The following is a 57,671-nucleotide window of genomic DNA, read 5'->3' as shown; positions in this document are numbered from 1 at the left end:
GATGCTGACAAGACCTACCGTTTCAATGGGTTCTCGGGCGGCTGGGGCCTCGGTTACAACCTTCCGGGCTCGCTGGGCGGCGCGCTGGCGAACAAGGCGCATGGCCGATTGAGTGTGGCGCTCCAGGGCGATGGCGATTTCATGTATTGCCCGAGCACGCTGTGGACGGCGGCGCATCATCGCATCCCCATTCTCTACGTGATGCATAACAACCGCAGCTATCACCAGGAGATCATGCACATCCAGAAGCTGGCCAGTCGCCGCAACCGGGGCATCCGGCCGGAGTCGGTCAACATCGCCAACGTGATCACCGATCCGGATATCGACTTCGCGACGCTGGCCAAGAGCATGGGCGTGTACGGCGAGGGTCCGATCGAAAATCCCGCCGACATCGCGCCGGCCCTGAAGCGGGCCATTGCGATGGTCAAGCAGGGATTGCCGGCGCTGGTCGACATCATCTGCGACGGTTCGCGATCATGAGCGGGAGCAAGTCGATGAGCCACTCGATGTTGTCGTTGTCGTTCGCTGTCGTTGCATTCATGGCACAGGAGTCTTCCGCCGCCGATTTGGCGAAGGGCAAGGAGTCCTTCCTGTCGGCGGGTTGTCATCACTGCCACGGGCAAGCGGCGCAAGGCGCGCGTGGACCCACCATGGCCGCGATGAAGTATCCGTACGAAGCATTCGAGATCTTCGTGAGACGGCCTGTCGGCGGCGGCATGCCGCCTTACTCTGCGACGACGCTGACGGACGCGGAGTTGCGTGACATCTACGCATATCTGACTTCACTGCCGGGCCCCGCCAAAGAGCTCCCCGAGCTGCTTCGCTAATCCTCGTGAGTGCACGGTTGCCATCGCAACCGTGCACCAAAGCGATCGTTCATCGCCTGCCTCACGCACGATTTCGCTGCATGCGAAATCTGCTCAGCCATTTTCTGTGAATTGCCCGAGCAATGGTGCCTTGCTGACACCATCCGGATCCGGTTTGGCATCTATCTGACGACTGTCGTTCACGTCTAACGTGCAGCGCATCGAAAAGATTTCAACCAAATTCCATCCTGCTAGGAATTGACTCATGAAACCAAAGCCGTCTTTGACTTTGCGATATGCCGTGATTCTTGCGTTGGCAGTGCCTGGCGCGGTGCTTGCGGCCGAGAGCGCCGCACAGGAGGCGCAAACGGTAGCGCAGTCGGACGCGCCAGCGGATGCCGTCGAACCGCTTCAAGGCGTCACAGTGACAGGCTCGCGCATCGCTCGCGACGGTTATGACGCACCGAGCCCGTTGACCGTGATCGGCGTGGAAGCGTTCACCAGCACCGCCAACTCGAGCTTGAATGAAACGTTGACGACGATTCCGGCTTTCGTCGGCGGCTACAACCTCACCAGCGGCACCGGTCTGCCGGGCTTCAACCGCGCCGGCGTTTCTGCAGTCAATCTGCGTGGCCTGGGCGAAGCCCGCACGTTGGTGCTGCTCGACGGTCAGCGTGCAGTCGGATCGCTCGCATCCGGCATCGTGGACGTCGACAACTTTCCTCAGCAGTTGATCAAGAGCGTCGAAGTCGTGACTGGCGGCGCGTCCGCGGTCTACGGCTCGGACGCAGTCGCAGGCGTGGTCAATTTCATCCTGGATCGCGAGTTCACAGGCTTCAAGGGCGAAGTCTCGGGAGGCGCTACGTCTTACGGCGACGCCGAGAACTTCAAGATCTCGCTGGCGGGCGGCTTCCCATTCGCCGAGGGACGCGGTCACGTGCTGCTCAGTGGCGAGCTCACCGACAACCAAGGCATTCGGGGCGTGGGCGATCGCAGTTGGGCGCGCACGACGACGAACTACATCGTCAATCCGCAATACAACGGCACCAACGGCCAGCCGCAACTCATCCTGCGCGACAACGTGTTCCTCTCGACAGCGACTCACGGCGGCGTGATCAGCGCAGGTCCGCTGCGTGGGCTGGCTTTCGGCGAAGGCGGTCAGCCCTACGTGTTCAACTACGGCGAGGGCGCCGGTGGTTTCTTCATGTCCGGCGGCGACTATCGTTCGACGTTGACCACGGATGCTTACAGTCTGCTGCCGGAACACGGCCGCAAGAATTTGTTTGCTCGTGTGTCGTACGACCTGACGGACAACATCAACGTCTTCGCGCAATTCTCACGCGGCGTCACTGACAGCTACGGTATCGCGTTCCCGCACTATCAGGTGTCGGGCGGTCCGGTCGTGCAATCGGGCAACCCATTCATTCCCGCCGAAGTTCAGGCGCAGATGACGACGCTGGGCGTGCAGTCGTTCCAGCTCGGGACGATGAACTACGACATGCCTTGGGTCACGACCGACACCGAACGTGCGGCCAACCGTTACGTCGTCGGCGCGGAAGGCAGGTTCGGCCTGCTCGGCCGCGATTGGAAGTGGGATGCGTATGCGCAGTTGGGCAAGACCAAGAGCTATCACTCCACTTACAACGTACGCAACATCGCCAATTACAACAGAGCGCTCGATGCGGTGAGAGATCCGAGGACCGGCGCCATCGTCTGCCGCTCGACGCTCACCGCTCCGAACAACGGATGCGTGCCCTGGAATCCGATGGGCACCGGCGTCAACGACGAGCTGGCGCGCAATTACGTGCTGGGCACGGCGTACTCCGAACAGACGACGACGCAGGAAGTCTATGCGGCGTCCATCACCGGCGACGTCTTCAATAACTGGGCGGGCCCGGTGTCCATGGCCTTGAGCGTCGAACATCGCAAGGAAGAGGCGACTGTCGATCCCGATCCGGTCGCTGCGGTCAGCGGCTGGCATTCCGGCAGTCACATGTTCCTCGACGCCGGCTACGACGTTTCCGAAGCCGCGGTCGAAGTGCTGTTCCCGTTGCTGTCGGGTCTGCCGTTTGCCCATAACTGGGAGCTCAACGCGGCGTTCCGCTACACCGACTATGAGGTTTCGGGCAGCGTCGATACCTGGAAGATCGGCACCACCTATGCCGTGACTCCCGGCTTCCGCCTGCGCACCACGATGTCCCGTGACATTCGTGCACCCAGCATCAGCGAGCTGTTCCAGGAACAGAACTACGGCTTGATCACCATTCTCGATCCGCTGACCGGTCAGACCGTGTCGCCGCAGCGTATCCAGACCGGAAACCCGAGCCTGGTGCCCGAAGTGGCGGATACGTTCACTGCCGGCTTCGTGTTGCAGCCGGAGTATGCGCCCGGCCTGAGTTTCTCGGTGGATTACTGGAAGGTGGAGATCGACGACTCCATCCAGCAGATCCTCGGTCAGAACATCGTTCGACTGTGCTACGAGGGTTTCGACTCGCTGTGCTCGCGCATCTATCGTGACGGCAACAACATGATCTACCGCGTCGAGCAGGGCAACTTCAACATCGCCAACCAGGAAGCGAGCGGTGTGGATATCGAGGCCAGCTACAACTTCTCGCTGTCCAGCGCGTTCGACGGCGCTCCCGGCGACGTGGCGCTGCGCCTGATGGGCACGCATTACATCGAGAACGTTGTCGACGACACGATGACCCTGCCCACCGACAGCGTCGGCGCGGTGAATGCACCGGAGAACGTCTACACAGCTCAGTTGAACTACGACCTGGATCGTTTCTCCGCGGGCCTCACCGGACGCTATTTCGACGACACGGTGCTCAACAACAACGCGTTCGAGTGTACTTCCGGGTGCCCGGTATCGACGTCGGCGTCGCGCACGTACGACACGATGACGCTGGATGGCGGGTTCTATCTCGATCTGTCGCTGGCGTATCGTTTCGACAATTTCTTCGGCCCCGGTCGGGGCAAGCTGTTCGCCAACATTCGCAACCTGCTGAACGAGGATCCGGAGTTGGTGCCGCAGTCGCCGCTGGAAGGGCTCGGCTACATCTACTCCCGCTCCGAAGGCGGTCGCTGGGACAAGCTGGGGCGCGTCTACCGCGTCGGCATGGAATTCAGCTTCTGATCGGCAACGGAAGATCGTCGGCGGCGCCGGCGATCTTCCGGTCGAGCGATCGCTCCAAACAATCCGGTGGCGCTCCGTAGCCACCGTTCCTTTCGAAGAATTGCCTTGTCAAAGCAGGAGAGTGCAGAGATGAAGATGTTTTCCAGACGCTCGCTGGTCGCTGCCGGCTGCGCCGTCGCGATGGGGATCGGGAGCATGACGGCAGCGTTCGCCGCGACCGAGGTCGATCTGATCCTCACCAACGGCAAGATCGCCACCGTCGATGCCCAGAACAACTTCGTCACCACGGTCGTGGTCGACAAAGGCCGCATCCTGGCGACCGGCGATGCTTCGATCGCGTCCGGCTACACCGCGTCGAAAACATTGGATCTCGGCGGCAAGACGGTGTTGCCGGGCTTCGTCGACAACCACGTCCACCCGGGCCCGCGCGAGCCGCTGGTCGCGCCGGGTGAAGTCGATCTGGTGCACGCCTATACCTGGGCGGAGAACGAGAAGGCGTTGCGTGAAGCGGTGAAGAAGCTGCCGCCCGGCGTCTGGCTGCGCGCCAATGCATTCCGCCGCTACTTCACCGATGCCGAGCCGGCCACGGTGTGGATCAACGAGGACGTGAAGAAGATCCCGACTCGCCAGATGTTGGACAAAGTCGTGCCCAACAATCCTTTGATCGTGCGCGCCTCGCAGCTGGTGGTGGCGAACTCGCTGGCGTTGCGCATGTTCGGCATCACCAAGGACACCCCGCAGCCGGCCGCCGGCGACGGCAAGATCGAGAAGGATGCGAATGGCGAGCCGACCGGCGTGTTGTGGTACTCGGTCGGCGATGCGATCGAGGCGTTCGCGCCGCCGCTGCCGCCGACGCCGAAGCTGTCCGCCCGCGACGAGTTCCTGGGCTACAAGGATTTCTTCGTCAACATGCGCCATCTGGGCGTCACCAGTCTGAACATCGCAGCCGCCAATCAATATACGTTGCGCCTGTATCAGAACCTGCAGGGCGAGTTCAAAGGCGAGCTGCCGCGCATGACCGTGCAGCCCGGTCTGCGTGCCGAAGACTTCGACGCCTTGCAGAAGAACCTGGCCGCGCTCGAGGGCTACGGTTGGCACACGGGCGCCGGCAACGAGTGGGTCAAGCTGGGCGCCATCAAGATGTTTCTCGACGGCGGCTACACTTTCAGCCGGCCCTGGCCGATCAATTCCGAGCCGCACAAGCACGTCGAAACCTACAAGGGCGGCTGGCGCAGCGAGCCGGATTATTTCTATCACGTGTTCAAGCGTGCGCATAAGCTGGGATGGCAGCTCGGCATCCATTCGGCCGGCGACGAAGCCTCCGTCATCATCACCAATGTGCTGGAGCGGGTGATCAAGGAGAGCCCGCGCGAGGATCATCGTCATCACCTGATCCACGTCGAAGTCGGACCGCCGGAGGCGACCTACCAGAAGATGAAGGAGCTCGGTATCGGCGTCGCCCTGCAGCCGAACTTCACCTATGGCCTGCAGCCGTTTTTCTCGCTCGCTCTGAAGGGGGAACAGCTGGCGCGTAACAATCCGGCCCGCACGATCCTCGATCACGGTCTGAAGCTGACCTTCGGCTCGGACGAGCGTCCCTACGGCCCGATGTATGGGCTATACGCCGCTGTGACTCGTCGCGGAGCGGACGGCAAGGTGTACGGTCCGGAGGAAGCAATCACTCTTCAGCAGGCGATTCGCGCCTACACGATCGATGCGGCCTGGCAGACCTTCGATGAGAAGACTCGCGGCTCGATCGAGCCGGGCAAGGTGGCGGACTTCGCGGTGCTGTCCGACGACATCTTCACGATCGATCCACTGAAGATCAAAGATCTGACGGTCCTGCAGACCATCATCAACGGCCGGATCTTCGATACGCCGGCGGGGCTGCCGAACTACTACCACCCGGTGCAACAGCCGAGAAAGTAACAGCGGCGCCTGGCAGATAAATGTGACGAACAGGCGCCGCCGCGTGGCGGCGCCTTGCTACGAGACCGAGCGATGCGATCGACTTCTTTTCTACCTTCGCGCAATCACACCCGATTCAAGTCAGCGAACCTCTGGTCGAGCGAAGAGCTCGGCTTGTTGCGCTCACTGGCCAGCCGCGGCGTGCCAGTCAGCTCGATCGCGTCGACGCTGCGCCGTTCGGAGTCCGCGATCAAGAACAAGGCCGGCATGCACGGCATACCGCTGCGGCAAGCGAGCGCGGACTGACGCGTCGGTCTCGATCAAGCGTCCGACTCGATCGAACGCTTCGGCGCTGAGGCGGGCGGTGCGCACGCCTCGGCAACGGCGTTTTTCAGCCAATGCCGGAAGCGAACGATTGCGGGCGATTGCCAGCGGTCGGCGCGAGCCGAAAATACATACGAACCGAGCGTCACCTGTTGCTCGCTGGGCGCGAGTAGATCGACCAGTCGACCGGTGTTCAGGTCGTCGCCGAACAAGAAAGGATTCGCCAGCGCCACCCCTTGTCCTCGACGTGCGGCCTCGACCGTCAAGTGAGCGTGCCACAAACGCGGCCCGGGCAACGTGTCCGGCGTTTCGATGCCGTGCATGGCAAACCAGGCTCGCCATTGCTGATGACTTTCTTCGTGTAACAACGGCGCATTCAGCAGCGCGCTTGCGCCGTGGATCGGCAGCAGCTTGGCCGCGTATTCCGGACTTGCCACGGCACACACAGGCGGACGCGCAATCTCGAATCGGCGCACGCCGCCGGTCATGGTCGCGGCCGAGATCGTCGGTGCGCCCTGGACGTAGCGGATATCCACGTCCGCTTCGTAGCGGGAGAAATCAGGACTGTGATCGGTCGGGTGCAATTCCAGATCGAGCCCGGCATTCGCCTCCTGAAAATTTTTCAAGCGAGACATCAGCCATTCGGAGGCGAAACCTGGGACACAACAAATACTGAGATGCGCGCCTTCGTTGGCGCGAATGAGCTCGATACTCGCATCGCTGAGCTCGGCGAGAGCCGCGGTGACCCGGGCGTGATAGCGGAACCCTTCGGCCGTCAACACCGTGTTGCCGTGAGCGCGATCGAACAGGCGCATGCCCGCCCATTCCTCCAGCGTGCGCAGATGTCTGCTCACGACTGCGTGATCCAAGCCCAACGATTGAGCGGCGCGGCGTATGCCGCAAAGTCTTCCAACCGCTTCGAACGCCCGCAACGCTGCGAACGGGGGCAACGAAGCCCGCTTCTCCTCGACAATCGACATCGTTAAATCGCCCCATCGTCTGTTGGCCAGCAGTACACGAGTGCGTATCGAGGCATGCAATGTCCGTGCACGTGAGCTGTCGATCAGAGCGAACCTGTCCTATGACGGTGACGATCGTGCACCGGTTGGATCTTCAAACGCATCTATCGAGCGCCGCGCCTCGCGTGGAAGACTACACAATCTCTTTCTTCCGCAGCAACGGATTCAGAGCTTTGAAACTGACACAATCTATTTCGGCCAACGCTGGCCTGCTCGCCCGCAAAACTGCAGCCGTCGCGCGTGGTGTTTCCACGGCGACACCGTTGTTCGCAGCCACTGCGGAAAATGCTGAGATCAGGGATGTTGACGGACAGCGCTATATCGATTTCGCGAGCGGCATCGGCGTGCTCGCGACGGGACATCGACATCCTCGAGTGGCCGCGGCCGTACAACATCAGCTCGAGAAATTCACCCACACTGCTTTTCAGGTTCTTGCTTACGAGAGCTACATCGAGTTGGCCGAGCGTCTCAACGGACTTGCGCCGTTCCAGGGCGCGGCCAAGAGTGTGCTGTTCACCAGTGGTGCAGAAGCGGTCGAGAATGCGCTCAAGATTGCGCGCATCGCCACCGGCCGCTCGACGGTGATCGCATTCAGCGGCGCCTTTCATGGACGCACGACCATGACGCTGGCGCTGACCGGCAAGGTCAAGCCGTACAAGCAGCACATGGGGCCGCTCTCGAACGACGTATATCGACTGCCGTTCCCCGTCGAGCATCGGGGCATCCAGGTGGCCGATACGCTGCGCGCACTGGAGTCGCTGTTCCATAGCGACGTCGAGCCGAGCAAAGTGGCGGCGATCATCATCGAGCCGGTGCAGGGCGAGGGCGGGTTCAACGTCGCACCGGCGCAGCTGCTCCAGGCGCTGCGCAGAGTCTGCGACGAGCACGGCATCGTGCTGATCGCCGATGAGATCCAGTCGGGTTTCGGCCGCACCGGGCGAATGTTCGCCATCGAGCACGCCGGCATCGAGCCGGACCTGGTGACGGTTGCGAAGTCAATCGCCGGAGGCTTTCCACTGTCCGGCGTCGTGGGCCGCGCGGCGCTCATGGATGCCGTGGAGCCGGGCGGGCTCGGCGGTACCTATGCAGGTTCACCGATCAGCTGCGCCGCGGCCCTGGCGGTCATCGATGTGATCGCGAAAGAAAACCTGTTGGCGCGCGCCCACGAGATCGGCAATACGATCCGCACACGTATCAATGAAGTGATGCGCTCGAACAGCAACGCGCCGATTGCGAACTTGCGCGGGCTGGGCGCGATGCTGGCGTTCGATGTCGTCAAGTCGGATCCAGATCGCTCGCCCGACGGCGTCGGCGCCAGGCTGGTCGCGGCACGCGCGCTGGACGGTGGGCTCATCGTGCTCACGTGCGGCACCTACGGCGAGACCGTCCGGCTGCTGACGCCGCTCACTATTTCAGATGCAGTGTTGAACGAGGGGCTGAACATCCTCGTGAATGCGATTCGGAACACGCGTGCGAGCTGCTGAGCAGGCCCGCTGAATGGATACGAAGATGGAACGGTCACGTCTCGGCCTCGCGCGGCCCGACCTGTTGAGGGAAGCTGCGTACATCGACGGCGAATGGATCTCGGCGAACGCTGTCATCGGCGTCAACAATCCTGCCACGGGAGGTCTGCTCGGTTCCGTGCCCGAGTTGGGAGCAGCCGAGACCACGCAGGCCGTCGCGGCGGCAGATCGCGCATTCGTCACGTGGAGTGCGAAGAGCGCCGCCGAGCGAGCGACTGTTCTTCGGCGTTGGTATGAGTTGATCGTCAAGCACACCGAAGACCTTGCCAGACTGATGACCGCCGAGCAGGGCAAGCCGCTCGCCGAGGCGCGCGGCGAGGTGACCTATGCAGCCAGCTTCATCGAGTGGTTCGCCGAAGAAGCCCGGCGCGCCTACGGTGGAATCATCCCGGGTCACCTCCCCGACAAACGATTGCTGGTGCTCAAGCAGCCCGTCGGTGTGGTTGCCGCGATCACGCCGTGGAATTTTCCGGCCGCGATGATTACTCGCAAAGTTGCCCCGGCATTGGCAGTGGGTTGCACCGTGGTGCTCAAGCCTTCGGAACTGACGCCGTTTTCCGCGCTGGCGCTGGCGCTGCTCGCTAGTGAGGCGGGGGTGCCGCCCGGCGTGTTCAATGTCGTTACCGGCGAACCTCGCGCTATTGGCGAAGTGCTGACCACCGATGCCCGAGTTCGCAAGTTCACGTTCACCGGCTCCACGCCGGTGGGTAAGATGCTGGCGGCACGGTGTATGAGCACCGTCAAACGGGTCTCACTCGAGCTCGGCGGCAACGCGCCGTTCATCGTGTTCGATGACGCGGACATTGCGCAGGCCGTGGAAGGCGCCATAGCTTCCAAGTTTCGCAACACGGGACAGACCTGCGTTTGTGCAAATCGCTTCCTCGTGCATAGTGCCGTCTACGACGAGTTTGCGATCCGACTGAGTCAACGTGTGTCGGCACTGGTCGTCGGGGACGGTCTCGAAGGGCCGACGCAGCAGGGGCCACTTATTAATAGTGCCGCGCTCGGCAAGGTCGAACGCCACATCGCCGATGCGCGCGAGCAAGGAGGGCGAGTGCTCACCGGGGGCGCACGCAAGCACGGCAACTTTCACGAACCGACGGTCATCACGGGTGTGACGCCGCGCATGGCGCTGTTTCATGAGGAGACCTTCGGTCCGGTCGCGGGGCTGCTGCGCTTCGACGACGAGGCGCAGGCAGTTGCGCTTGCGAACGATACGAGCGCTGGCCTGGCGGCGTACGTGTACACCCGCGATCTGAGTCGGGCCTGGCGTGTTTCGGAAGCGCTTCGCTACGGGATGGTCGGTTTGAACACGGGGCTGATTTCCACTGCGGTCGCGCCCTTCGGCGGCGTGAAGGAATCCGGTGTGGGACGGGAAGGCTCCTCGTATGGGATCGATGACTATCTCGATATCAAATTCGTCTGTAGCGAAATTTCGGCTGGCTAGCGTCGATCCGGAGCACTCATGAGCCCAACCCCTGCAGCGACCGCGACCACCGGCCTGGCGAAGAGCCTGCGATCGCGCCACGTGACCATGATTTCCATTGGAGGAATCATCGGCGCGGGATTGTTTGTCGGCAGCAGTGCGGCGATCAGCGCGGCGGGGCCGGCCATCACTGTGAGCTATCTGCTCGCGGGGCTGGTCATTCTGCTGGTCATGCGCATGCTCGGCGAAATGGCCTGCGTGAATCCGGGCGCCGGCTCCTTCACCGAATATGCACGCATCGGTTTGGGCAACTGGGCGGGCTTCGTGACCGGCTGGCTCTATTGGTACTTCTGGGTGGTCGTGGTCGCGATCGAAGCCATCGCGGGCGCCGCCATCATTGCGCAATGGATCCCGTTGCCCGATTGGCAGATCGGTCTGGCGCTGATGGTGATTCTGACCGTCGTCAACCTGATGTCGACGCGCTCGTATGGAGAGTTCGAGTTCTGGTTCGCCTCCGTCAAGGTCGCCGCGATCATTGCGTTCCTGGTCATCGCCGCCGGATATCTCATCGGATTCACGCCGGAGTCGGAGCAGGGCGTGCGGAACCTGGTGGCGCATGGGGGCTTCATGCCGCGTGGACCCATTGCCGTGCTTGCCGCGATCACCACGGTGATCTTCTCTTTGATCGGCGCCGAGATCGCGATCATCGCGGCAGCGGAATCGAATGAGTCGGCCCGCACGATCTCGCGCCTGACCGTCACCATCCTGCTGCGCATTCTGTTGTTCTATGTGGGCTCCATTGCGCTGATCGTCATGGTGATTCCGTGGACCGACATCCAGCCGGGCATTTCGCCGTTCGTCATGGCGATGGAGCGCATCGGCATTCCAGGCGCGGGCCTCATCATGAATGTAGTCGTGTTGACGGCTGTGCTGTCCTGCCTGAACTCCGGTGTCTATGTCACATCGCGTGTGCTGTTCACTCTCGCCGCGCACGGCGATGCCCCTCAGTCCATGGTGAAGCTGAGCGCCAGTAAGGTGCCGGTTCGCGCGATCCTGCTCGGCAGCTCGCTCGGTTATGGGGCCGTCATCACCGCGGTCATCTCGCCGTCTGTGGTGTTCGCATTCCTGCTCAATACGTCCGGCGCGATCATGTTGATCGTCTATGCCATTGTTGCCTTTGCGCAAATTCGCCAGCGACGGGAACTGGCGCCCGATGTCCTGCGAACATTGAGCGTCCGCATGTGGTTGTTTCCTTATTTGAGCTGGGCTGTGATCGCGGCCATCGTGGCCGTGCTGGCGGCCATGGCCTTTACTGCTGAGCTGGCGAGTCAGCTGTATGCGAGTGTGTTCTGTACTTTGGTCGTGCTGCTGGCGTACGCCGCACGGCGTCGGTCAGGGCCGGCGGTGTCGCCGGCGGCGGCAGCGGATGCTTAGCTCCCGGGCGTGACGCCGTTGTCAGACCAAAGCCACCTCAATCGCCACTTCAAACGAATATGGAGTGACACGCCAGGGCGCGTCCGCAATTTCGTTCAAGAGGGCCGTACTACCGATCGCTAGAGTTCCCCTCCTCAAGCGGAGGTGGACAATGAAACGCGTGATCGCCCTGGGTGTCGTAGCCGTGGCGTTGATGTTCGACGCATCGGCGACAAAGGTTCGGGCCGACGCACGAGCGCAGTTTGAGCAGCTGAAGGCGCTCGCAGGCACGTGGGATGCGCCGATTCCTCGCAATGAAGTGATGCGCAATATCTTCCGACCTCTCGCGTTCGGCACGGCAGTGCTGCACGAGGAATGGAAGAATGGAGAGCAACTCACCGCGACTGTCTTCTATCTGGTCGGCTCTGAGCTGCGCGCCGATCACTACTGCGATTTCGGCAATCAGCTTCACTACGTCGCCCGTCCCTCGAAGGTGGACCGCGTGCTCGACTTCGGTCTGCAGAGCGCCACCAATCTGGACAAGCATCCACGCCATTTTCATTCGACGCGTTGGGAGATCGTCGACGACTCGCGCCACAACCAGGACTGGACGATCGCGAGCCCCGGTAAGCCGATGCAGACCGTGAGAATGGAGTTCGCGCGTGTGCCCGATCCTGATGTCGCGGCGACGAGGGCAGATCCGGAAGCGGTCGTCCGCGCGCACATCCATGCTCTCGCGACAGGCAATACCGAGAGGTTGCGCGAGCTGCTCAGCCCGGATGTGAAGGCGTTCGATGTTCCTACCGATAGCGATCGTCTGGTCGGCGAACCCGTCAATGCGATGGGCACGCATGAGCAGCGCAAGCGGGTGGAGCTGATGGATCTTGCAGTCGCGGGCGATATCGTCGCGGTAAAGTTGAGGATCGAACCGGTGGCGAGTGCCGGTCGGCAAAGCTTTGAGCTTGCGCTGTATCGAGTGCGTGACGGTCTCATCCGGGATCTCTGGCACCTGGCGCGAGCCGACGCCGATCCGACGCCCGACAGCCGGCGTGCCGAAGATGTGGTCATGCAGCTCACAGAGCTCAACAATCGGGGCGATGTCGAGGGTTTCCTCGCGCTCTTCAGCCCTAGCGCCAAGAACTTTCGCAATTCTGGAGCGCCGCACACGATAGGTGACAAACCTTCGGTCAAGTTGGTCGACGTCAAGAGCCGTCGCGAGACTTATGTCGCGATGTTCGCGAACGGCGCCCCTGCTCAGGTGGAGACGACCGCAACCGTGGCTCTCGGCAATATGGTTGCTGCTCGCGATGTCGCGCATCTGCCCAATGGCAAGGTGATCGACCAGCTTTCGATCTATCGGATCGAGCGCGGCTTGATCGACCGCGATTGGTTCGTGTTCGAACGTGCACGGTTCTAGAGGGAGGCGCCTGCTCGACTCAATATCACTATCGCTATCGCTGTCAAAGCTTGTAGTTCACCTCCACCCCGAGCACTCGACCTTTGCTCAGCGGCGAGAAGGTTGCGCCGACGCCCCCGAACGCGGCGGTGTTGGGCAGCTGCGTGTCGTTGCCTTCAGTGACTTCGTCGAGCAGGTTGCGGCCGAAGAGCGACAGGCGCAGCCGTCGATCCATGAGGCTCACGCCGACGCTCGCATCGAGCATGTCGGCCGCGTTCAACCAGCCGCGATTGTTGTCCGTGTAAGCGGCGTCGTCGCGGTGGTTGAAGTTGATGCGAGTCGTCACCGGCGTGCTGCTCATATCCGTTTCCCAGCTCAGTCCCAAGCCCCACGTCAACTTTGTGAGCCGAGGGATGCGAAGCGCGTAGTCGCGACCGTCGATGATGCCGTCGCCGCTGATGTCGTAGCGGATGCGGTCGTACTCTCCGTCGGTGTAGCCCACGTTGCCGGTGAGTTGGAAATCGAATGTCACAGCCGCAACCACCTCCAGTTCCGCGCCACGAATCGTTGCGTCGGCGGTGTTTCTGATGATCTGCAGGACGGCGACGCCCGGACTCGATAGATTGACTTCCCGCTGCATATCTTTGATCTCGTTGTGGAACAGCGCGAGATTGGTCCGCAGGCGTCCGTCCAGCCAATCGACCTTCGCGCCGAGCTCGTAGGCGTCCTGTTTTTCCGGGTCTGTCGGTCCAGGCGTGGCGGTCGTGGTGGTGCTGCGTAAGTTATAACCGCCGCTGCGGAAGCCTTTGGTCCAGAAGGTGTAGAGCTGCGCGTCGTCCGAGACACGCCATTGCAAACCGACCTTCGGCGTCGTGTCGCTCCACTCGTGACTATCACGGAAGTCGAAGGTGCAGGTTTGTCCTTCGAAGCTGCACACCGAGCGTGCTGTGCTGGGCACGAAGGTGGCGATCAGGGCATCCTTTTCCTCGCGTGAGTAGCGCGCGCCGAGTGTGAGCACCCATGCGTCAGTCAAAGCGATGTCCGTTTGGGCAAACACGCCGTAAGCATCGTGCGACTGTTCGCCACCCATCGTGGCGTTCACGGCGCCGCCGCTCAGAATTCGATTCTCGAAATAGGTGAGATCCTGCGTGAACCAATACAGGCCGGTCGTCAGTTTGACGCGGCCGAAGCTGCCGGCGTAACGCAGTTCTTCGCTCAACTGGTCCTGCTCGGTCCACGTGCGGGAGTGAAACGCGGTGTTTATCGTGGCATCGACGTCGGTCCCGGAGCCGCCGGTGTAATCGCGCCAGCCGAGAATGTTGGTGATGACGCCATCGCCGAATGAAACATCGATATTGAGCTCGGCGATCGCCTGATCCCATTGAACGTCGCTGTAACCGTCGTAATTCATCTGGAAGTCGAAGCTGTCGCGAGCGTAGAGCGCCCGGTTCTGTCCTGCCGGGCCGTCGCCGGCAATGTCGCCATGCTCGTAGCGGAGCAGGAGCTCGCTGCCATCGGTCGGTGTCCAGCTCAAGGAAGGTCGCACCAGCCAGGTCTTGGATTGGCCGAAGTCCTCGCCATCGGCGAGGTTGGTAAACCAGCCTTGGTCATCGTTGTAATACGCGGTCAGGCGCGCCGCGAGCCGCTCGGCGATCAGCGGACCGGAGATCGACGCGCCCGCGATGGAGTCTTGCTCGTCCGTGGTGGAAAGTTTGAAGTCGGCTGCGAAATCCTGCGAAGGCTTGCGGGTCCGCACCAGCACGGCGCCGCCGGTCACATTGCGCCCGAACAGCAATCCTTGCGGGCCTCGCAGCACTTCGATGCCTTCCAGATCGAACAGATCGAACACGACGCCGCCGATGATGCCCAGGTACATGCCGTCGACGAAGACGCCGACGGTCGGATCGATCGAAGGAATGGAGCTGTTGATTCCCAAGCCGCGAATGGTGAAGTTCGCGGTGCCCTTGATGGTGCCGATGTCATCCAGCGCGACATTCGGCATTTGAAACGACAAGCTGTGCAGATCTTTGACGAACAGTGCGTCGAGTTGCTCCGCGCCGAACGCGGTAAGCGTGAGCGGCACATCCTGGATCGCCTCGGCTTGCGCGCTTTTCGTCGCGGTGACCAGAACCTCTTCGAGCAGCGAGCCGGGTGCATTCTCCGTAGTGCTTTGCGCGAGCGTCGCCAGAGGCAGGGCAAGCGCGGCAGCGGCGAGCGAGCATCGAAGCATGAGTCTCTCTGCGAATTGCCGCACGCAAGCAGCTTGTGATTTGCGGACAATCTTAGAGCAGGCGGCCAAAACGTCGACCTATCAGAACCGATAGTTACCATCCGGCGCGGCTCATGGCACGAGCACTTAGGGCAATCCCGGTGTCGCGCGACTTTCCACTTTGTATGCGCACCCGTTAGCCCCCCGGGGCGAGGGTCTTGAGCTGTAACGCTTTCCGCAGACTGGCACGGCGGTTGCAATTTCGCGGACGTGCGATTCGGCAGCTCGCACATAACAAAAATGGGGTGTCACGTGCTGTTCCAATCTCGTCGCGCGACGCTTTTGCCGTTGTGCGTTAAGGCGTCGCGCCTTGGCGCATTGGCGTTACTCGGTCTGAACCTTGTCACAGCCGACATGGCTCACGCCGACAGCGTGCGAGGCGCGTGGGATCCCGAAGTTTACCAATGGCCGCTGATCGCCGTGCACGCGGTCGTTACGCCCGACATGCGAGTGATGACCTATGGCACCGATGGCATCGGGCGCCAGACCGGGTACTTCATTTATGACTTGTGGGACGTCTCGAGCGACCCGGCAGCGGGCCACCTCACGCTCGACAATGTCACGGCCACCGATATTTTCTGCGGTTCGCAGCTGGTGCTCCCGCAAGGCGGTCAGGTGTTTCTCGCGGGCGGCGACAACTGGACCGGAACGGGTACGACCAACACCGGTAACAACAACACGAACCTGCTCGATCTTTCGAGCAACGTGCTGAGCCGCGGCACGAACATCAATCGCGCTCGCTGGTACTCGAGCTCGACGGTATTGCTGAACGGCGAGGTGCTCATTCAAGGCGGGTCCGGCGGCACGGACTTTCCGGAGATTCGTGGGCTCGATGGTACGTTCCGTCTGTTGAACGGCGCGGGGACGGGCAGCCTCGATTTCATGTACCCCCGTAACTTCATCGCGCCCGACGGTCGGGTATTCGGCTATGACAGCGCGGGCCGGATGTACTATCTCAATCCGGCCGGCACGGGTTCGCTCACGATGAGCTCTCAGCTCGCAGCTGCGTACCGCGGCAACGATGCGAGCGCCGCGATGTTTCGTCCCGGCCGCATTCTCCAGTTCGGAGGCTCCTCGAACGGCGCGGTGGTCATCGACATCAACGGCAGCGCGCCGGTCGTGACGCCGACTCAGTCGATGTCGTCGCAGCGCAGGCTCGTCAACGCGGCGATCCTGCCGAACGGCAAGGTGCTCGCGACCGGCGGCAGCTCGGTCTGGAATCAGCTCACCAATGTGAACAACTCCGCCGAGATCTGGAATCCGGCAACCGGCACCTGGATGGTCGGGCCGAGCGGCCAGCGGGCGCGCCTGTATCACTCGATATCGCTGCTGTTGCCCGACGGCCGCGTCCTGGTCGGCGGCGGTGGCGCGCCTGGCCCGCAGAACAATCTCAACGTCGAGATTTACAACCCGCCGTACCTGTATGACGCATCGGGTCAGCGCGCCGAGCAACTGCGCATCACAGCTGCGCCCGCGGAGATCGACATCGGCGAAATCTTCGATGTGGATCTTGATAAGGCGACGAACATCAGCCGCGTCACGATGATCAAGACCGGCTCGGTGACGCACAGTTGGAACATGGAGCAGCGCTTCGTCGAGCTCACGTTCGCACAGAACGGATCGCAACTCAGAGTGCAAGCGCCGACGCGTGCAGCGGACGCGCCTCCCGGCTTCTGGATGATCTTCGCCCTCGACCAGCTGGGCGTTCCATCGCATGCGCGTATCGTCAAGGTGAACGTTGCCTCGAACTGGTCTCCTGCGATCACGCCGACACTCGCCGCCGTGAGCGACCGATCCAGCACCGTCAACGTTCCGGCCCAGCTGCAACTCGTTGCGTCGGATCCGAATGGCGATGAGCTTTCGTTCTCCGCGAGCGGACTGCCCACCGGCCTGTCGCTCAATGCGGCGACCGGACTGATCAGCGGCACGCCGACGATCACGGGCAACTATCACGTCACCGTTGTCGTCAGCGATGGAGTCAACGCGGCGACGCGGGCGTTCGTATGGACCGTCACGGATCCTGCTCCGCTGCTGGTGCAGCTGTCGGCTCCTGCGACGCCACGTCTGGCCGGCAGCACGGTCACCTATACCGCGACTTCCAGCAACGCTCAGAACCCAAGGTTCCGCTGGTACTTCGATGACGGCTCGTCTGCGACGGGATGGTCGACGGCGTCTTCGGTGGATCACGTGTTCACACAGCCGGGCGTGTACTACGTGACTGTCACGGCAGTCGACGATCGTGGCGTGGAAGTATCCGAGACGTTCGTGCAGACGATTCATTTGCCGCTCACAGCGAATCGTCCGACGGCTTCGACGAACATCCTGACCGAGCCGCGCGGGACGGCGAATGCGCGGGTCTGGGTGGTGAATCAGGACAACAACACCGTGAGCGTGTTCGACGCAGTCACGAACGCAAAAGTGGCTGAGATCGCCGTCGGCACGGCGCCGCGCACTCTGGCCATCGCGCCGAGCGGCAGGATCTGGGTGACCAACAAGACCAGCAACTCGATCAGCATCATCAATCCGAGCACGCTCGCTGTTGTGCAAACGGTGGCGCTACCGCGCGCATCGCAGCCCTTCGGCATCGCTTTCGCTCCGACCGGCGCGGTGGCCTTTGTGACGCTGGAGGGAACGGGCCGGCTGTTGCGGCTGGATGCCTCGACCGGCGCAACGCTGGCGACGATCGATGTCGGGCCGAATCCGCGGCATGTCTCGGTCAACGCACAAGGCACGTCGGTCTATGTGTCGCGATTCATTACGCCGTTGATGCCCGGCGAAAGCACGGGAGTCGTGCAAACTTCCGCGGGCGGCGGCGAGATCGTCGTCGTGAACGCCGGCGCCTCGTCGCTCAGCGGCGCGATTCGACTCGCCCACAGCGACAAACAGGATTTTGAAAGTCAGGGACGCGGCCTGCCGAACTATCTTGGCGCTGCGGTCATCTCTCCGGACGGCACCCAGGCGTGGGTGCCCTCGAAACAGGACAACATCGCCCGCGGCGCGCTGCGTGACGGCCTGAATATCGATTTCCAGAACACCGTGAGAGCCGTGTCCTCGCGCCTGGATCTCGGCGTCGGCAGCGAGGATCTCGCGGCGCGGATCGATCACGACAATTCGAGTGTTGCCAGCGCTGTTGCATTCGATCCGCGCGGCATCTACATGTTCGTCGCGCTCGAAACGAGCCGCGAAGTCGCTGTGGTCGATGCGCACGGACGATGGGAGATCTTCCGCTTCGAGGTCGGGCTCGCTCCGCAAGGCCTGGCGCTTTCGCCGGACGGCTCGCGTCTGTTCGTCAACAATTTTATGCAGCGGACGGTGGGCATATTCGATCTGAAGCCGTTGCTCGACGCCGGCCGACCCGAGGTGCCGTCGATCGGGTCGTTGAACGCCGTCGCGACCGAGCGGTTGTCCGCGCAGGTGCTCAAGGGCAAGCAGCTTTTCTACGATGCACGCGACCCGCGCCTGGCGCGAGATCGTTACATGAGCTGTGCGTCGTGTCACAACGACGGTGGACACGACGGCCGTGTGTGGGATCTCACCGGCATGGGCGAGGGACTGCGCAATACCATCAGCCTCGTCGGACGGGCATCGACTTCGCACGGCTTCCTGCACTGGAGTGCGAATTTCGACGAGTTGCAGGACTTCGAGGGCCAGATTCGAGGGTTGGCGGGCGGAACCGGCTTGATGTCCGACGCCGCGTTCGCCACGCGCAGCGAGCCACTCGGTGCGACCAAGGCGGGTGTCAGCGCCGATCTCGACGCGCTCGCCGCGTATGTAGCCTCATTGTCGACGTTCCCGAACAGTCCGTATCGCAGCAGCAGTGGAGCGCTCACGACGGAAGGCTCACGCGGGCGCACGGTGTTTGAAACGGCCGGGTGCGGCTCGTGTCACAGTGGCACGAGATTCACCGCCAGTGGCGCGGCGACGTTGCAGAACATCGGCACGATCAAGCCGAGCAGTGGTCAGCGTCTCTATGGAGCACTCACCGGCATCGATCCGCCAACGTTGCGCGATGTCTGGGCAACCGCACCTTACCTTCACGACGGCTCTGCGGCGACTCTTGCGGATGCAGTCAGTGCGCACACGAATGTTTCGCTGAGCAGTGCGGATCGCACTTCGGTGGTCGCATATCTCCAGCAGATCGGTGCCGAAGAAACGACGGCTCCAGTCGCGGGCGGCGGTCTGACGGGCCAGTACTTCACGAATACGACCCTGAGCGGCACAGCCCGATTGGTCCGTATCGAGCAGGTTAACTTCGACTGGCAGACCGGCTCGCCGGGCGAGGGCATCGGCAGCGACAACTTCTCCGTGCGCTGGACTGGAGGATTCGTTGCTCCGTCTACGGGAGCCTATCGATTCCAGACGGTTTCCGATGACGGCGTACGTTTGTATGTGAATGGCTCACGGGTGATCAACAATTGGTCGCTGCATTCGGCGATCACCAACACCAGCGGCTCGGTCAATCTCGTGGCCGGCCGGCGCTACACGATTCAGATGGACTACTACGAATCGGGCGGCAGCGCCGTGGCGAAGCTGTTGTGGCGCCTGCCGAATACCTCCACGTACCAAGTGATCCCGCGGCAATACCTTTATGCAAACTAAGCAGCTGCGGCTCGGCCTGTTCGCAGCGGCTCTGCTGGCGATCTCGACGGCGGCGCTGGCCGCACCCGAACGCACGCTGCTGGCCAATCCGTCCCGGCAGCTCAGCGACTTCGAGTTGCTCGATCACGAGAGCAAGCAGGTTCGGCTGTCTCAGTTGCGGGGCGCGCCCGTGCTGCTGTTCTTCGGCTTCTCACATTGTCCTGCCGTGTGTCCCGCTGCGCTCGAGCAACTGCGGCAGCTCGAGAAACAATATGCAAAGGAGCTCGGGCCGACGCGCATCGTCATCGTCAGCGTAGACGGCGAGCGCGACACGCCGGACACGCTGTCAGTCTGGTTGAAGCCGGTGTCAAAAAACTTTCTGGGCTTGACCGACCATCCCGACAAGGTGCGTGCGCTCGCCAGCGAGCTGCGTGCCGCGTTTTATAAGACCCCGGGCCGGAAACCTTCCGAGTACCTGGTCGAGCACAACTCGCAGGTCTTCCTGATCGATGGCGCAGGGAAACTGCGCGCCACCTTCTTCAATGCACCGGTGGCGACCATGGCGCAGGTCACGGACGCCGTCAGGGCCGGTCGGAGCATCGAGTAGTTTTCTTCGGCCGACCTTCGCAGCTTCGGCGGTGCGCCACCGCGCGGGCGCCCTGTGGCATGATTGGGGACAGCCGTCGTGTTGAGTCCCCGATTCCGAACGCCATGCAGATCAACCACCGTGTGCGCCGGGCCGCCCAGCGATCGCCCAAACACAGCAGCCTTGCCGGGACCAACCTGGAGCGTGCGGCGGATTACAACCAACGAGTGACGCTGCAGGCGATCCGCGTGAATGGCGAGATCACCCGGCAGGATCTGGCCCGCATCACCGGCTTGACCCCGCCCTCGATCGCCAATATCACCAATCGTTTGCTGCAGGAGGACCTGATCGTCGAGCTCGGCCGGCTGCGTGGCAAACGCGGGCAGCCCGCGAAGCGCCTGGCCATCAATCCGGACGGGGCGTTCTCCATCGGCTTGAATATCGATCGCGACCACGTCACGGCCGTGGCGCTGGACGTGACCGGGAATGTCCGGGCGCGCATCACCGACGAGATCGATTTCGCGCTGCCAAACGCCGTGGTCAGCTTTGCACGCACGGCGATGGAAGAGATGTTACGGACGCGCCAGTTCGCGAAAAGCAAGATCATCGGCACGGGCGTCGCGTTGCCCGACGATCTGGGGCAGATCGACCTGCCGCATCGGCCCTCCAGCTACGGCGTCTGGAACACCGTCGATGTGAACAAGATGCTGGCCAACGTTCTGCCCGAACCGATACTGGTCGAGAACGATGCCGCCGCGGCGGCCATCGGCGAGCTCCAGTTCGGACATGGCCTGCGCAGCCCGACGTTTTTCTATCTGCTGATCAGCGCATCGTTGGGCGGCGGTCTGGTCATTGACGGCAGTTACTTTCGGGGTGCGGACGGTCGCAGCGGCGAGATCGGTTTCCTGCCGTTGCGCTCGCGTCGTACCAAGGCCCATTCGTTGCAGGCGGCGGTCTCGTTGTCCGCCCTGTATGAGTTACTGGCCGCGAAGAATCGCGCTGTGTCGCGGCCGGAGGACCTGCTGTCCCTCGACGCCAAAGGCAAAGAGGTCGTCGCAGATTGGATCGCCGACTCGGCGGACTTTCTGACGGACCCACTGCTCGCGGTGAGCTGTCTGGTCAATCCCAAGGCGGTGTTCATCGGCGGCCGATTGCCCAGCGGGCTGGTGGATGAGCTCGCTGAGCGGCTCAATCAGCGTCTGCGCAGCAGGGCAGGCGATGTTCCAAAGATCGCGCCGGTCATGCGAGCGGCCATGGCCACGGACGCTCCAGCAGTCGGGGCAGCCATCCTGCCATTCCAGGAACGACTGCTGCCGTCTCGCTCGGCGTTGATGAAGGTCTCCGCCGACTGATCCATTTCGCCTCGATCCATCGGTTTGTCCTGCGGTTGGCTTATTAAATAAATTTACTTTTCTAATTCACGGAAGTAGGCTGCCCGAGTCGGCATTGGGGGAACCGCGTCAGCGGCAGGGGCGAGCTTTGATTCAGATTGGCGTGGACTTCGGAGGAACCAAGATCGAAGCCGCTGCCATCGACGGCGACGGCGAATTCCGCGCTCGCATTCGCGCGGCGACGCCTGGCAACTACGAGGCAGCGATCAAGACGGTTTGCGAGCTCGTGCACGGCGCCGAGCAGCAAGCCGGAACAAACAATTGCACCGTCGGGATCGGCACGCCCGGATCTGTTTCTCCGCGTACCGGCGCGATGCGCAACGCCAATGCGATCTGGTTGAATGGACGCAGATTCCGCGAAGACGTGAGCTCCGCATTGGGGCGGCCGGTGCGGATTGCGAACGATGCAAATTGTCTGGCGCTTTCCGAGGTGATCGACGGCGCCGCCGTCGGGTCGAAGATAGCGTTCGCCGTCATCCTGGGAACGGGCTGCGGTGGCGGGCTCATCGTCCATGGACAACTCGTCGAAGGCGCGCACGGCGTCGGCGGCGAATGGGGACACATCTCCTTGCCCTGGCCTTCGCATGAAGAGCTCGACGGACCCAGCTGTTGGTGCGGCCAGCGCAGTTGTCTGGAAACCTGGGTGTCCGGCAGCGGCTTGCAGCGAGATTACGTCGCACACACGAATATCCAACGGTGCGCCGAAGACATCGTCGAGCTGGCTCGAGCGGGCGACGATGCGGCGCGCAGCGCGGTGTATCGATACATACATCGTCTGGGCAGGGCGCTAGCGGTCATCGGCAACATCGTCGATCCGGACACGATCGTGCTTGGCGGCGGCATGTCGAACGTGCGCGAACTCTATGAAAAGCTGCCGGCAGTAGTGCGTTCGTATGTGTTCACCGACAGCTGGGAGCCGCGCATCGTGCAGGCACGCTGGGGAGATTCCTCCGGCGTCAGAGGCGCGGCGCGACTATGGCCGCTGCAGTAGAGGTCATGGAGAGGGGCGTTGTGTCGGCGGAGCCGGCGCCGCTGAGATTGCTCGATGCGAGCAGGGCGCGACTGCTGCGCTGGCTCGTCGAGGACGCTTATCCGCTCTGGTGGTCCCGCGGCGCGGATCGTGAAAACGGCGGTTTTCACGAGCGGCTCGAACAGAACGGCCAGCCTTGCAACGAACCGCGCCGTGCGCGACTGCATCCGCGGCAGATGTTTGCATTCAGTCTGGCGGATGACTTGGGTCACGACGGGATCACGGAGCCAGCCGTCGCACACGCGCTGGAATTTTTCTTGCGCCATCATGTGCGAGCCGATCGACTCATCCGCACATGCGTCGCACCCGACGGCCACTGCGTCGACGATGCCGTGCTGCTCTACGATCAGGCGTTCGCATTGCTTGGCTATGCGACAGCTTACGACGTATTCAACGATGCATCGTTGCGTCAGCGCGCTCATGCATTGCTGGCATCCGTGCAAAGCCGCCTGGCAAATCCGGCGGGTGGATTCGTCGAAGCGCCCGATCGACCGCGCACGGCCACGAGCAACTCTCATATGCATTTGTTCGAGGCGGTGCTCGCGTGGCAGGGGGTCGATCACGATGTTTGCTGGCGCCGCTTGGCTGCGAGCATCGTCGATCTCACGTTTACCAAACTCATCGATCCAGCGAGCTCGCAGATCCGAGAGTTCTACACCGATGACTGGCACCCCGCGCCAGGCGAGGCGGGGTTGATCGTGGAGCCGGGGCACCAGTTCGAGTGGGCCTGGCTGCTGCTGCGTTGGTATTCGAGTACAGGGGAGGCACGAGTTGCAAAGCTTGCGCTGACGCTTATCGACGAAGCGGAGAGCCACGGCGTGGATCCAGCAAGAGACGTAGCCGTGAACTCGATCTGGCTCGACGGCAAAGTCCGCGATGGGCAGGCCCGACTGTGGCCGCAGACCGAAAGGTTGAAGGCCGGCTGCGCCGCTTGGGAGTGGACGCGCGCACCACGCTATCTGGATATCGCGCAACGTTCCGCAGCGGCGATCGAGCAGTATCTGCGGACCGGGACGGCAGGGTTGTGGCGCGATCAGATGTCGGAGCGGGGCGATTTCATCGAGGAGCCCGCGCCGGCCAGCTCTTTTTATCACCTCGTGGCCGCGATCGCGGAGCTCAATGCCACGTTGAACCGCGTCGTCATTGCGTCCCGCTAAAGAATGAACCGACGCGAGCAAACATTACTCACCGCGTCTTTAAATAAAACAAATATAAGAATCTATTGACAAGGCCAAAACGGCCGCAGCAGAATCGGGCGCAATGGCCTCGTGCGCGTCGATCGGCCGAAGGCCGGCAAAGAACGGTTCGGTAGCCAAACAGGGGGATGAGAGATGCGTACACGCAGTGTGCGATGGCGACGTGGTTCGTGGGTGGCGGCCTCGAGCGTAGTGCTGTTCGCCAATACCGGTCTTGCTCAGGAACAGAGCGCCGGCGAGCTGGAAGAAGTGGTGGTCACCGGCGTGCGCGCCGCTCAGCAGGCCGCCATCGATATCAAGCGCGACTCGCTGCAGATCGTCGATGCCATTTCCGCTGAAGACATCGGCAAACTGCCCGACGTCACCATCTCCGATTCCCTGCAACGCATCCCCGGCATCCAGATTCGTCGCGATGCCGGCGAAGGCAGTCAGATTTCGGTGCGCGGCTTGCCCCAGGTGTCCACGTTGCTCAACGGCGAGCAGTTTCTCGGCGCCAACTCCATCACCACCGTACAACCGAACTTCACCGACGTGCCGTCGCAACTGTTTGCGGGCGCGAATGTATATAAGACGGCAACGTCGAGCTTGATCAGCAGCGGCTTGACCGGCACCGTCGATCTACGCACCCGTCGTCCTTTCGATCTGCCGCAGGGCCTCACCGCGTCGGCTGCAGTCGAAGGCACGTACGGCGACGGCGCCGAAGAGCTCGATCCGCAGGGCAACCTGCTGGTCGCCTGGAACAACGATCGTTTCGGCGCGCTGGTCTCGGTGGCGTATTCCAACGTCAACCTGGCGAATTACTACAGCGGCATGCAAGGCGACCAAGGCTGGAGCGGCCGCCCCAATGAGGGCGGCAACTGGCCCGGCGACGCGAATGGCGATGTGAACGGCGATGGCGACGCCGACGACGTGATCGTTTCCTATCAGGGGCACACCGCGTTCAACCGTTTCACCGAGCGCGACCGCATCGGTCTGAATGCCTCCTTCCAGGCGCGTATCACGGATGCCGTACAGCTGACGGCCGATGCGTTCTACACCGATCAGGAACAGTACGTCCGCACTGCCGGCATGGCCGCCGAAGACAAGTGGCAGCGATGGGAATGGTTCACGCCGTTATCTTCGCGAGGCAGCGGCGCGATGGTCGATGTGAGCAACGATCCGGCAGTCGTCGATTTGCGCGAGCTCGTCCTGGTCGATCAATTCCTGCTGGACACGCGGCGCTTGAAGTCGTTTTCGCAGGTCGCAAGGACCGATGCGAAATCGCAGAACTTCAACCTCGAGCTGAGCTTCGACAACGGCGGGAAGTTTACCGGCAGCGCGCGCGCCATCCTGGCGGACGCCGAGCAGAACATCGTCAACAGCTACGCGGACATCGATCTTTCGAATGGCAGCCAATGGGGCATTCAGAACAACTACTACCCGGGCGGCACGCAGAATCCCTATCCGAACGGATACGCGGGCTTCCCGCAGATCACGGTGGATTATCGCGGCGAGCACGTGCGCTTCTCGGGCATCCCGGACATCGTCAACAACCTGGACGCCTACTCGATCGGCGCGCTGTCCTCTGAAAACAACTCCGACCGCGAAGCCGACATGGCCGCATTCCGCCTGGACGGCAGCTACGAGTTCACGGAAAAATTCGCGCTCGATGCCGGTGTCCGCTACAGCGAGCGGGAAACCACCCAGCTCGGCTACGACTATCTCGCGCCGTTCTACTCGGGCGCCGCCTCCAACGGCAGCGGATGTTTGGTGAAGTGGAAGGCCACCGACGTCATCCTGAGCGGCGGCGGCATCGACGGTGCATGCACCGCGGGCGATGCCGGCGGCTTCTACACGGCGTTGGGCCGTATGCCGCTGTCCTCGTTTGGAAACAACGTGATCCGGGTTACCGACTATGGCGACGCGCAGGGCGTGCCGCCGGTGTACGTGCTGGATCCCGAAGCGATGGACGACCCGCTCGCGTTCCACAACGGCCTGTTCCCCGGCAACGTGAAAGTCAAGAATCCCGGCAACTCGTTCGGCGTGGACGTGGATCAAACGACCGCCTATCTGCAGGGCCGGTTGAACGGCGGCGACGATGTGCCGTACTCGGCGAACATCGGCTTGCGCATGGTCAAGACCAAGCTGAATGTGGTCCAGAACAATGTGGGCGCACCTCAGCCCTACGGTGCGGCCAACGCCGACGCCGGCGATGTCGTGACCGATCGCGAGTTCAACGATTATCTGCCGTCGTTGAATTTCACGTTCGATCTGAGCGACTCCGTCAAGCTGCGCATGGGCTATTCGAAGACCATGACTCTGCTCGACCTGGAGCAGTGGGGCGGGGCGCTGACGCCTTCGTATGCGATCTCCAATGCCGAGGGCGGTCGCTTCGTGATCGTCGGCGCCAACTCCAACGGCAATCCCGAGCTCGATCCGTGGCGCTCGAAGAACTTCGACGGCTCGATCGAATGGTACGTGAACGACCAGACGATGCTGGCCGCGGCGTTGTTCCACATCGAGGTCGATAGTTTCATCGAGCGCGGCACGGTGCCGATGGCATTGCCGGACCAGGACGGCGTCGTGCGGCGTAGCGTGAACGTGCTGACGAACGTGCAGGGCGAAGGCGGCACGCTGGAGGGCGTCGAGCTCTCGGCAAAACATGCGTTCTCGGAGCTGCCGGGGATCTGGAGCAACTTCGGCGTGGACGCCAACTACACCTACTCGCCCAGCGATTCCGGGCGTACCGACATCGGCGGCGGCAAGCTGCCGTTCCCGAGCAATTCCAAGCACCAGACCAATTTCGTGTTGTGGTTCGAGAGCGACCGCTTGCAGGCGCGCATCGCTCACAACTATCGCAGCAAGCGAGCCGAGGCGTTCAATCAGATCTGGGGAACCGAAGGACTGACGGTGTACCAGTCGTCCACGAGCTATATCGACGCTTCAGTGAGCTACGACATCACTCCGAGCTTCACGGCCTATCTGCAGGGGCTCAATCTGACCAACGAGTACGAGAACTATTATTTCCAGTGGGAGAGTCAGAAGGCGTACCAGTTCGGCTATGAGCGCCGGTTCATCGCCGGCGTCCGAGGCAGGTTCTGACCGATGCGGCGACGTGCGGTGCCCGGATGAGCGGGCATCGCACGATTAGTATTCAAGAAGTCTTTCCGGTAGATCGAGAAGAATCCGTGCAACCGACTGACTAGCCTGCAATGTGACGAAATCATCTTAGGCAATTCGTGCCGGAGTCAGCATGGCCTTGCGCCTGTCAAAAGCATCCATGAGAGCCCTTCGGTACATCGCAGTCCTGAGTCTGATCGGATTCTGTCCTTTGCTCGTGCACGCCGAGACCGTGGCGTCGGTGTGGGGCTCTGCCATCCTGCGACACGAAAGGGACTGGTACTCCTCCACGCAGGCGCGCGCTATTGCAGACAGTGTGTTGCGCTACCAATCGCGTGAGGGCGGCTGGCCGAAGAACACCGATCTCGCGGTGTTGCCCGGCAGCGGCGCCGATATTCCGAGCGACGGTCGCGAGAACACGTTCGACAATGAGGGAACCACGCTGCCGATGCAGTTCCTGGCGCGAGTCATCGACGCCACTGCAGATGACAAATACCGCCAGGCATTCTTTCGGGGTCTCGACTACACGCTCGCGGCACAGTACGCGAATGGCGGCTGGCCGCAGGTCTATCCGTTGAGAGAGGGTTATTACTCTCACGTCACGTTCAACGACAACGCCATGATCCGTGTGTTGAGCTTGCTGCGCGATGTGGCTGGCGGCAAGCCGCCGTTCGCATTCGTCGACGAGCAACGACGCCGACGGGCACGCGAAGCGCTGGAACGAGGTGTCGATTTGATCCTGCGGACACAGATCAAACAGGATGGCGTGCTCACGGCCTGGTGCTCGCAATACGATGAGCACACGCTCGAGCCTGCTTGGGCGAGACGCTACGAACCGCCTTCACTGTCAGGAAACGAAAGCGTTGGGATCATTCGTTTTCTAATGGGCATCCCGCACCCCGAGCCCGAGGTCATCGCCGCGATCGAAGGCGGTGTGCGTTGGCTGCAGATCTCCGCCCTTCGAGGCATCCGCGTGGAACGTTTCACCAACGACAAAAGCGAGCACGATAAGCGCGTTGTCGCAGACGCCGACGCCGGTCCGCTGTGGGCCCGATTCTACGAGCTCGGCACGAATCGTCCCATTTTCCTGGGTCGCGATTCGGTCGTTCACTATACGTTTGCAGAGATAGAACGGGAACGCCGCACCGGCTACGCCTATTATGGCGATTGGGCGCGTGAGTTGCTGGATGAGGAGTACCCTGCGTGGAAGGGAAGGACCGCAGCGGAGAGATGAAGGATATGCGCGGCCGGCAGCTGCTGTGGCTCATAGTCATTGCCTCGTGCATGGGCTGCGCAGGTCGTCCGGCCGGCGGCGATCGGCCGTCGGCTCACGTGCCGGCACGGAATGTTCAAGACATTCTGCTGCTGGTCCGGGACCTCGCCATGAAAGGCGAGTGCGCCAATGACGAGTTCTATTCCACCGATGTGATGCACCGGCTGTTCGGATCGGAAGTCCGAGCCGACCGGAGGGAGGGAGACGAGATGCTCGCGGTGAGCATGCATGGCTTCCAGCAACTCGTCGGCGGACGAAAGATGACGCAGCAACGTCCCGGTTCGCTCGAAGGCGTGTGGCTGGACGCACGGAAACAATCGAGACCTGCGTCGAAAACAGTGTGCTCTCTCCGTGTTGCTTTCCATGGGAAAATGCGCGGCCGGGAGTTCAAGAGCGTCGTTCGCGTACTCGGTCCCGGTTGGTCTCGGGATCACGACGCGGAGACACAGCGCAATCTCAACTGTTGTCTGCACTCCTGGAATCCGAAATCGATGGCCAGCGAGCGCCCGATGGGGAATGCAATCATCGTTTATCCTGCCGGTCCAACCGAGCTGGTGCTCGAGTTCGACGGGGCGGGTGAGCTGAGGCGCATCGTCACGTTCTGGCCGCAACCCTGACGGCACGCCAGCGTCGACGGGTCAACGCGTAGGCCGCTTTCCGCCGATGGGATTCGGCGGATCGGCAAGATTCTGCCGATGGTCCCCGGCAGCCCTTTAATAAGGTGTGAGTATCCGAGGAATCTCGGGGCCCCTGCTGCGGCGCCTGGCCTGCACGTTCGTGGCATGGGGATTGCACCCTTCCTGGCCTGGCAGACGAACAGTGCGGGACTAGCAAAAAAATGGGACAAATTGAGCTGGCGGTCGATGCTGATATCGCAGCAGCGACGAAAGTTGCGCCCCTCGACGCTGCAGACATGCGTCGGCGTCTCAAGTCGATCTTCATCGGATCGGTCGGCAACCTGGTCGAGTGGTACGACTTCTACGCCTACGCCGCCTTCGCACTGTACTTCGCGCACCTGTTTTTCCCGGGCGACAATGTGGTGGTCCAGCAGCTGAACGCCGCGCTGCTGTTTGCGTTCGGCTTCATCGTCCGGCCGCTCGGCGGAATGCTGTTCGGGCATCTCGCCGACCATTATGGAAGGCGCACGGCACTCACGCTGTCGGTGTTGTTGATGTGTTTCGGCTCGTTGATGATCGCCGTGACGCCGACCTATGCCTCGATCGGCATCGCGGCGCCGGTGATGTTATTCCTTGCACGCCTGATTCAAGGGCTGAGCCTCGGCGGCGAATATGGCACCAGCGCGACCTATCTGAGCGAAGTCGCGCACGAGAATCATCGCGGCTTCTTTGCCAGTTTCCAGTACGTGACGCTCATCGGCGGTCAGTTGCTGGCCATCCTGGTGCTGCTGCTGTTGCAGAAGGTGTTCCTGACGCACGAGCAGTTGATGGAGTGGGGCTGGCGAATTCCATTCGTGATCGGTGCCTGTCTCGCGATCGTTGCGGCCGTCATGCGCCGTGATCTGCACGAGACCGCCGCGTTCGTCCAGGCCAAGAAATCCGCTCCGCGTGAAAGCTCGACCAAGGCGCTGATGAAATATCCGCGCGAGGTGCTGCTCGTCGTCGGCCTGACCATGGGCGGCACCGCGGCCTTCTACACGTACACGACGTACATGCAGAAATTCCTGAAGCTCTCGGTCAAGCTCACCGACGATCAGACGACCCTGGTGACGGCGGGCTCGCTGCTGTTCGCCATGTTGTTACAACCGATCTATGGGGCAATTTCCGACAAGATCGGCCGCAAGTGGCTGCTGATCGGCTTCGGCGTGGCCGGCACTCTGTTCACCATTCCGCTGCTCACATCGTTACAGGCGGCGCAGAGTCCACTTCAGGCGTTCTGCCTGATTGCTCTCGCATGGATAATCGTGTCAGGTTACACGTCGATCAATGCCGTGGTGAAAGCGGAGCTGTTCCCCACGCGGGTCCGTGCAACCGGCGTCGGGCTTCCTTATGCGATCACGGTCTCGATATTCGGCGGCACCGCCGAGTCGATCGGGCTGTGGTTCAAATCGATCGGCCGCGACAACTGGTTTTATTACTACTTGACGGGCTGCATCGCTACCTCACTCGTGGTCTACCTGCTCATGCGCGACACCAAGAAGGAGTCCGCGATGAACCGGCATGACTGACGCATCGGCACATTGCTGCTAACATCGTCCGCAGGGGACCGACGCAACCATCACGTTGGGCAAACAATCAGCCGCGAAAATCCGCACGACGCTCACACATGAAGTTCGCGGCCAAGACCTGGCAATCCCTTCGCGTACGCCGCGCAGCGGTGGCCATGCTCATCGCGACGCTGATCGCCGGATCCGGATGGCTGGCCTACGAGCTTGCGCTCCAGTCCGGCTTCGGCAGCCTGGAGCGTATGGCGAACGATCGGCTGTCGCTGCTGCAACTCACGCTCGACGCCACGATCGAACGATTCCGCTATCTGCCCACCGCGCTCGCCCAGGCGGCGCCGATCTCGGACGTCTACGAGCATCCCGATTCGCCGCAGGCACGAAAGGCTGCGAACCAATATCTGAAATCGCTGAACGATGCGGCCGGCTCGTCCGACATCTATGTGCTCGATCACAACGGCATCGCGCTGGCGGCGAGCAACTATCTCGATAACAATAATTTCATCGGCAAGAACTACGCGTTTCGCCCGTACTTCACCGAAGCGCTCAACAGCGACGAAGGCCGTTACTACGCGGTCGGTGCGACCACGGGCAAGCCGGGCTATTTTCTCTGGCATTCGGCCAACGAGCACGCCCACACCGGGGTTGGCGTGGCGGTGGTGAAAGTGGATCTGCACCCGTTGCAGAACGAATGGAAAAGCACCGGCGCTTTGGTGGCGATGCTCGATCCCAACGGCGTGATCTTCCTGACCAGCCGCCCGAACTGGCAGTACCGGCCCATCTCGCACCTGTCGGAATCTCAGCTGCAGCTGCTGCGCCAGACGCGTCAATACGGCCATGACATCGATGACCTGAATCCGCTGTTCGCCGGAGAGCGGACCGAGCATGGTCAGAAGGTGGTGCGTATCAACGAACCCAAGGAGCGCGCCAGCCATGAGTACGTCGTCTTCAGCCGGCCCGTGCCGAAGCATGGATGGAACATGGTGGTCCTGTTTCCATTGCGAGCCGTGCAACAGCAGGCCGCGGTGGTTGCCGCTGCCGTGATGCTGGCGGTGCTTGCCGCCTTGCTGATCTATCTCGTCACGCATCAGCGCCGGCATATCGTGCGCGCCAAACTCAACGCGCATCACGTCCTGGAACAGCGGGTAACCGAACGCACGGCTGAGCTGGCGGCGACGAATTCGCTGCTGTCAGCCGAGATCAACGAACGAATCAGGACCGAGCGGGACTTGCGTCGCGCGCAGGACAACCTGGTACACGCGACCAAGATGGCAAGTCTCGGGCAGGCGCTGGCGGGCGTAGCTCACGAGATCAATCAGTCGCTGGCCGCGATGACGACCTACATCGCCGGTGCGCGCGTGCTGCTCGATAGAAACGACAAGGACTCGGCGCTGTCGAATCTGAAACTGGTCTCGGCCATCGTCACCCGCATGGGGGCGCTGACCCAGCATCTGAAAACGTTCGCTCGCAAGGATACTGAATCCAAGCAGGCGACGGATCTTACCGCTGCGATTCGCTACGCCCTCAGCCTGGTCGACTATCGCATCGGAGAGCAGGACGTGACGTTGCATATCTCGGTACCCGAACAGCCGGTGTACGTGATCGGCAACGCTGTTCGCCTGGAACAGGTCATCGTCAACCTGATCTCCAATGCGCTCGATGCCATGCGCGAGCGGCCGCAGCGGCAGCTCACGATCGAGCTGGAGCCGGGCGAATACCGCGCGAGCCTCAAAGTCAGCGACACCGGGCGGGGCATCGCGCGCGAACACCTCAGCAGCGTGTTCGATCCTTTCTACACCACCAAGGACGTGGGCCAGGGGCTCGGCCTCGGCCTCTCGATCTCCTACGGCATCATCCAGGATATGGGTGGCGAAATATCGGTGGAGAGCGCCTTGGATCGAGGCACGACGTTTCGTATTGTCGTGCCGCTCGCCAGCACGCTGGCTCCTTACACTGCGGTTGCAATTCAGACATGAATCCCACCGTCCTCGTTGTCGATGATGAAGAGCAGGTTCGCCACTCGATCGCGCAATGGCTCGAGCTGGGAGGGCACGCCGTCGAGACGGCTGCGGATGCGGACGCCGCGCTGGCTGCAATCCGGCGCAGGGCTCCCAAAGTCGTGCTGACCGATTTCAAGATGCCGCGAAAAACAGGCATGGACCTGATGCGCGAGCTGCAGCGTTTCGAGCCTGACATTCCGGTCGTGCTGCTCACAGCCCATGGCGATGTGCCGCTCGCGGTTGCGGCGATGCGCGAGGGGGCCTACGATTTCTTGCAGAAGCCGTATGTGCCCGAGCACCTGTCGGCAGTCGTCGCGCGAGCCATCGAGCAACGCCGTTTGAAACAAGAGCTGCAGCAGCTGTCGGGACGCGTTGCCGCCCACGAAGGATTGCAGGCCCACATCGTGGGCGCTTCGGCTGCGATCGCGCGGGTTCGCGACATGGTGGCGGAACTATGCCAGCACGATCCCAACGTGATCATCAACGGGCAGACCGGCACCGGCAAAGAAGTGGTTGCCCGCGCCTTGCATGATTTCGGACCGCGGGCGAAGTCGCCTTTCGTCGCCATTAATTGCGCGGCCCTGCCCGAAGAATTGTTTGAAAGCGAACTGTTCGGCCACGAAGCGGGCGCCTTCACGGGCGCGCGCACCGCGCGGATCGGCAAGTTCGAATTCGCCCATGGCGGCACGCTGCTGCTCGATGAGATCGAGAGCATGCCGCTGACGCTGCAGGCAAAGCTGTTGCGCGTTCTGCAGGAAAGAGTGGTCGAGCGCGTCGGTTCGAACAAGAGCGTTGCAGTCAACGTGCGGGTCATCGCCGCGACGAAATACGATCTCGAGGAACAGGGCCGGCTCGGCCGGTTCCGTCCCGATCTCTACTATCGACTCGCCGGCGCGGAAATTCCGCTGCCGCCGCTCAAGGCTCGCGAAGGAGACATTCTGCTGTTGTTCGAACATTTTTCGGCCAAGGCGGCGTCGATAGCAGGGCAGCCACATCGACCGTTGTCGTCATCCGATGTCGAGGCATTGCTCACGCACAGCTGGCCCGGCAACGTGCGGGAGCTGAAAAGCGTCGCCGAGCGCTACGCGCTGGGGTTGAAGGCGATGGGTCGCACGGTGCCGGAAATTCTGGGCAAGACGGCGCACAGCCCGACGGTCATCGGCTCGGCGCTGGCGGATCGGGTCGCTGCTTACGAGCGGCAATTGATCGAGTCCGCGCTGAAGGATCATAGCGGTTCGATCAGCACCGTGATCGAAGTGCTCGGGATTCCACGGCGAACGTTGAATGAAAAGATGGTCAAGTACGGATTGATCCGGCCGGGCCGCGATGCTGGCGCGCACGGCCACGGCTGACATGCGCGGTTTTTGGCCGATGCTCAAATTATGAATCGGCAATTTTCCGCTGATCGGCGCGGCCCGCCCGCGGCGAATCGTCATTACCTCCCAAAATAAACCGCAACGACGCTTAAAAAAACCCTCGGCGACAAGGTATTACATACGACGCGGCGGGCCACGGAAAAGTGGCACGTCGATTGCTGTATCTGCCCAAAGAAGCAAGTTCGTATGTGGTGAGAAGGGGGTTACATGCGATTGAGGTTGAGTGAACGATGCCCACGCCTGCTGGCATCCGCAGCGGCATTGCTGGCCACCATCGCGTTAGGGAGTTATTCGGAAACATCGATCGCCTCGCAGGGCGCAGCGACGTCTCATCAAACACAGGCGCCCTTGCAGGAGCCGCAGGACACCGGGTCGTTGAACCGGCTGCGGTTGCTCAGCGAGGAACAGTATCTCAACACCGTTCGCTATGTATTCGGGCCCGACGTTGCGCCTGAGCCGCACTTCCCGCCGGCACAGCGTCGCGATGGTCTGCTCGCGCTCGGATCTTCGATTACAGGCGTGACCACCGCGCAGCTCGAGCTCTATCAGAAGGCTGCGGTGACGATTGCCAACACCGTGGTCGATCCGAAATATCGCGCCTTTCTCATTACCTGCAAGCCTCGCAACGAGAAGAAGGCGGACAAGGCTTGCGCCAGCCAGTTCCTGAAAGAGAAGGGACGGCTGCTGAACCGCCGCCCCTTGACCCGAAACGAGCTCGACGCGTTCGTCGCCGAAGCAAACAAGACCGCCGATCAGCTCAAGGATTTCTACGTAGGCATCGGCGTCGCGCTCGAAGCCATGCTGGTGAGCCCGAACGTGTTGTTCGTCGCTGAGGCTACGGAACCGGATCCCGCGCGTCCCGGTCGCCAACGTCTCGACGCCTTTTCGCTCGCCACACGCATGTCGCTATTTCTGTGGAATGCGGCGCCAGACGACAACGTGCTGAAGGCCGCCGAGAGCGGCGAGATCCAGACGCCCGAGGGCCGGGCGCGCGTGGTCGACATGATGCTTTCAAGCCGCCGGCTCGATGCGGGCGTGCGTGCCTTCTTCGACGACATGTTCGGGTTCGACGATTTCAATTCGCTGTCCAAGGACCCGGCGACCTATCCGCAATTCACGGGCCAGGTGGCGCAGGATGCGCGCGAGCAGACGTTGCGTACCATCGTCGATCACCTGGTCAACAAGCGCGGCGATTACCGTGATTTGTTTACAACGCGCGAGACCTTTATTTCTCCAGCGCTCGCTGTGCTCTACGGCGAGCCCGCGCCCGCTGGCTGGACGCCGTACACCGACCCACCCGACAGCCCCCGCGCCGGACTGTTGAGCCAGGTCAGCTTCCTCGCACTACATTCGCATCCCACGCGGTCTTCTCCGACTCTGCGCGGCAAGGCGCTGCGTGAGACCTTGCTGTGCCAGCGCGTGCCGCCGCCGCCGCCCAACGTCGATTTTTCGGCGGTCGATAATCCGGACTCGCCGTTCGCGACCCAGCGTGAGCGCGTCGCCTTTCATCTGAAGAACCCGGTCTGCGCCGGCTGCCACAAGATCACGGATCCGATGGGCCTGGCGCTCGAGAATTTCGACAGCAGCGGTCGTTTCCGCGAAGAGGAACGGGGCAGCAAGATCGACGCGAGCGGCACGCTCGACGGCAAATCGTTCTCCGGCGTGGTGAGCCTCGGGAAGGTGCTGCATGACAATCCGGGCCTTACGTCATGCCTGGTGCAGCGGATTTACAGCTACGGCGCCGGCGGCGCGGTTCGTCCGGAAGACAAGAAAACGCTCGAATATTTCAATGCGCGCTTCGCGGAAGCGGGCTATCGCGTGCCGGACCTGCTGCGGACCATCGCGCTCAGCAATGCATTTTCGGAAATCGTCGCGCCGAAGTCGCCGGCGCCCGCTGTGACGACAGCCAGCGCCACGAACTGACGAATGAGGGGGAACAAGCGATGACAAAACTCACACGCCGCCGTGTTCTGCGCGGAATACTCCAGGGCGGAGCCGTCTCGGTCGGATTGCCGCTGCTGAATTGCTTTCTCAACGACAACGGCAACGCGTATGCGGACGGAACGCCGCTGCCGGTTCGTTACGGCACCTGGCTCTGGGGCCTGGGCATGAGCAAGAACGTGTTCGTGCCGAAGAAGACGGGGCCGGGCTACGATCTTCCCGAGGAGCTGGTCGCACTCAAGAACGTGCGCGATCAAATCAATCTCTACACCAACCTCACTGCCTTTCGTGACGGCGCGTTCTTCTGCCACTTCACCGGTTGGATGGTGTTCCGCTCCGGCACTTCGCCCACGGTCGCCAACCAGGCGCCATCGGAGACGCTCGACGTCATCGTCGCGAATCAGATCGGCCGCACCACGCGCTTCAAAAACCTGACGGCCACGGCAACCGGCGACGTGCGCACTGTCGTGTCCTACGAGAATGCCAACACGCCGAACTCGCCGGAGTTCTCGCCGCTGAATTTCTACAGGCGGCTGTTCGGCCCGGATTTCCAGGATCCGAACGCTCCCACGTTCTCGCCGAGCCCGCTCATCATGGCGCGCAAGAGCGCACTGTCGGCGGTCAACGAGCAGATCAAGGGGCTCGAGCGGCAGGTGGGCGCCGAGGATCGGCAGCGGCTCGATCAGTACTTCACGGGCCTGCGACATCTCGAGCAGCAGTTCGATCATCAGTTGACCAAGCCCGAGCCGCGCGCGGCCTGCGTGGTGCCGAAGGAGCCGGAGGATCCGAAACTCGGCAACGAAGCGAGCCTGGTGGCCGAGCGTCACAAGATGATGACCGATCTGCTGGTCATGGCAGTCGCCTGCGATCAGACGCGAGTGTTCAACATGGCCTACTCGAACGCACAGGCCAACACGACCAAGCCCGGTTATGAGAAGCCGCATCATACGACGACGCACGAGGAGCCGACCGATGCGCAACTCGGCTACCAGCCCAATGCGTCGTGGTTCCTGCGCCGGTCGATGGAGTCGTGGGCTTATTTCGTCGAGGCCTTCAATAGCGTGAAGGAGGGCGACGGCACGCTGCTCGACAACTGTCTGATCATGGCCAACACCGACGTGGCCAATGCGCGCATCCACTCGCTCGAGGAGATGCCCGCGTTCACTGCCGGCAGGGCCGGCGGCAGGATCAAGACCGGCATGCACATCGACTGCAAGGGGGCGCAAGGAACCCAGCTCGGCTTTACCACAATGAAGGTCATGGGCCTGGATATTCCCTCGTGGGGAACCAAGAGCAACCAGACCAGCAAGGTCATCAGCGAGATTCTGGCCTGATCCGCGGTTGCGGATCGGATCGGTGTCGGCTGTATCAAGGGGGATAGATGCGCGAGATAGTTGCCCTGATGGGCGTGCTGGCTGCGGCGTTTGTGATGTTGCCTGCGGAGGCGAACAACAGGCAGTTGTTAGAGGACTACGTGCGCGAGCCGATGCCGCGCGGCTTCAAGGTGATCGTGGCCGAATTCGAAGGGCCGGTGTTCGCCGATGCGAACGGCAAGACGCTCTACAGTTGGCCGATCACCAATTTGCGCAACGGCGATGCCGGCGAGCAGAAGGGCAAGCCTACCTGCGACGATCACAAGTACACGGAGAATGCCGGCCTGATGAGCCCGTACCCGGGCGGACTGGAACTGCCGGAGGTCGAGACCCGGCCCAGCTGCACCGATGTCTGGCCACCGGTACTCGCCAAGCCTGGCGCGGAGCCGGTTGGAAAGTGGACGATCCTCGAACGCAAAGACGGTAGTAAACAGTGGGCGTACGATGGCTACGCCCTCTACACCTCTGTGCTCGATCGCGGGCCAGGCGATGTCTTTGGCGGCAGTGAATTGAGGGGCACCTCTGAAGCCGGCGCGCAGCGCAAGCCAGTGGGACCGCCGCCTAACATTCCGCCGCAGTTCGCGGTGCGTACCGTCGCGATGGGTCATCTTCTAACCATCGGCGCGACCGGACGCTCGGTCTACTATTCGGACCACGATGCACCGGGCAAGTCGAACTGCGATTTGAAGTGTCTGCACGATTGGTTGCCCGTGCTTGCGCCCGCGTCGGTCCGTCCGCAGGGCGACTGGTCCATCATCGAGAGCTCGCCCGGTGTGAAGCAGTGGGCGTTCCGCAAGATGCCTCTCTATACGCGCGCGTTGGACACGCGTGGCAGCAGCCTCGAGGGCAGCGATGAGCCCGGCTGGCACAACGCCTTCACGCAAATGGCGCCGCCGCCGCCCGAAGGCTTCACGGTGAATGACACGCACTCCGGTCAAGTGCTCGGTGACGCGAAGGGCATGACGATTTATATCTATAACTGCAATGACGATGCCGTCGACCAGCTGGCCTGCAACCATCCCGACACACCGCAGGCGTATCGGTTCGCCATCTGCGGCCGCGGCAATCCCGAGCTGTGCCTGAAGAATTTTCCTTACCTGATCGCGCCGAAGGATGCGCAGAGCGACAGCCACCTCTGGAGCACGCTGCATATCGATCCGAAGACAGGCAAGAAGGCAGCTCGCAACGCGCCGGATGCGTTGCATGTGTGGGCCTATCGCGATCGCCCGGTGTATTCCTGTGCGCGTGACAAAAAGCCCGGGGACATCGAGTGCGATACCTTTGGCGAGTTCAACGGCGCGCGCAACGGCTTCAAGGCATTTTGGTTGCGCGATGACTTTGGCGGCAATGCCGGTAGCGGGCGCTGAGAAAGAGGGGGAGTTTCCATGCAGCTTTATCGAACCATGAAACCGGCCTTGGCGAGCCTGCTGGGTTGCGCGCTCGGCGTAGCGACTGCGCAGGCTGCGGACAGCCCGTTACGCGGCGGTACGATCGGCTATGTGTTGACCGCCAAGAACGTAGCGATCTGGCAATCGCCGGACGGCAAGGTCGAGTGCCCGGAGGGCGTGAACGATGGGCCGCGCGAGCAGTTCAAGACGCTCTATCCGATGGACGCCGGCGTTCGTTATAAGTTCGTCGAGACGCAGCTCGAGCGCGAGGGGCAGATCTGGAACCCGACGACCGAGCCCGAGCCCAAGCTGCACTTCAAGGAAGCCCAGGGCACGACTGCGATCGGAATGAACCTGGACGGCAAGACCGGTCCGCGCGATTTCACCAGCCCTGACGGCGAGCCGGGCATCGACAATCAGATGTATCGGGTGCTCGGCTGCGTCGACAATTACCGCGGGCCCGATGGGTCCTATCGACACTTCATCCAGGACTACATGCGGAAGTTCAATTACAACCGCTTCCTGGTGGAGCTCACCAACGTCGACGATCTCACTAATGACGAGGACGTCGCGGTCACCCTTTATCGCGGCAAGGATCCACTCATCGTGGACACGCTCGGCGCGTACACTCCGGGCAGCACGCATCGAATCGACTTCCGCTGGGGCAAGAGCTTCATCTATCAGCTGCGCGGCAAGATCAAGGACGGTGTGCTGACCACCGAGCCGGCCGATGTGACTTTTCCCGAGTCACAGGCCCGCGGTGTGCCTTACCTCTCGGTGCGCGCCTGGCGCGTGAAGCTGAAGCTGACGCCGGAAAATGCCGAAGGCCTGATGGCGGGGTACACCGACATCGAGCGCTACTACAATTCGCTCGGCCAGAACTGGTCGACCCACCATCGCAGTTACGGCGCCGAGCCGATGACTTCCGAATACCGATCCATGCGCAAGAACGCGGAGGGCTATCCGGATCCAACGACCGGGGAGAACACGGCAATATCCATGGCGTGGGAGATCAAGTTCGTGCAAGCCTACATCCTGCATGAGGAGCGCGGCGAGCAGGCCATCTCCAGCCTGCGGGACGCGAGCCAGCGACCCGAAGCGGTGGGCGAATAACTCAATCGCACAATCGCGTGACAAGCGGGGCTAGGGGAGAAATTTGTCTTTTTGAGTCTCCCTTTCGCCAAAAAAAGTCCTCGTCTTGCGGCGACGATACAGCGTACTGGAGCCGTGGCGACGGCAATGTTTTCGGAGGGGAATGTTTTGAATAGAACCACCGCGCTGCCGAGGCTGGCCTGGGCAGGAATTGCGTTCGTCGGGACCTTGTTGCCCATCAGCAGTTTTGCCGATGACCAGGACGTGAGGGACTATCGCTCCCATATCATGAAGACCATGGGCGAGCAGTTCGCCGCGCTCAACCAGATCTCCAAAGGCAAGGTGCCGGCTGCGGATGTGGCTACCCAGGCGGAAGTGCTCCGTATCACCGCTGGCGTGGCCAAGGTCGCCTTCACGCCGAAGGTCCTGGGCGGTGAAGCCAAGCCCGAGGTCTGGGACAAGTGGGACGATTTCTCCAAGCGCCTGGACGAATTGGTCGCTGCCGCGACCGATGTGTCGAAGGCCGCCAAGCAAGGCGGCGTGGCGGCGGTGACGCCGAAGCTCAGCAGTCTGTCCTGCAAGGGCTGTCACGACGTTTACCGGGTGCAAAAGAAATGAGGCCAGTACGAATGATCCGTGCAAGCAAAGCAGCCGCTGTCGGCATCATCCTGGGCGTGACGATGCTGTTGCCCATGGTCGGTCATACCGATGACAAGGATGTGGTGGACTACCGCCAGCACATCATGAAGTCGCTGGAGCATCAGACTGCCGTGCTCGGGCAGATTCTCTCCGGCGCCGGGCCTGCAGAAAACACCCTGGCGCATATGGAAACATTGGCATTGACGGCCTCCGTCGCGCTGAAGTCGTTCGAGGCCAAGGTGCCGGGCGGCGCGGCCAAGCCCGAGGTCTGGAAGGACTGGGCGGATTTTTCCAAGCGCATGAAAGAATTCGCGGAGAAGTCCGCGGAAATGGCCAAGGTCGGACGCGAGCAGGGCGTCGATCAGGCGGCGATGCTGGTGATCGAAGCGTTGCCTTGCAAGGGTTGTCACGATGTCTATCGTGACGAGAAGAAGATCTGACGCTGTTCTCCAGTAGCGGCGCGAGGGGGTTGTGAGATGTCAAAAATGACGCGGCGTGGATTGTTTCAAGTGACTTTGGCTGGAGCCGTGGCGTCGGTCGCCGGCGTGGCTCGGGCGCAAGGCGAACAAGCCTGCCTCGATGGAAAAATGAATGAAGGCCTGGCGACGGCGTTGAACTTCACGGAACAATCGCCCAAGGCCGATCAAAAGTGTGGCGGCTGTGGTTTGTACGACGGTGGCGCGGCCGCCTGCGGCCATTGTCAGATATTCAGTTGTAACGTCCCGGCCACGGGGCATTGCGATTCGTGGTCTCCCAAAGGCTGACACACCGAAGAATCATCAGCGCCAATCATGCGATGTTTGCGAAAGCCGCCGTACTGGCTCTCGGGAGTACTGGGCGTCGCCGTCCTCACGGCGCTCTTCGCCGGCCGGGCAGTGGATGCCGATGATTCGAGTCAGCGTTCGGGTGCAAGTGCAACCAGCGGCGCGGACGCTCTGGTTGAACGTGGACGCTACGTGGCGCTGGCGAGTAATTGCGCCAGTTGCCATACGCGTCCCGGCGGGGCTCCTTATGCGGGCGGCGTGAAGTTCGAAACGCCGGTCGGCGTCATCTATTCCTCCAATATCACTTCCAGCATCGAACAGGGCATCGGCAAGTGGACGGCGGACGACCTGCGGCGTGCTCTGCATGAGGGCGTAGCAGCTGACGGAGATCGGTTGTTTCCTGCGTTTCCATATACCTCGTTTACGCAGATGACCGACGAGGATGTGGATGCACTGTACGCTTACATGCGCACAGTGGCGGCCGATGAATATCAGCCGCCAGCCAACGATTTCGTGTTCCGACTGCGTTGGGGCATGGCCGTCTGGAATGCGCTGTTCTTCGAGCCCGCACGCTTCCAGCCCGATCCGAAACAAACCCCGGAATGGAATCGCGGCGCGTACCTGGTGGGGGCGTTGGGTCATTGCGGAGCTTGTCATACGCCTCGCAGCACATTCATGGCGGAACAGTCGGACAAGGCATATCAGGGCGGCACGCTGCGTGAGTATGTCACTGCCGACAAAGTGCGAGATTGGGCCGCCGTGAATCTCACGTCCTCGGCCGACGGTCTCAAGACATGGTCGGTGGACGATCTCACGAAGTACTTGCATACAGGCTTCAGTCTGCGCGGCGGCGCTTGGGGGCCGATGAATGACGTGGTGGGCAACAGCACTTCCAAGCTGACGCTGGAGGATGCTCGCGCCATGGCCACCTATATCAAGAGTCTGCCTCCGAAAAGTCCGCCGGAAGGCGAGCAGGCGGTGACGCCAGTGACCGCGGAACAGGCCGCATTGGGACAAGTCATCTATAAGGATCGTTGTGAGAAGTGCCACGGCGCTTCCGGACGAGGCGGCATGTTTTCTGGACCGCCGTTGGCAGGCAATCCCACGGTTCAATCCGCCGATCCCGATTCGCTCATCAATGCCGTTTTGTATGGTGCTACGCCAGCCCACGGCATGAAACTCGGCGCATGGGAAACCATGAAGCCATACGCGGATGTATTGAGCGATACAGACATTGCCAATGTAGCGAACTATGTGCGCGGCTCTTGGGGTAACGCTGCGCCGGCAGTCGATGCCGCTCGGGTCGCCAAGCAGCGCTGAGCCGAACGTTTCTTCGATGTTGTTCTCACTCTAGTCGCTGACTGAATCCCATCCGCTCACGCATAGGCTACTTTCCGCCGACGAGATTTTCCCGATCGGCAAAATTCTGCCGATCGTCGTACGCATTCTCCACGACGCAAAGCGCGGGCATTCAAAGATTCTCGTGCTCCTCACTGCGACTCCTGGCCCGCACGCGCGTGGCATGGCGATTGCAACTTCGTTAGTCGGGCACAGACGACGCGCCTGCTGGGCAAGCCGTGGTCTGCGGGCCCAACAAATAATCGATATGCGCGCAGGCCGCGCCGAACTAACGAGAGGGGGAACTCTGATGCTTCTATCCAGAACGGCTCGTCGCCGCGCGAAAGTCTGGGCGGTATCGACGGCCAGCGCCACTGCGCTTGCCGCCGTGGCCGTCACGAACGTGCAAGCGCAAGAGGTCGCCGCTGCAACGATCGACTCGGTCGTCGTCACCGGTTCGCGAATTACACGTGACGGCTATGAAGCGCCGACGCCAGTTTCGGTGCTGGGCGCAGATGAGCTCAACGCGTTGAACACGGTGAACGTCGCCGATGCGGTGAATGTCCTGCCGGCGTTCTCGGGTTCGGCGAGCCCGCGTTCGGCGAACGGCAATCTTTCCACCGGCGCAACCGGCGTGAGCCAGCTCAATTTGCGCGGCATGGGCACGAACCGGACGCTGGTCCTGCTGGACGGCAAGCGCTATATCAATGCGGCGCTCACCTCGGGCAACAGCGCCCCGGACATCAACTCCTTCCCGAACGCTTTGATCGAGCGTGTCGACGTCGTGACCGGCGGCGCCTCGGCGGCTTATGGCTCGGACGCTTTGTCCGGCGTCGTCAACTTCGTGATCGATCACGACTTCACCGGCTTCAAGGGTGAAGTCCAAACCGGCATGACCAAGTACGAAGACGACAAGAGCATCAGTGCGCAGCTGAGCTACGGCACGCCGTTCGCGGACGGCCGCGGCCATCTGCTTCTCTCGGGCGAGCATACGCAGAGCGACGGTATCGACGGCACCAACGATCGTCCGTGGGCCAGATTGCCTGCAGCGGTCATTCGCAATCCGGCTTACGCCGAGGGTAACGGTCAGCCGCAGTACGTCGTTCGTCGCGATGTCGGTCTCTCCTCGGGTACGCCGGGCGGCATCATCACGACCGGGGCTCTCAGAGGCACCTATTTCGGGCCGAACGGCCAGGTTCTTACCGGCTACGACTTCGGCGCCAACGTCGGCAACAACTTTCAAGAGGGCGGCGATTGGGAATATTCGCGCATTGAAAACGGCATCGACATTGCCGGCAGCGTCAAACGCACGGTCGGGTACCTCCGCACCAGCTATGACCTGACCGACAACGTCAACGCGTACCTCGAAGGGCAGTATTCGGCGACCAGCACGACGAATACCGCCAATCCGAACCGCCGCCTGGGCAATAACACCATCAGTATCGATAACGCCTTCCTGCCGGAGTCGCTGCGTCAGCAGCTGCTGGATGCCGGCCAAACATCCTTCAGGATGGGCAGTACCAACGCCGACATGGGACGCTTCAAAGGCGATTACAGCCGTTCCGTGTACCGGGTTGCCGGCGGCCTCGATGGCACGTTTGGCGCGTGGGGCACGGACTGGACCTGGAACACCTATGTCCAACATAGCGAAACCGACCTGAAGCCGCGGACCTACAACAACGGCATCACGCCGAACTATCTGAAGGCGCTCGATTCGGTCATGGTCAATGGCGCTCCGACCTGCCGCGTGAACGCGGACGCAGACCCGGCCAACGACGACGCAGCCTGCGTGGCGTACAACCCGTTCGGCATCGGTGTGAACGACCGGGCGGCGCTCGATTACGTCATGGGCGTGTCCGTCCGTAATGAAACGCTCGAACAGGATGTCGCTGCCGTCAATATGAGCGGCGAGCCGTTCAATTCGTGGGCCGGTCCGGTGTCGCTGGCAGTCGGCGCCGAGCATCGCATCGAAAAAGTATCGGGCTGGGCCTCCGAGCGCGATGAGGCGACCCAATTCTTCGCGGGCAACTACAAGGCGAGCCACGGCAAATTCCATGTCACCGAAGGCTACGTTGAAACCCTCGTGCCGCTGGCGCGCGATCTGAAGTTCGCGCAAGAGTTCGATCTGAACGCCGCCGTGCGCGCGACCGACTACTCGACCTCCGGCTATGTCACGACCTGGAAGGGCGGTCTGACGTGGCGGCCGATCGAAGATCTGCGCTTCCGCTTCACTCGTTCACGCGACATTCGTGCGCCAAACCTTGGCGAGCTGTTCACCGCCGGCCAAACGGGTTCGGGCACCTTTTTGGTGGATAAGCTGCGCCAGAATCCGGACGGCAGTTATGAGACCAATCCCAACGGCTACTCGCTCACCCGCGGCAACCCGGATCTCAAACCCGAGGAAGCGGACACGACCGGCTTCGGCGTGGTGATGGCGCCGCGATTCCTGCCAGGCTTCCAGATGGCGATCGACTACTACAACATCGACGTCACAGGTTCGGTGCAAGCGCCGGGCGCGCAGAAGGTGATCGACCTCTGCGCGGCGGGAAATGCGACGCTTTGCAACTCGCTCCTGCGCGACGACCAGGGTCGGCTCTTCATGGTGATCACTCAGCCGCAAAACCTCATCGGGCAACAAGCCAGCGGCATCGATGTCGAAACGAGCTATCGCTTCCCGATGTCCAGCCTCGTCAGCGCCTTGAGCGGCGACATGGTGATCCGCGCGATGGCCAGCCGCGTGTTGAAGCTCGAGACCGAGGATACCGATGGCACGGTTTACGATGGCAATGGCGTGGTCGGCGATTGGGCCGGCATTTCGCCTTACGATGGCCTGACTTCGCCGAAGCTGCGCGGCTTCCTGTCGGTCGGGTACAAAGGCGATGCGTTCACGCTGACGACGATCGTTCGCTACACCGGTCCCGGCGTGTACGCCAACGGCTTCATCGAGTGCGCCACCGATTGCCCGGCGCCCAACCCCGATGGCACGCCACTTCCTCCGACCATCGAGAACAACGATATCGCCGGCATGACGACGATCGATCTGTCCAGCTCCTACAAGTTCGAGAGCTTCGAGCTGTTCGGCACGATCGAAAACCTGGCCAACAAGCAGCCGCCGATCATTGGCGGAAATCTCACCTCGGCCCACTGGTCAGGTCAGGGCAACGCTGACTACGACCGCATTGGCCGTCAGTACCGCATGGGTGTACGGTTCACGTTCTAGAAGAACCGGCGGCGTAATGCGCATGTGGGCGAAGTCGGCGATCCCGACTTCGCCCGCTTCGCCAGCCCACAGGCCAACTTCAAATATTTCGTATCAGGGGTTTAGTAGTGCGTTATTTCATGGTGACAGGCGTTGCGCTGACGTTATTCGCAACGGCAACACTGACTCCGCAGCCTGCCTGCGCCTCCAACCCGGGCGTGCAGGAAAAGGGCGGCCTGGACCTCACCGGCCCGTATGAAGTCGTGGTCGGCTGGTTCAAGCCGGGCATCGAAGGCTGGAATCAGCGCGTCGTGTCCGTGAACGCCGAAGACCCGAACCGTGTCTTCATCGGCGCCGTCGACCGGAACGACACCCGCGAAGGTCACCCGATGCTGTCCGCCGATGGCAAGGTGATGAAGGACAAGACCACTGTCGTCCGCGACAACAACAACTTCGACAAGGGCGACGTCAACAACATCATGGTGCTCGATGCCGACGGCAAGGTCATCGAGAACTGGTCGCAGTGGAACAGCGAAGTTTCGATCGCGCATCACATCGTCATCGACCCTTACGATCCCGCGCACGCCGTGTGGGTGGTCGACCGGTTCAATCACCGCATCCTGAAGTTCAGCAACGACGGCAAGCAGTTGCTGCTGAAAGTCGGTGAGAAGGGCGTGCCCGGCAATGACGAAAACCATTTCCACGATCCCGCCAGTCTCGCCTTCCTGCCGGATGGCTCGTTCTATGTCGCGGACGGCTACACCAACTCGCGCGTCGTGAAGTTCGACAAGAACGGCAAATATCTGATGTCGTGGGGCACCAGGGGCTCGGGCCCGGGCCAGTTCAAGCTGGTTCACTCCGTGGCTGTCGATGCCAACCGCGTCTATGTCGCCGACCGCAGCAACGATCGGATCCAGATCTTCGACCACAACGGCAAGTTCCTGGACCAGTGGCCGAACACAGCGCGCGTGACCCGTGTGATGACGACGGACGACAAGCGCGTGTGTGTGTCCGCTACACAGTATGGCCGTTATGCCTGTTATGACCTCAATGGCAAACTGGTGTCCCAGTGGGGCACACTGGGCGACGCGCCGGGCGTCAGCGACAATGCGCACCAGATCGATGTCGACAACGAAGGCAACTTCTATGTCGCCGACGCCAACAACAACCGCGTGCAGAAGTTCGTGCCGAAGAAGAGCGCCAGCAAGGCGCAGCTCATCGGCAAGGAGCTCGTGTTGAAGAAGTAGCCGGGAGGTTGAAAATGCGTAGCCTTTGCGTCCTGCTCAGTGCGGCATTCGTTCTTTGGAGCCAGTCGGGCGCCGCGGCGGACCCGTCCGACCCGAGTATTTCCTATCCCGGGGCCGTCGCTCTATCGCAGAGCTCCAGCGGCGCCTGGGGCTATAAATCCTTCCCTCAACTCCTGCCGCTCTACATTTTCAAAGGTGAGCCCGCCGGCCGTTCGCTGTGCGATCGAGATTGCACGGCGGTGTGGCCGATCGTTCGAGCGGAGCGGACCGACAAGCCCGTGGGGCTGTGGACCATCGTGAAGCGCGACGATGGCCGTTTGCAGTGGGCTTACAAGAACAGTCCGGTGTACACCTATTTCGAGGACCGTCCCAACGATGCGAAAGGGGTCGGGAAGAACATGGACTGGTATCTGGACGAGCGCGGGTACGCTTATCTCACAAGCGTAGGCGTCACCATGTCACCGCCGCTGGTAGATGCGAAAGCCAAAAAAGCCAACAAGACCCAGGCAACGGCGCAGCTGCTACAGCCGTAGCGATGAGGTCGGCAGGCCGCCGAAGCGTTGATAGATGTCCGGGCTCGGCGGCGGCAGGCGACCGCTCATGGTCTGAACCGATTCGGATAAATATCGCTCCGAAATCTGAAAAGCCTTGATGTACAAGCGCCTGCACAGCTCGAGAGCATCGGCGCCCGCCCAGCCCGCAGGCAGCAGCCGGTTCGGCAGCAAAGGGTCCCGCAAATAAATCTTGCGGTACTCGTGCAGCAGCAAGGTGCGCAGGACATACGCCGTTTCGCCGACAGCTCCAGAGATATCCGCCACAGTTGCAGCCTGATCCACCGGCTCGAACATCGCTATGAACCGCCGGTATCGCCGCGCGAGCTCGGCAAGGTCCCAGCATCTGGCAACGAGCGTCGCCTCCGACTCACGTTCGACGGCGCCGCCTTGAAACACGATGAGCTGGTTGTTCGCGCCGAGCTGCGCAAGTTCTTCTCTGACGGTATCCGCTGCGTGAGTCGGGCGTGCGAACACGCCGGAGCTCGCCTCGCCAAAATTGAGCCAGCGCAATTCGTCGCTCAGTTTCTCACGTGCCTTGCGCTCCAGTGTTCCCGAGAGGATGACGAGGGTCCACGCGCCGTTCCATGAATCGATCGGCGCGGAGTAAATGCGATGAGTCGCCTCCGCGAAGCGTCCGCGCCCGTTCGCACTGAGGGTGTAGTAGCTCGATCTGCCGCTGCGTATCGAGGTCACCCAGTCGTCGTTGGCGAGCCGGCCGACAGCAGTGCGAGCCAGTCGCTCGTTTATGCCAAACAGGCGCGCCAAAGCGATCAGGCTGGCAAGAGCGATGGATCCACCGCGCGGGGCGATGGCGTCGCCAAGGATAGTCACGAGCAGCGAACCGGCGCGCAGCGGCTGCTGCCGGCGAAAGCCTGTGAGAATCGCTTGGATTTGTGCGGCTGGCTGAGTGCGACAGGAGTCCATGGCGCAGCGACGATAAGCTCGCTTGCGTTCGTGCGCCAGCAGCTCGCCGTTCGACGCCCCGCTTTCCCCCGAAAGAAATAGACGAAGGTCCGCGGTCCTGGTGATGTCCTGGCGTCAAGAATGAGCCTGGACTGGCTTAAATGATGCTCGCCGGACGCTTTTTTTCGGAGAAAGTCACGCTTCGCGATTGGTAGAGTCGACCAGCCAAAGGACCGTCGCCCGCGCCTGCGAGTTTTCGGTCGTTTGAGATAAGAGAAGAATTTCAGGGGGATTTGAACTTATGACGTCGACGGTAAATCGGCTTGCCACTAACGGTCGTGCAGTTAATGGTTTGCTCAGGGCGGCTGTTCGCACGACATTGGCTGCGGTCTGCACCACCCCACTGATGGTGGCGGGCGCCTACGCTCAGGAGGCGGCATCGAGAAACGATGTAGCGGCCCAGACACTCCAGGAAGTCACGGTGACCGGTTCCCGCATCAAGCGGGAAGGATTCGAGGCTCCGACGCCGGTGGCGGTGATCAGCACCGAGGCGCTGGAGGCCAACGCAACATCGAACCTCGCCGACACGCTCAACACCATGCCGAATTTCCAGGGCAGCGCCACCCCGCAGTCTTCGGTGGTCACCGTGACTTCCGGCACGCAGGCGGTCAATGGCTTGAACATCGGCGGCCTGGGCGTGACCCGCACGCTGACCTTGGTCAATGGCCAGCGCACCGTCGGCTCGACCTTGGAAGGCACGGTCGACGTGAGTGAGTTGCCACAGCAGCTGATTACGCGCGTCGATGTAGTGACCGGCGGCGCTTCCGCAAGCTACGGCTCGGATGCGTTGACCGGTGTCGTCAACTTCGTGCTCGACACCAAGTTCACCGGTTTCAAGGCCGAAGCTTCCGCCGGCACGACCAATTACAACGACAACGATAACTGGAAAGGTTCGCTCACCTTCGGCACGACTTTCGCCGATGGGCGAGGCCACATCATCGCCAGCGGCGAAGCGAGCGACGATGAAGGCCTGCTGGTGGCCAAGCGGCCGTGGAACAACTACGGCTATGGTTTCGTCAACAACCCGGCCTTTACCGCGACCAACGGTCAGCCGCGGCTGATCTTCGGAGATCAATTCAGCCTGGCGACGGCTTCCTGGGGCGGCATCATCAACAACACCCGCGGCCAGATCGCGAGTTTGCCGCAGGGCTCCACCATCATGTTCGGGCCTGGCGGCGAGCAGATTCCGGTCAATTACGGACCGCTCATCAGTGGCGCGGTGATGTCGGGAGGGGACTGGAACAATCCACTGCTGCAAGTGGGCAACCAGAAAGGCGGCGCCGGCCTGACCCCCGATCAGCAGCGCCAGAATCTGTTCCTGCGCACCAGCTACGATCTGGAAGGCGGCGGCGAAGTTTACTTCCAGGCCTCTTACGGCCACTTGGAATCGTTTTCGGCCAGCGTGCCGGTATTTTATAAGTTGAGCTGGAACGTTCCCGGCGATAACGCCTTCATTCCGGCGAATATCGCCACAGCCGCCAACTGCAATACCGGCAGCAGCGCGACCTGTTTCAACTTCGGCACCATCAATGGCGACATTGGCGGTCAGCATCCCATCACCGAGCGATCGGTGTATCGCTTCCTGACGGGCATCGATGGCGGCTTCAATCTGTTCCAGACCGATTGGACCTGGGACGCCTATCTCTCCTACGGCCGCAGCACGCAGCACGTGATTTCCGGCAACACCATCAACCAGGTCAAGTACGACATGGCCATCGATGCCGTGCGTGATCCGAACGGAAACATCGTTTGCCGTTCGACGCTGGCCAATCCGAACAATGGCTGCGTGCCGCTGAACCTGTTCGGCCTCGGCGTCGCCAGTCCGGAAGCGCTTGCCTACGTCGGCGGCGATCCATGGAGCGCGGCGGAGCTGCGACAGACGGTCGGAGCCGTCAACGTCCAGGGTACGCCCTGGGAGGGATGGGCCGGCCCGATTTCGCTGGCCTTCGGCGTGGAACACCGCCGCGAGGAGACCGACGCTTCCTCCAATGATCTGGAACGCGCGGCGCCGGGCGTTTGCGCGCCCGACTCGACCAAGTCGAATGGCAGTTGCTGGTTCCTGGCCGCGGGCTTGCCGTATTCGGGCTCTTTCGCCGTGACGGATGTCTATCTCGAGACCAGCGTCCCGCTGGTGAAGGATCTGCCATTCGTCAGGGCTCTGGATCTGAGCGCTGCCGGGCGCGGCACTTATTACGATACGTTCGGTTCGACGGGCACCTGGAAAGTGGGTCTGAACTGGAATCCGTTCGACGATCTGCGTATCCGCATGGTGCGTTCGTTGGATATTCGCGAGCCGACGCTGATCGACATGTACCAGGGCGGCACCACGACCTCGAACAACATCACCGATAAGCGCGTCAACACCGCGAACATCACCTTTCAGTCCACCAATACCGGCAACCCGGATCTGCAGCCCGAGCGTGCCACCAACACGATCGTCGGCTTTGTGTACCAGCCGTCCTGGCTGCCGCGGTTCAACTTCTCCGTGGACTATTACGTGATCGACATCGAGCGGGGCGTGAACACGCTGTCGGCGCAACAGACCTATGATTCCTGCGTGATGGCAGGTATTCAGGAGGCTTGCGACGCCTACACCGTGAGCGGTTATCGCGATGTCACGGGCGCCGACGGAGTCGTGTATCAGGTGCCGACCCAGATCACCAGCATGAACCTGGTGCCGCACAATTCGACCGGCCGCAAAGCCGAGCGCGTGGAGATCGCGGCCAGCTATCGCATGTCGGCGGACTCCATCATCAGCGGCTGGAATGGCGACCTCGCGTTCCGCGGTTCGGCGACGAATTACATCAAGGACCTCGAAGACGGCGGCATTCCGTATGTGCTGCCGAACGACCGGATCGGCAACAACTTCAGCGGCGGCTTGCCGCACTGGAAGTACCAGGTGCAGGCCATGTACGCGCTGGATCGCTTCAGCACGACGCTCACCATGCGCGGTGTGAGCTCTGGCGTTTACAGCAACCTGTGGATCGAGTGTCAGACGGATTGCCCGACATTCCCCGGTGGCCCGGCCGGTTCGCAGGCGGCGGTCGATGCGGCGAACTACGTCACGACCACCAGGAATCACATTGCCGGCGCGATCTGGTGGGACCTGGGAATGAACTACAAGCTCGGCTTCGAGAAGACCGATACCGAGGTGTTCTTCAATGTCCGCAACTTGTTCGACAAGGACCCGGCCATCGCCGCACGTCAGCAGTCCGGTACCGGCTGGGATTTCTCGCCGTCGAATAGCGCTCTGTACGACGTGCTTGGCCGCTTCTATCGCGCAGGCTTCCGTGTGCAGTTCTGAAGCCTGAGATGTAGTGCAAACGTTCCGCGCTGTGATCCAGCGCGGAACGTCTTGTGAGGGATGACGAGCGGTCGTGTTGTTTCATTTGGGAGTCATGCTCTCGAGCATGACGAAGGGGGAGTAGGTGCAATCGGTTGAAACTCGACGGACCCGATCTTCAAGGGTGTTCGGCGGCGCGTTCTGGATGGGTGTGACGTGCGCTTTCGTGCTCGGCGCCGCCGGATGTGCCCACGACGTGACGGAGCAGCGCTCAGCCGATGTTCCAGCCGTTGCGGACCTGGGGCCGGTGGATGCCGGTAGCGTACCTCGCGTGCGCTTCATGACGGCTCAGCAGTACTCCAACGTCATTGCCGATGTGTTCGGCAGCGATATCCAGATAGGAACGCCCATTCCTCCCTTGATGCGCGCGCCGGATGGACTGCTGTCCACTACCGCAGGCTCAGTGGGCATCCCCGGTGGTCAGTTGATGCAGTTACAGCGCGCGGCTGCATCCATTGCCGCTCAAGTGGTGGACAAAGGTGACATCGGCAAAGAGTTGCCGGCACATCGCTCCTATCTCGTACCGTGCAAGCCGAAGGCGGAGAACGCTGCCGACGACGCGTGCGCGGAGAAGTTCATTCGTTCCACCGGCCGGCTGCTGTTCCGTCGTTCGTTGGACGAGGCGCAAGTCGCCGGTTGGGTCGGCGAGGCGCGTGCAGCCACCGAGCACCTGAAAGATTTCTACGCCGGATTGGCGAGCGTGCTCGAGGGCATGCTGATCGATCCGATGGTGCTGATGGTGGCCGATACCACCGAGCCGGACCCGGCGCGTCCCGGACAGCGCCGTCTCGATGCATATTCGATGGCCTCGCGCCTGTCGTTCTTCCTCTGGAATTCAGTACCGAACGATGCGGTGCTGAAGGCCGCCGAAAGCGGTGAGATCCAGACGCCCGCCGGCCGCGCCCGCGTGGTCGAGATGATGCTGTCCAGCCCGCGTCTGGAGAACGGCATTCGTGCGTTCTTCGACGATATGCTCGCCTACGACAAGTTCGACTCTCTGGCGAAGGACGGAATGGTCTACTCCAGGGAAAGCGGCGCGGTGTTGAAAGATGCTCGCGAGCAGACCTTGCGTACGGCCTACGATCATCTGGTCGTGCGCAATCGCGACTACCGGGATTTGTTTACTACGCGCGACACCTTCATGTCGCCGGCGCTGGCGTCGGTCTACAACGTCCCCGCCGTTCCGGGTTGGGCGCCTTATTCCTTTCCCGAGGATAGCCCGCGTCAGGGCATCTTGAATCAAGTGAGCTTCCTGGCGCTGCATTCGCACCCGGGCCGTAGCTCGCCGACGCTGCGTGGCAAGGCTCTGCGCGAGACGCTGCTGTGTTCGGTCGTGCCGCCACCGCCGCCCAACGTCGATTTCTCCGCTGTCGAAGACCCGGATGCGAACCTGCACACCGCACGTGAGCGGTTGACCGCCCATCGCAGCAATCCAGTGTGCGCGGGCTGCCACAAGATCACCGATCCCATCGGCCTCGCGATGGAGAATTTCGACGGCGCCGGACAGTATCGAACCAGCGAAGGCGGCGTGACCATCGACGCCAGCGGCAGTCTGGACGGCAAGGAGTTCAACACCCCGCAAGGTCTGGCTCACGCCCTGCGCGATCATCCGGGACTGCCCACCTGCCTGGTCAGGCGCATGTATGGCTATGGCGTGGGTGGAGCGACCACCACGCTCGACAAGCCCCAACTGGACTTTCTCAACCAGCGTTTCGCGGCGTCCGGCTATCGGGTTCCCGATCTGCTGCGGGCCATTGCGTTGAGTCCTGCCTTTGGAAATGTTGCCGAACGTCCCGCTGCGCCGCTGCCGGCGATCAAGACCACGAGTCTGGCGGCGCCCGGTGCTGCGGTTGAATGAGCTTCAGGAGATAACTCAAATGAAAGATCTCTCTCGACGCCGGGTCCTGCGCGGCATGTTCAATGGCGCGGCCGTGTCCGTCGCTCTGCCGCTGTTGAATTGTTTCTTGAACGACAACGGCACCGCGCTGGCGAGCGGTGCGCCCCTGCCACAGCGTTTCGGCACGTGGAGCTGGGGCTTGGGAATGAGCAAGTCCATTTTCGTCCCGAAGAAGACCGGTGCCGGCTTCGATCTGCCCGAGGAGATCGCGATGTTCGCGCCGATCCGGGACCAGATGAACCTGTACACCAACTACAACGCTTTCCGCGACGCCGCTCCCAACCTCTGTCACACCACCGGTTGGGTCATTCTCCGTAGCGGCAGCGCGCCTTTGAATCAAAATGCCAAGCCCGGCGAGACCATCGACGTGACCGTCGCCAAGAAGATAGGCACGACCACGCGTTTCCCGATGCTCACAGTGACCGCTACCGGCGATCCGCGCGACACGCAGAGCTATGAGAGCGCCACTTCGGTGAACAATGCCGAAGGTTCGCCGCTGGCGCTGTATGCGAGTCTGTTCGGCGCCGATTATCAGGATCCCAACGCCAAGGACTTCACGCCCAGCCCGAAGATCCTGGTGCGCAAGAGCGTTCTCTCCAACGTCAGCGAAGACGCCAAGAAGCTGATGACTCAGGTGGGCGCCGAAGACAAGGCGCGCATCGACCAGTATTTCACCAACCTGCGGGAGCTCGAGCGTCAGCTGGATCGGCAGCTGCAAAAGCCCGAGCCGCGGGAAGCCTGTGTCAAACCCAAGCTGCCGCCGGAGTTGGCCACCGGTGTGGACTTTGAGCTGGTGGCGCAACGGCACCGCTTGTTCACCGACCTGTTGGTCATGGCGGTGGCCTGCGATCAGACCCGCGTGTTCAACGCGACCTACTCGAAGTCGTTCTCGTCCACGACCAAGCCGGGCTATGAGAAGCCGCACCACACGGCCTCGCATGAAGAGCCGATGGATCCGAAGCTGGGTTATCAGCCGATGGTGTCCTGGTTCCTGCGCCGTGGCTTCGAGGAGTGGGTGTACTTCGTGCAAGCGTTCTCGAAGGTCAAGGAAGGCGACGGAACGCTGTTGGACAACATGCTGATCTATGCATCCACGGATCAGTCCTTCGCCAAGATTCACTCCATCGACGGCTTGCCCATGTTCTCTGCCGGCCGCGCCGGCGGCAGGATCAAGACCGGCTTGCACATCGATGGCGCTGGCACGCCCGGCACGCGCCTGGGTTACACCATGATGAAGACACTGGGTGTCGATATTCCATCGTGGGGGACGCAGTCGAATAGCACGTCGAAGGAAATCAGCGAGATTCTGGTCTAGCGTCGTGGGGGTCGAGAGAATGAGACTGACAGTGGGAGTGACGGGGATCCTCCTGGCGTTGGGCATGAGTAGTGCGTCGGCGGCGGAGTCCTCCGCCCGTGAGGCCTATGACAAGGTGCCGATGCCGCCGGGATTCAAAGTGATTTCCACCGAGCTGGAAGGGCCGGTGTTCGCGGATTCGCGGGGGCGCACTTTATATAAATGGCCCATTGCCTCACTGCGTAACGGCTATGCCGGCGATCCGAAGGACAAGTCGGTTTGCGAGGACAAGGTCACGACCAAGACGGGCGGTTTCATGAGTCCTTATCCGGGAGGGTTGGATCTTCCGGATCTGGATAAGCGCAAGAGTTGTGTGGCGCTGTGGCCGCCGGTGGTCGCGGATGCGAAGGCGAAGCCGGTGGGCGACTGGACCATCGTCAAACGTAGCGATGGTACTTTGCAGTGGGCCTACGACCATCAGCCGCTCTATACCTCGCACCTCGATCAATCTCCCGGAGACACGCTGGGCGGCACCACCCTGTTTCGCAGGGGCGGCGATACTCCGGCCGAGCGCACGCCGGTCGGACCGCCAACGGCTTTGCCGCCGGGCTTTCGTGTCGAAGGCACGCTCAACGGCCGACTGTTGGTGAACGACAAACGCTACTCGGTCTATGTTTCCGACCAGGACGGACCGAACAAGTCCAACTGCACGACGGACGTTTGTTTGCAGCGCTGGCTGCCGGTGCTCGCCCCCGAAACGGCGCAGCCGCAAGGGGAGTGGTCGGTTGTCCAGCGTTCGCCCGGAGTGCGGCAGTGGGCCTTCCGCAAACAGCCGCTGTACACCTACAGCCGCGACACGCGCATGATGAGCTATGACGGAAGTGACGAGCCGGGCTGGCACAACGTGTTCGCACAGGGCGGACCGAAGCATCCCAGGTCGTTTACCGTCCAGAACACCACCTATGGCGATGTGCTTGCCGAACGTAACGGCAAGACGGTGTATTTCTATACTTGTGGCGACGATTCTTCGGATCAGTTGTCCTGCGATACCTTGGAGAGCCCACAACAATATCGTATGGCTATCTGCGGCGGCGGCGATTGGGCGCGCTGTCATCAGCTATGGCATTTCGTGCCGGCGGCCGCCGGTGAGAAAAGCGACAGCCGCATATGGTCGATCATCTCGGTTGACCCGACCACCGACCGCCAGGTGTCCGCCGGGCAGGCTGGGTCGGTGCGTGTCTGGGCCTTCCGCGGACGGCCGGTGTACACCTATTCGGGCGACAAAGAACCCGGCGAATTCCGCGGCCATTCGATGGGCGAGTGGCAGGGGCGCCGCAACGGTTTCCGGGCGTTTTGGCTGCGGGTGATCTGATATGCGACACGTAACAAATAAGTTGGCGGCGCTCGCGGTGACGAGCTTGATGGCCAGTGTGGCCCTGGCCGATGGTAGCGGATCGATAGCAGACACGCGCACCATCGGCTACGTCACCACGGACCTGCATTGGGCTTTTCACCAGACCCAGGATGTGGACAAGGACTGCCCGGAAGGATTGGCAGGCTATGGGCCGCGAGAAACCTTCAAGGAGCTTTATCCGAACGGCGGCCCGGTCGAAAAGACCCAGCTGGCCCGGGAGAGCCTGAAGTTCTTCCCGACAGACAAGCCGATGCAGTTCCCTTACATCTTCTCCAAAGAAAGGATCGGTGTCGGCGTGAACCTGGATGGCAAGGTCGGACCGAACGACTTCGTCAGCGCAACGGGTGAGCAGGGCATCGATAACGCGCTTCAGAAAGTTCTCGCATGCAATGCGCAGTTCCGCCGGCCGGAAGGCCAGCTGCAACTGTTCGGTAACAAGTTCGTCCGTACCTCGACCTGGAATCGCACCCTGATCGAGATCACCAACGTCGACAGTCTGACCCGATCGGACAACGTCGCAGTGACCATCTATCGCGGCCGTGATCCGGTATTGCTGGACGCCACGGGCGAAGGCGTGGCTCCGGGCGGCACGCAGCGCGTCGATATGCGCTGGGGCAAGCCGATCATCCAGCATCTGAAGGGCAAGATCGTCGATGGCGTGCTGACCACGGAGCCGATCAAAGCCGGAATCTATCCTTGGGCAATTTATAACGATGTGCCGACGCTGCTGAATTGGCGCGACATGCGTCTGAAACTGACGCTCACGCCGGAGCGCGCGAATGGCCTGATCGCCGGTTATATGGACGTGGAGAGCTATTACACGTGGCTGATCGCCTGGTCCACTCACCACCTGTCTTATGGCCGCCTGGATCCGGCGGAGTTCTACTGGGCGCTGCGCAAGATGGCCGATGCCTATCCGAATGAGAAAGGCGAGATGACCGCCATTTCCTCGGCGCTCACGCTCGATATGGTCCAGGCATTCATTACGCATCCCGACGCCGACGAACAGAAGCTGTCGGATGCCAAGCATTGAAGTTGGTTTCACACGGGAATTTTTTGAACTATGCGTGGTTATCGTAGTGCGGCGCTGGTCGCTCTGACTCTGTTGTCTGGTGTTGCCTCGATGCAGGCGGAGCCTGCACGCGCCGACGTGTCCAGCTCATCCATCGAGCTCGAATATATGACGTGGCCGGAGTTGAAAGCCGCCCTCGCGGCCGGCAAGACTACGGCGCTCTTCTATACCGGTGGCGTTGAGCAGCGTGGCCCGCAGAACGCACTCGGCGGCCACAACATGATG

At 61.9% G+C, this 57,671-nt stretch carries 40 protein-coding genes (2 of these 40 cut by a window edge); 37 read left to right on the top strand and 3 right to left on the bottom strand.

Annotation, left to right across the window (positions count from 1 at the left end; translation table 11 throughout):
• The 5 genes from GYH35_RS24170 to GYH35_RS24150 form a co-directional block, all read left to right on the top strand.
• A protein-coding gene (locus GYH35_RS24170) for a thiamine pyrophosphate-binding protein (protein WP_161811866.1) crosses the window boundary here: on the top strand, window positions 1-480 show its end. The gene continues 1,449 nt to the left of window position 1, outside the view; the window shows 480 of its 1,929 coding nt (coding positions 1,450-1,929); its start codon lies off the left edge, out of view; it ends in the stop codon at window positions 478-480.
• A 14-nt stretch (window positions 481-494) separates the two neighbouring features.
• Window positions 495-827 carry a c-type cytochrome gene (locus GYH35_RS24165; protein WP_161811867.1) on the top strand — a complete coding sequence of 111 codons (333 nt, stop codon included), beginning with the start codon at window positions 495-497 and terminating at the stop codon, window positions 825-827.
• Window positions 828-1,071: 244 nt separating this feature from the next.
• Window positions 1,072-3,942, top strand: coding sequence for a TonB-dependent receptor domain-containing protein (locus tag GYH35_RS24160; RefSeq protein WP_161811868.1), 2,871 nt, complete (start codon window positions 1,072-1,074; stop codon window positions 3,940-3,942).
• A gap of 129 nt (window positions 3,943-4,071) precedes the next feature.
• Complete coding sequence (locus GYH35_RS24155; protein WP_161829697.1) at window positions 4,072-5,871, top strand: amidohydrolase; 1,800 nt, start codon at window positions 4,072-4,074, stop codon at window positions 5,869-5,871.
• A gap of 72 nt (window positions 5,872-5,943) precedes the next feature.
• A complete protein-coding gene (locus GYH35_RS24150) occupies window positions 5,944-6,156 on the top strand; it encodes a hypothetical protein (protein ID WP_161829696.1) in 213 nt (70 codons plus the stop codon).
• A gap of 14 nt (window positions 6,157-6,170) precedes the next feature.
• On the opposite strand, the gene GYH35_RS24145 is transcribed toward GYH35_RS24150, so the two are convergent.
• Window positions 6,171-7,154, bottom strand: coding sequence for a LysR substrate-binding domain-containing protein (locus GYH35_RS24145; RefSeq protein WP_161811871.1), 984 nt, complete (start codon window positions 7,152-7,154; stop codon window positions 6,171-6,173).
• 230 nt (window positions 7,155-7,384) lie between these two features.
• Here GYH35_RS24145 and gabT point away from each other — a divergent pair, with 230 nt between their 5' ends.
• The 4 genes from gabT (at window position 7,385) to GYH35_RS24125 (ending at window position 12,972) form a co-directional block, all read left to right on the top strand.
• Window positions 7,385-8,677: a 4-aminobutyrate--2-oxoglutarate transaminase gene (gabT, locus tag GYH35_RS24140; RefSeq protein ID WP_161812531.1), complete on the top strand. Its 1,293-nt coding sequence runs from the start codon at window positions 7,385-7,387 to the stop codon at window positions 8,675-8,677.
• 25 nt (window positions 8,678-8,702) lie between these two features.
• The gene (locus GYH35_RS24135; RefSeq protein WP_202624592.1) at window positions 8,703-10,163 is read left to right on the top strand and encodes an NAD-dependent succinate-semialdehyde dehydrogenase; all 1,461 of its coding nucleotides are present in this window, start codon (window positions 8,703-8,705) and stop codon (window positions 10,161-10,163) included.
• A gap of 18 nt (window positions 10,164-10,181) precedes the next feature.
• Complete coding sequence (locus tag GYH35_RS24130; protein WP_161811873.1) at window positions 10,182-11,576, top strand: amino acid permease; 1,395 nt, start codon at window positions 10,182-10,184, stop codon at window positions 11,574-11,576.
• A gap of 151 nt (window positions 11,577-11,727) precedes the next feature.
• On the top strand, window positions 11,728-12,972 hold the full coding sequence (locus GYH35_RS24125) for a nuclear transport factor 2 family protein (RefSeq protein ID WP_161811874.1): 1,245 nt from the start codon (window positions 11,728-11,730) through the stop codon (window positions 12,970-12,972).
• A gap of 43 nt (window positions 12,973-13,015) precedes the next feature.
• Here GYH35_RS24125 and GYH35_RS24120 read toward each other — a convergent pair whose 3' ends face one another.
• Window positions 13,016-15,181 (bottom strand): TonB-dependent receptor, encoded by a 2,166-nt coding sequence (locus tag GYH35_RS24120; protein WP_161829695.1) that lies wholly within the window; start codon window positions 15,179-15,181, stop codon window positions 13,016-13,018.
• Window positions 15,182-15,574: 393 nt separating this feature from the next.
• On the opposite strand from GYH35_RS24120, the gene GYH35_RS24115 reads away from it, so the two are divergent.
• From GYH35_RS24115 to GYH35_RS24010, 22 genes are all read left to right on the top strand, one after another.
• Entirely contained in the window at window positions 15,575-19,819 is a 4,245-nt protein-coding gene (locus GYH35_RS24115) for a PA14 domain-containing protein (RefSeq protein ID WP_161829694.1), read from the top strand.
• Window positions 19,809-20,405, top strand: coding sequence for an SCO family protein (locus GYH35_RS24110; protein ID WP_161829693.1), 597 nt, complete (start codon window positions 19,809-19,811; stop codon window positions 20,403-20,405). The genes GYH35_RS24115 and GYH35_RS24110 overlap by 11 nt, the downstream gene beginning before the upstream one ends.
• Before the next feature lie 104 nt (window positions 20,406-20,509).
• The gene (locus GYH35_RS24105; protein ID WP_161829692.1) at window positions 20,510-21,736 is read left to right on the top strand and encodes an ROK family transcriptional regulator; all 1,227 of its coding nucleotides are present in this window, start codon (window positions 20,510-20,512) and stop codon (window positions 21,734-21,736) included.
• A gap of 127 nt (window positions 21,737-21,863) precedes the next feature.
• Window positions 21,864-22,766: an ROK family protein gene (locus GYH35_RS24100; protein WP_161829691.1), complete on the top strand. Its 903-nt coding sequence runs from the start codon at window positions 21,864-21,866 to the stop codon at window positions 22,764-22,766.
• Window positions 22,767-22,771: 5 nt separating this feature from the next.
• On the top strand, window positions 22,772-23,962 hold the full coding sequence (locus GYH35_RS24095; protein WP_161829690.1) for an AGE family epimerase/isomerase: 1,191 nt from the start codon (window positions 22,772-22,774) through the stop codon (window positions 23,960-23,962).
• A 174-nt stretch (window positions 23,963-24,136) separates the two neighbouring features.
• The gene (locus GYH35_RS24090) at window positions 24,137-27,082 is read left to right on the top strand and encodes a TonB-dependent receptor (protein ID WP_161829689.1); all 2,946 of its coding nucleotides are present in this window, start codon (window positions 24,137-24,139) and stop codon (window positions 27,080-27,082) included.
• A gap of 178 nt (window positions 27,083-27,260) precedes the next feature.
• Window positions 27,261-28,334, top strand: coding sequence for a pectate lyase (gene pelA / locus GYH35_RS24085; RefSeq protein ID WP_161829688.1), 1,074 nt, complete (start codon window positions 27,261-27,263; stop codon window positions 28,332-28,334).
• Window positions 28,331-28,990 carry a hypothetical protein gene (locus tag GYH35_RS24080; protein WP_161829687.1) on the top strand — a complete coding sequence of 220 codons (660 nt, stop codon included), beginning with the start codon at window positions 28,331-28,333 and terminating at the stop codon, window positions 28,988-28,990. Before pelA ends, GYH35_RS24080 begins: the two co-directional genes overlap by 4 nt.
• 296 nt (window positions 28,991-29,286) lie before the next feature.
• Window positions 29,287-30,558 carry an MFS transporter gene (locus GYH35_RS24075; RefSeq protein WP_161811884.1) on the top strand — a complete coding sequence of 424 codons (1,272 nt, stop codon included), beginning with the start codon at window positions 29,287-29,289 and terminating at the stop codon, window positions 30,556-30,558.
• 98 nt (window positions 30,559-30,656) lie between these two features.
• A complete protein-coding gene (locus tag GYH35_RS24070) occupies window positions 30,657-32,528 on the top strand; it encodes a sensor histidine kinase (protein ID WP_202624590.1) in 1,872 nt (623 codons plus the stop codon).
• On the top strand, window positions 32,525-33,904 hold the full coding sequence (locus tag GYH35_RS24065; RefSeq protein ID WP_161811885.1) for a sigma-54-dependent transcriptional regulator: 1,380 nt from the start codon (window positions 32,525-32,527) through the stop codon (window positions 33,902-33,904). Before GYH35_RS24070 ends, GYH35_RS24065 begins: the two co-directional genes overlap by 4 nt.
• Window positions 33,905-34,135: 231 nt before the next feature.
• A complete protein-coding gene (locus GYH35_RS24060; RefSeq protein ID WP_161829686.1) occupies window positions 34,136-35,851 on the top strand; it encodes a DUF1588 domain-containing protein in 1,716 nt (571 codons plus the stop codon).
• Window positions 35,852-35,871: 20 nt separating this feature from the next.
• Entirely contained in the window at window positions 35,872-37,203 is a 1,332-nt protein-coding gene (locus GYH35_RS24055) for a DUF1552 domain-containing protein (protein WP_161811887.1), read from the top strand.
• Between the two features lie 47 nt (window positions 37,204-37,250).
• The gene (locus GYH35_RS24050; RefSeq protein ID WP_161829685.1) at window positions 37,251-38,609 is read left to right on the top strand and encodes a COG4315 family predicted lipoprotein; all 1,359 of its coding nucleotides are present in this window, start codon (window positions 37,251-37,253) and stop codon (window positions 38,607-38,609) included.
• A gap of 18 nt (window positions 38,610-38,627) precedes the next feature.
• Window positions 38,628-39,743: a hypothetical protein gene (locus GYH35_RS24045; protein WP_202624588.1), complete on the top strand. Its 1,116-nt coding sequence runs from the start codon at window positions 38,628-38,630 to the stop codon at window positions 39,741-39,743.
• Window positions 39,744-39,890: 147 nt separating this feature from the next.
• Window positions 39,891-40,340, top strand: a complete 450-nt coding sequence (locus GYH35_RS24040; RefSeq protein WP_161829684.1) for a c-type cytochrome — start codon at window positions 39,891-39,893, stop codon at window positions 40,338-40,340.
• An 11-nt stretch (window positions 40,341-40,351) separates the two neighbouring features.
• Window positions 40,352-40,801 (top strand): c-type cytochrome, encoded by a 450-nt coding sequence (locus tag GYH35_RS24035; protein WP_161829683.1) that lies wholly within the window; start codon window positions 40,352-40,354, stop codon window positions 40,799-40,801.
• Window positions 40,802-40,837: 36 nt separating this feature from the next.
• Window positions 40,838-41,125 carry a high-potential iron-sulfur protein gene (locus GYH35_RS24030; protein WP_161811891.1) on the top strand — a complete coding sequence of 96 codons (288 nt, stop codon included), beginning with the start codon at window positions 40,838-40,840 and terminating at the stop codon, window positions 41,123-41,125.
• 27 nt (window positions 41,126-41,152) lie between these two features.
• Window positions 41,153-42,445 carry a cytochrome c gene (locus GYH35_RS24025; protein ID WP_161829682.1) on the top strand — a complete coding sequence of 431 codons (1,293 nt, stop codon included), beginning with the start codon at window positions 41,153-41,155 and terminating at the stop codon, window positions 42,443-42,445.
• A 328-nt stretch (window positions 42,446-42,773) separates the two neighbouring features.
• Window positions 42,774-45,683 (top strand): TonB-dependent receptor plug domain-containing protein, encoded by a 2,910-nt coding sequence (locus GYH35_RS24020; RefSeq protein WP_161829681.1) that lies wholly within the window; start codon window positions 42,774-42,776, stop codon window positions 45,681-45,683.
• 107 nt (window positions 45,684-45,790) lie between these two features.
• Entirely contained in the window at window positions 45,791-46,909 is a 1,119-nt protein-coding gene (locus GYH35_RS24015; protein WP_161829680.1) for a peptidyl-alpha-hydroxyglycine alpha-amidating lyase family protein, read from the top strand.
• A gap of 14 nt (window positions 46,910-46,923) precedes the next feature.
• Window positions 46,924-47,442, top strand: a complete 519-nt coding sequence (locus tag GYH35_RS24010) for a COG4315 family predicted lipoprotein (RefSeq protein ID WP_161829679.1) — start codon at window positions 46,924-46,926, stop codon at window positions 47,440-47,442.
• On the opposite strand, the gene GYH35_RS24005 is transcribed toward GYH35_RS24010, so the two are convergent.
• The gene (locus GYH35_RS24005; protein ID WP_161829678.1) at window positions 47,431-48,387 is read right to left on the bottom strand and encodes a PaaX family transcriptional regulator; all 957 of its coding nucleotides are present in this window, start codon (window positions 48,385-48,387) and stop codon (window positions 47,431-47,433) included. The genes GYH35_RS24010 and GYH35_RS24005 overlap by 12 nt on opposite strands.
• Before the next feature lie 460 nt (window positions 48,388-48,847).
• On the opposite strand from GYH35_RS24005, the gene GYH35_RS24000 reads away from it, so the two are divergent.
• From GYH35_RS24000 to GYH35_RS23975, 6 genes are all read left to right on the top strand, one after another.
• Window positions 48,848-51,730 (top strand): TonB-dependent receptor domain-containing protein, encoded by a 2,883-nt coding sequence (locus GYH35_RS24000; protein WP_161829677.1) that lies wholly within the window; start codon window positions 48,848-48,850, stop codon window positions 51,728-51,730.
• A 124-nt stretch (window positions 51,731-51,854) separates the two neighbouring features.
• Window positions 51,855-53,627, top strand: coding sequence for a DUF1588 domain-containing protein (locus GYH35_RS23995; protein ID WP_161829676.1), 1,773 nt, complete (start codon window positions 51,855-51,857; stop codon window positions 53,625-53,627).
• 19 nt (window positions 53,628-53,646) lie between these two features.
• The gene (locus GYH35_RS23990) at window positions 53,647-54,981 is read left to right on the top strand and encodes a DUF1552 domain-containing protein (RefSeq protein ID WP_161811899.1); all 1,335 of its coding nucleotides are present in this window, start codon (window positions 53,647-53,649) and stop codon (window positions 54,979-54,981) included.
• 64 nt (window positions 54,982-55,045) lie between these two features.
• Window positions 55,046-56,332 carry a COG4315 family predicted lipoprotein gene (locus GYH35_RS23985; protein ID WP_202624586.1) on the top strand — a complete coding sequence of 429 codons (1,287 nt, stop codon included), beginning with the start codon at window positions 55,046-55,048 and terminating at the stop codon, window positions 56,330-56,332.
• Window position 56,333: 1 nt separating this feature from the next.
• Entirely contained in the window at window positions 56,334-57,407 is a 1,074-nt protein-coding gene (locus GYH35_RS23980) for a hypothetical protein (RefSeq protein WP_161829675.1), read from the top strand.
• A gap of 30 nt (window positions 57,408-57,437) precedes the next feature.
• A protein-coding gene (locus tag GYH35_RS23975) for a creatininase family protein (RefSeq protein WP_161811901.1) crosses the window boundary here: on the top strand, window positions 57,438-57,671 show its 5' portion. Its footprint extends 627 nt past the window's final position; 234 of the gene's 861 nt are visible here — the first part of the coding sequence; it begins with the start codon at window positions 57,438-57,440; its stop codon lies off the right edge, out of view.

This window comes from Steroidobacter agaridevorans (genome assembly GCF_009932555.1).
Lineage (GTDB): Bacteria > Pseudomonadota > Gammaproteobacteria > Steroidobacterales > Steroidobacteraceae > Steroidobacter > Steroidobacter agaridevorans.
Note: the sequence above shows the minus strand (reverse complement) of the source record. Positions and strands in the feature narration are given on the sequence as shown.

Excerpts from the sequence above, each read along its gene's own strand:
- GYH35_RS24165 (WP_161811867.1), top strand. The coding sequence starts at position 495 with ATGAGCCACTCGATGTTGTCGTTGTCGTTCGCTGTCGTTGCATTCATG.
- GYH35_RS24160 (WP_161811868.1), top strand. The coding sequence starts at position 1,072 with ATGAAACCAAAGCCGTCTTTGACTTTGCGATATGCCGTGATTCTTGCG.
- GYH35_RS24155 (WP_161829697.1), top strand. The coding sequence starts at position 4,072 with ATGAAGATGTTTTCCAGACGCTCGCTGGTCGCTGCCGGCTGCGCCGTC.
- GYH35_RS24150 (WP_161829696.1), top strand. The coding sequence starts at position 5,944 with ATGCGATCGACTTCTTTTCTACCTTCGCGCAATCACACCCGATTCAAG.
- GYH35_RS24145 (WP_161811871.1), bottom strand. The coding sequence starts at position 7,154 with ATGTCGATTGTCGAGGAGAAGCGGGCTTCGTTGCCCCCGTTCGCAGCG.
- GYH35_RS24135 (WP_202624592.1), top strand. The coding sequence starts at position 8,703 with ATGGAACGGTCACGTCTCGGCCTCGCGCGGCCCGACCTGTTGAGGGAA.
- GYH35_RS24130 (WP_161811873.1), top strand. The coding sequence starts at position 10,182 with ATGAGCCCAACCCCTGCAGCGACCGCGACCACCGGCCTGGCGAAGAGC.
- GYH35_RS24125 (WP_161811874.1), top strand. The coding sequence starts at position 11,728 with ATGAAACGCGTGATCGCCCTGGGTGTCGTAGCCGTGGCGTTGATGTTC.
- GYH35_RS24120 (WP_161829695.1), bottom strand. The coding sequence starts at position 15,181 with ATGCTTCGATGCTCGCTCGCCGCTGCCGCGCTTGCCCTGCCTCTGGCG.
- GYH35_RS24115 (WP_161829694.1), top strand. The coding sequence starts at position 15,575 with ATGGCTCACGCCGACAGCGTGCGAGGCGCGTGGGATCCCGAAGTTTAC.
- GYH35_RS24110 (WP_161829693.1), top strand. The coding sequence starts at position 19,809 with ATGCAAACTAAGCAGCTGCGGCTCGGCCTGTTCGCAGCGGCTCTGCTG.
- GYH35_RS24105 (WP_161829692.1), top strand. The coding sequence starts at position 20,510 with ATGCAGATCAACCACCGTGTGCGCCGGGCCGCCCAGCGATCGCCCAAA.
- GYH35_RS24095 (WP_161829690.1), top strand. The coding sequence starts at position 22,772 with ATGGAGAGGGGCGTTGTGTCGGCGGAGCCGGCGCCGCTGAGATTGCTC.
- GYH35_RS24090 (WP_161829689.1), top strand. The coding sequence starts at position 24,137 with ATGCGTACACGCAGTGTGCGATGGCGACGTGGTTCGTGGGTGGCGGCC.
- pelA (WP_161829688.1), top strand. The coding sequence starts at position 27,261 with ATGAGAGCCCTTCGGTACATCGCAGTCCTGAGTCTGATCGGATTCTGT.
- GYH35_RS24080 (WP_161829687.1), top strand. The coding sequence starts at position 28,331 with ATGAAGGATATGCGCGGCCGGCAGCTGCTGTGGCTCATAGTCATTGCC.
- GYH35_RS24075 (WP_161811884.1), top strand. The coding sequence starts at position 29,287 with ATGCGTCGGCGTCTCAAGTCGATCTTCATCGGATCGGTCGGCAACCTG.
- GYH35_RS24070 (WP_202624590.1), top strand. The coding sequence starts at position 30,657 with ATGAAGTTCGCGGCCAAGACCTGGCAATCCCTTCGCGTACGCCGCGCA.
- GYH35_RS24065 (WP_161811885.1), top strand. The coding sequence starts at position 32,525 with ATGAATCCCACCGTCCTCGTTGTCGATGATGAAGAGCAGGTTCGCCAC.
- GYH35_RS24060 (WP_161829686.1), top strand. The coding sequence starts at position 34,136 with ATGCGATTGAGGTTGAGTGAACGATGCCCACGCCTGCTGGCATCCGCA.
- GYH35_RS24055 (WP_161811887.1), top strand. The coding sequence starts at position 35,872 with ATGACAAAACTCACACGCCGCCGTGTTCTGCGCGGAATACTCCAGGGC.
- GYH35_RS24050 (WP_161829685.1), top strand. The coding sequence starts at position 37,251 with ATGCGCGAGATAGTTGCCCTGATGGGCGTGCTGGCTGCGGCGTTTGTG.
- GYH35_RS24045 (WP_202624588.1), top strand. The coding sequence starts at position 38,628 with ATGCAGCTTTATCGAACCATGAAACCGGCCTTGGCGAGCCTGCTGGGT.
- GYH35_RS24035 (WP_161829683.1), top strand. The coding sequence starts at position 40,352 with ATGATCCGTGCAAGCAAAGCAGCCGCTGTCGGCATCATCCTGGGCGTG.
- GYH35_RS24030 (WP_161811891.1), top strand. The coding sequence starts at position 40,838 with ATGTCAAAAATGACGCGGCGTGGATTGTTTCAAGTGACTTTGGCTGGA.
- GYH35_RS24025 (WP_161829682.1), top strand. The coding sequence starts at position 41,153 with ATGCGATGTTTGCGAAAGCCGCCGTACTGGCTCTCGGGAGTACTGGGC.
- GYH35_RS24020 (WP_161829681.1), top strand. The coding sequence starts at position 42,774 with ATGCTTCTATCCAGAACGGCTCGTCGCCGCGCGAAAGTCTGGGCGGTA.
- GYH35_RS24010 (WP_161829679.1), top strand. The coding sequence starts at position 46,924 with ATGCGTAGCCTTTGCGTCCTGCTCAGTGCGGCATTCGTTCTTTGGAGC.
- GYH35_RS24005 (WP_161829678.1), bottom strand. The coding sequence starts at position 48,387 with ATGGACTCCTGTCGCACTCAGCCAGCCGCACAAATCCAAGCGATTCTC.
- GYH35_RS23990 (WP_161811899.1), top strand. The coding sequence starts at position 53,647 with ATGAAAGATCTCTCTCGACGCCGGGTCCTGCGCGGCATGTTCAATGGC.
- GYH35_RS23985 (WP_202624586.1), top strand. The coding sequence starts at position 55,046 with ATGAGTAGTGCGTCGGCGGCGGAGTCCTCCGCCCGTGAGGCCTATGAC.
- GYH35_RS23980 (WP_161829675.1), top strand. The coding sequence starts at position 56,334 with ATGCGACACGTAACAAATAAGTTGGCGGCGCTCGCGGTGACGAGCTTG.